The 56,096-nt window shown below is 62.7% G+C and carries 53 protein-coding genes and 1 pseudogene (2 of these 54 running past the window's edge); 11 read left to right on the top strand and 43 right to left on the bottom strand.

The window, feature by feature from the left end; translation table 11 throughout:
- A protein-coding gene (locus tag D906_RS06780) for a GTPase/DUF3482 domain-containing protein (protein WP_019097926.1) crosses the window boundary here: on the top strand, window positions 1-855 show its 3' portion. It extends 510 nt beyond the left edge of the window; only the last 855 of its 1,365 coding nucleotides appear in the window; its start codon lies off the left edge, out of view; the stop codon is at window positions 853-855.
- Window positions 856-917: 62 nt separating this feature from the next.
- On the opposite strand, the gene D906_RS06775 is transcribed toward D906_RS06780, so the two are convergent.
- From D906_RS06775 to D906_RS06755, 5 genes and pseudogenes are all read right to left on the bottom strand, one after another.
- Window positions 918-1,943 (bottom strand): putative 2-aminoethylphosphonate ABC transporter substrate-binding protein, encoded by a 1,026-nt coding sequence (locus D906_RS06775; protein ID WP_019097927.1) that lies wholly within the window; start codon window positions 1,941-1,943, stop codon window positions 918-920.
- 18 nt (window positions 1,944-1,961) lie between these two features.
- Window positions 1,962-3,685: pseudogene (locus tag D906_RS06770) on the bottom strand (putative 2-aminoethylphosphonate ABC transporter permease subunit).
- Window position 3,686: 1 nt separating this feature from the next.
- Window positions 3,687-4,745: a putative 2-aminoethylphosphonate ABC transporter ATP-binding protein gene (locus D906_RS06765; protein ID WP_016712547.1), complete on the bottom strand. Its 1,059-nt coding sequence runs from the start codon at window positions 4,743-4,745 to the stop codon at window positions 3,687-3,689.
- 118 nt (window positions 4,746-4,863) lie between these two features.
- Window positions 4,864-5,733, bottom strand: coding sequence for a LysR family transcriptional regulator (locus tag D906_RS06760; protein ID WP_016712548.1), 870 nt, complete (start codon window positions 5,731-5,733; stop codon window positions 4,864-4,866).
- Window positions 5,734-5,742: 9 nt separating this feature from the next.
- Window positions 5,743-7,956, bottom strand: a complete 2,214-nt coding sequence (locus D906_RS06755) for a heavy metal translocating P-type ATPase (protein ID WP_025752210.1) — start codon at window positions 7,954-7,956, stop codon at window positions 5,743-5,745.
- A gap of 83 nt (window positions 7,957-8,039) precedes the next feature.
- On the opposite strand from D906_RS06755, the gene cadR reads away from it, so the two are divergent.
- The gene (cadR, locus tag D906_RS06750; protein WP_015272183.1) at window positions 8,040-8,483 is read left to right on the top strand and encodes a cadmium resistance transcriptional regulator CadR; all 444 of its coding nucleotides are present in this window, start codon (window positions 8,040-8,042) and stop codon (window positions 8,481-8,483) included.
- A 57-nt stretch (window positions 8,484-8,540) separates the two neighbouring features.
- Here cadR and D906_RS06745 read toward each other — a convergent pair whose 3' ends face one another.
- Genes D906_RS06745 through D906_RS06735 form a run of 3 tightly spaced genes read right to left on the bottom strand, consistent with a single transcriptional unit; the run spans window position 8,541 to window position 11,169 of the window.
- Window positions 8,541-9,512, bottom strand: coding sequence for a thymidylate synthase (locus D906_RS06745; RefSeq protein ID WP_016712551.1), 972 nt, complete (start codon window positions 9,510-9,512; stop codon window positions 8,541-8,543).
- Between the two features lie 48 nt (window positions 9,513-9,560).
- Window positions 9,561-10,370 (bottom strand): prolipoprotein diacylglyceryl transferase, encoded by an 810-nt coding sequence (gene lgt / locus D906_RS06740; protein WP_019097932.1) that lies wholly within the window; start codon window positions 10,368-10,370, stop codon window positions 9,561-9,563.
- Window positions 10,371-10,386: 16 nt separating this feature from the next.
- Window positions 10,387-11,169, bottom strand: a complete 783-nt coding sequence (locus D906_RS06735; protein ID WP_019097933.1) for a sulfite exporter TauE/SafE family protein — start codon at window positions 11,167-11,169, stop codon at window positions 10,387-10,389.
- A gap of 129 nt (window positions 11,170-11,298) precedes the next feature.
- Here D906_RS06735 and D906_RS06730 point away from each other — a divergent pair, with 129 nt between their 5' ends.
- The gene (locus D906_RS06730) at window positions 11,299-12,045 is read left to right on the top strand and encodes an NRDE family protein (protein WP_025752208.1); all 747 of its coding nucleotides are present in this window, start codon (window positions 11,299-11,301) and stop codon (window positions 12,043-12,045) included.
- Between the two features lie 51 nt (window positions 12,046-12,096).
- On the opposite strand, the gene ptsP is transcribed toward D906_RS06730, so the two are convergent.
- Both ptsP and D906_RS06720 read right to left on the bottom strand, forming a co-directional pair.
- Entirely contained in the window at window positions 12,097-14,376 is a 2,280-nt protein-coding gene (gene ptsP, locus D906_RS06725; protein ID WP_016712555.1) for a phosphoenolpyruvate--protein phosphotransferase, read from the bottom strand.
- 22 nt (window positions 14,377-14,398) lie between these two features.
- On the bottom strand, window positions 14,399-14,878 hold the full coding sequence (locus D906_RS06720; RefSeq protein WP_003249017.1) for an RNA pyrophosphohydrolase: 480 nt from the start codon (window positions 14,876-14,878) through the stop codon (window positions 14,399-14,401).
- A gap of 141 nt (window positions 14,879-15,019) precedes the next feature.
- On the opposite strand from D906_RS06720, the gene D906_RS06715 reads away from it, so the two are divergent.
- The gene (locus D906_RS06715) at window positions 15,020-15,676 is read left to right on the top strand and encodes an HAD family phosphatase (protein WP_016712556.1); all 657 of its coding nucleotides are present in this window, start codon (window positions 15,020-15,022) and stop codon (window positions 15,674-15,676) included.
- Between the two features lie 39 nt (window positions 15,677-15,715).
- Here the strand turns inward: D906_RS06715 and D906_RS06710 are convergent, their stop codons facing one another.
- On the bottom strand, window positions 15,716-16,141 hold the full coding sequence (locus tag D906_RS06710) for a DUF2269 domain-containing protein (protein ID WP_019097318.1): 426 nt from the start codon (window positions 16,139-16,141) through the stop codon (window positions 15,716-15,718).
- Window positions 16,142-16,179: 38 nt separating this feature from the next.
- Window positions 16,180-17,694, bottom strand: coding sequence for a threonine ammonia-lyase, biosynthetic (ilvA, locus tag D906_RS06705; protein WP_019097319.1), 1,515 nt, complete (start codon window positions 17,692-17,694; stop codon window positions 16,180-16,182).
- A gap of 135 nt (window positions 17,695-17,829) precedes the next feature.
- Between ilvA and rpiA the strand changes: the two genes are divergently transcribed.
- Window positions 17,830-18,504, top strand: coding sequence for a ribose-5-phosphate isomerase RpiA (rpiA, locus tag D906_RS06700; RefSeq protein WP_016712559.1), 675 nt, complete (start codon window positions 17,830-17,832; stop codon window positions 18,502-18,504).
- A 134-nt stretch (window positions 18,505-18,638) separates the two neighbouring features.
- Here rpiA and D906_RS06695 read toward each other — a convergent pair whose 3' ends face one another.
- The 4 genes from D906_RS06695 to D906_RS06680 form a co-directional block, all read right to left on the bottom strand.
- On the bottom strand, window positions 18,639-19,541 hold the full coding sequence (locus tag D906_RS06695) for an SdiA-regulated domain-containing protein (protein ID WP_025752201.1): 903 nt from the start codon (window positions 19,539-19,541) through the stop codon (window positions 18,639-18,641).
- Window positions 19,542-19,631: 90 nt separating this feature from the next.
- Window positions 19,632-20,549: an SdiA-regulated domain-containing protein gene (locus D906_RS06690; protein ID WP_019097321.1), complete on the bottom strand. Its 918-nt coding sequence runs from the start codon at window positions 20,547-20,549 to the stop codon at window positions 19,632-19,634.
- A 94-nt stretch (window positions 20,550-20,643) separates the two neighbouring features.
- Window positions 20,644-21,309, bottom strand: a complete 666-nt coding sequence (locus D906_RS06685; protein ID WP_016712562.1) for a fumarylacetoacetate hydrolase family protein — start codon at window positions 21,307-21,309, stop codon at window positions 20,644-20,646.
- A 25-nt stretch (window positions 21,310-21,334) separates the two neighbouring features.
- On the bottom strand, window positions 21,335-22,732 hold the full coding sequence (locus D906_RS06680; RefSeq protein ID WP_019097322.1) for an FAD-binding oxidoreductase: 1,398 nt from the start codon (window positions 22,730-22,732) through the stop codon (window positions 21,335-21,337).
- Window positions 22,733-22,903: 171 nt separating this feature from the next.
- Here D906_RS06680 and serA point away from each other — a divergent pair, with 171 nt between their 5' ends.
- Window positions 22,904-24,133 carry a phosphoglycerate dehydrogenase gene (gene serA / locus D906_RS06675; RefSeq protein ID WP_016712564.1) on the top strand — a complete coding sequence of 410 codons (1,230 nt, stop codon included), beginning with the start codon at window positions 22,904-22,906 and terminating at the stop codon, window positions 24,131-24,133.
- A gap of 47 nt (window positions 24,134-24,180) precedes the next feature.
- Here serA and D906_RS06670 read toward each other — a convergent pair whose 3' ends face one another.
- On the bottom strand, window positions 24,181-24,657 hold the full coding sequence (locus D906_RS06670; protein ID WP_016712565.1) for a DUF4399 domain-containing protein: 477 nt from the start codon (window positions 24,655-24,657) through the stop codon (window positions 24,181-24,183).
- Window positions 24,658-24,880: 223 nt separating this feature from the next.
- On the opposite strand from D906_RS06670, the gene D906_RS06665 reads away from it, so the two are divergent.
- Window positions 24,881-25,369: a transporter substrate-binding domain-containing protein gene (locus D906_RS06665; RefSeq protein ID WP_019097323.1), complete on the top strand. Its 489-nt coding sequence runs from the start codon at window positions 24,881-24,883 to the stop codon at window positions 25,367-25,369.
- A 61-nt stretch (window positions 25,370-25,430) separates the two neighbouring features.
- Here the strand turns inward: D906_RS06665 and D906_RS06660 are convergent, their stop codons facing one another.
- Entirely contained in the window at window positions 25,431-25,934 is a 504-nt protein-coding gene (locus D906_RS06660) for a DUF523 domain-containing protein (RefSeq protein ID WP_025752198.1), read from the bottom strand.
- Complete coding sequence (locus tag D906_RS06655; protein WP_027614829.1) at window positions 25,921-26,553, bottom strand: 2OG-Fe(II) oxygenase; 633 nt, start codon at window positions 26,551-26,553, stop codon at window positions 25,921-25,923. The genes D906_RS06660 and D906_RS06655 overlap by 14 nt, the downstream gene beginning before the upstream one ends.
- Before the next feature lie 113 nt (window positions 26,554-26,666).
- Between D906_RS06655 and D906_RS06650 the strand changes: the two genes are divergently transcribed.
- On the top strand, window positions 26,667-27,419 hold the full coding sequence (locus D906_RS06650; RefSeq protein ID WP_019097325.1) for a DUF2059 domain-containing protein: 753 nt from the start codon (window positions 26,667-26,669) through the stop codon (window positions 27,417-27,419).
- Here D906_RS06650 and D906_RS06645 read toward each other — a convergent pair whose 3' ends face one another.
- The gene (locus D906_RS06645; protein ID WP_027614828.1) at window positions 27,420-28,346 is read right to left on the bottom strand and encodes an alpha/beta hydrolase; all 927 of its coding nucleotides are present in this window, start codon (window positions 28,344-28,346) and stop codon (window positions 27,420-27,422) included. It lies immediately after the preceding gene.
- A 124-nt stretch (window positions 28,347-28,470) separates the two neighbouring features.
- On the opposite strand from D906_RS06645, the gene D906_RS06640 reads away from it, so the two are divergent.
- The gene (locus D906_RS06640; protein WP_027614827.1) at window positions 28,471-29,040 is read left to right on the top strand and encodes a DUF6436 domain-containing protein; all 570 of its coding nucleotides are present in this window, start codon (window positions 28,471-28,473) and stop codon (window positions 29,038-29,040) included.
- On the opposite strand, the gene D906_RS06635 is transcribed toward D906_RS06640, so the two are convergent.
- A complete protein-coding gene (locus D906_RS06635) occupies window positions 29,019-29,585 on the bottom strand; it encodes a sugar O-acetyltransferase (RefSeq protein ID WP_027614826.1) in 567 nt (188 codons plus the stop codon). The two genes, D906_RS06640 and D906_RS06635, sit on opposite strands and share 22 nt — an antisense overlap.
- An 86-nt stretch (window positions 29,586-29,671) precedes the next feature.
- On the opposite strand from D906_RS06635, the gene D906_RS06630 reads away from it, so the two are divergent.
- Window positions 29,672-32,035, top strand: coding sequence for a penicillin acylase family protein (locus D906_RS06630; protein ID WP_027614825.1), 2,364 nt, complete (start codon window positions 29,672-29,674; stop codon window positions 32,033-32,035).
- A gap of 72 nt (window positions 32,036-32,107) precedes the next feature.
- Here the strand turns inward: D906_RS06630 and D906_RS06625 are convergent, their stop codons facing one another.
- From D906_RS06625 to D906_RS06550, 15 genes are all read right to left on the bottom strand, one after another.
- Window positions 32,108-32,893: a MetQ/NlpA family ABC transporter substrate-binding protein gene (locus D906_RS06625; protein WP_019097332.1), complete on the bottom strand. Its 786-nt coding sequence runs from the start codon at window positions 32,891-32,893 to the stop codon at window positions 32,108-32,110.
- A gap of 175 nt (window positions 32,894-33,068) precedes the next feature.
- Window positions 33,069-33,899: a sigma 54-interacting transcriptional regulator gene (locus D906_RS06620; protein ID WP_025752184.1), complete on the bottom strand. Its 831-nt coding sequence runs from the start codon at window positions 33,897-33,899 to the stop codon at window positions 33,069-33,071.
- 57 nt (window positions 33,900-33,956) lie between these two features.
- Window positions 33,957-34,538, bottom strand: a complete 582-nt coding sequence (locus D906_RS06615; protein ID WP_019097334.1) for an alpha/beta hydrolase — start codon at window positions 34,536-34,538, stop codon at window positions 33,957-33,959.
- 248 nt (window positions 34,539-34,786) lie between these two features.
- Complete coding sequence (locus tag D906_RS06610; RefSeq protein WP_016712576.1) at window positions 34,787-35,188, bottom strand: biopolymer transporter ExbD; 402 nt, start codon at window positions 35,186-35,188, stop codon at window positions 34,787-34,789.
- A gap of 1 nt (window position 35,189) precedes the next feature.
- Entirely contained in the window at window positions 35,190-35,909 is a 720-nt protein-coding gene (locus D906_RS06605; RefSeq protein WP_016712577.1) for a MotA/TolQ/ExbB proton channel family protein, read from the bottom strand.
- Window positions 35,910-35,938: 29 nt separating this feature from the next.
- Window positions 35,939-36,739, bottom strand: coding sequence for an energy transducer TonB (locus tag D906_RS06600; RefSeq protein ID WP_025752181.1), 801 nt, complete (start codon window positions 36,737-36,739; stop codon window positions 35,939-35,941).
- A gap of 299 nt (window positions 36,740-37,038) precedes the next feature.
- A complete protein-coding gene (locus D906_RS06595) occupies window positions 37,039-38,028 on the bottom strand; it encodes a sulfate/molybdate ABC transporter ATP-binding protein (RefSeq protein ID WP_019098644.1) in 990 nt (329 codons plus the stop codon).
- Between the two features lie 3 nt (window positions 38,029-38,031).
- Window positions 38,032-38,904 carry a sulfate ABC transporter permease subunit CysW gene (gene cysW, locus D906_RS06590; protein ID WP_004575843.1) on the bottom strand — a complete coding sequence of 291 codons (873 nt, stop codon included), beginning with the start codon at window positions 38,902-38,904 and terminating at the stop codon, window positions 38,032-38,034.
- An 11-nt stretch (window positions 38,905-38,915) separates the two neighbouring features.
- Window positions 38,916-39,734, bottom strand: coding sequence for a sulfate ABC transporter permease subunit CysT (gene cysT, locus D906_RS06585; protein ID WP_012274724.1), 819 nt, complete (start codon window positions 39,732-39,734; stop codon window positions 38,916-38,918).
- Between the two features lie 100 nt (window positions 39,735-39,834).
- Window positions 39,835-40,842 carry a sulfate ABC transporter substrate-binding protein gene (locus D906_RS06580; RefSeq protein WP_019098645.1) on the bottom strand — a complete coding sequence of 336 codons (1,008 nt, stop codon included), beginning with the start codon at window positions 40,840-40,842 and terminating at the stop codon, window positions 39,835-39,837.
- Window positions 40,843-40,891: 49 nt separating this feature from the next.
- On the bottom strand, window positions 40,892-41,074 hold the full coding sequence (gene oscA / locus D906_RS06575; RefSeq protein ID WP_016489716.1) for a sulfur starvation response protein OscA: 183 nt from the start codon (window positions 41,072-41,074) through the stop codon (window positions 40,892-40,894).
- A 193-nt stretch (window positions 41,075-41,267) separates the two neighbouring features.
- Window positions 41,268-44,330: an efflux RND transporter permease subunit gene (locus D906_RS06570; protein ID WP_019098646.1), complete on the bottom strand. Its 3,063-nt coding sequence runs from the start codon at window positions 44,328-44,330 to the stop codon at window positions 41,268-41,270.
- Window positions 44,327-45,394 (bottom strand): efflux RND transporter periplasmic adaptor subunit, encoded by a 1,068-nt coding sequence (locus D906_RS06565; RefSeq protein WP_019098647.1) that lies wholly within the window; start codon window positions 45,392-45,394, stop codon window positions 44,327-44,329. The genes D906_RS06570 and D906_RS06565 overlap by 4 nt, the downstream gene beginning before the upstream one ends.
- Window positions 45,391-46,479, bottom strand: a complete 1,089-nt coding sequence (locus D906_RS06560) for an efflux RND transporter periplasmic adaptor subunit (RefSeq protein WP_019098648.1) — start codon at window positions 46,477-46,479, stop codon at window positions 45,391-45,393. The genes D906_RS06565 and D906_RS06560 overlap by 4 nt, the downstream gene beginning before the upstream one ends.
- 214 nt (window positions 46,480-46,693) lie before the next feature.
- The gene (locus D906_RS06550) at window positions 46,694-46,972 is read right to left on the bottom strand and encodes a DUF3077 domain-containing protein (protein WP_050547871.1); all 279 of its coding nucleotides are present in this window, start codon (window positions 46,970-46,972) and stop codon (window positions 46,694-46,696) included.
- Between the two features lie 523 nt (window positions 46,973-47,495).
- Here D906_RS06550 and D906_RS06540 point away from each other — a divergent pair.
- Complete coding sequence (locus D906_RS06540; RefSeq protein ID WP_027614824.1) at window positions 47,496-47,951, top strand: transposase; 456 nt, start codon at window positions 47,496-47,498, stop codon at window positions 47,949-47,951.
- A gap of 105 nt (window positions 47,952-48,056) precedes the next feature.
- Here the strand turns inward: D906_RS06540 and D906_RS06535 are convergent, their stop codons facing one another.
- The 7 genes from D906_RS06535 to D906_RS06505 all read right to left on the bottom strand — a co-directional run.
- Window positions 48,057-48,950, bottom strand: coding sequence for an ABC transporter permease subunit (locus D906_RS06535; RefSeq protein ID WP_016712586.1), 894 nt, complete (start codon window positions 48,948-48,950; stop codon window positions 48,057-48,059).
- Entirely contained in the window at window positions 48,947-49,828 is an 882-nt protein-coding gene (locus tag D906_RS06530; RefSeq protein WP_174244686.1) for an ABC transporter permease subunit, read from the bottom strand. The genes D906_RS06535 and D906_RS06530 overlap by 4 nt, the downstream gene beginning before the upstream one ends.
- Window positions 49,829-49,863: 35 nt before the next feature.
- Complete coding sequence (gene potA, locus D906_RS06525) at window positions 49,864-51,006, bottom strand: polyamine ABC transporter ATP-binding protein (protein WP_016392438.1); 1,143 nt, start codon at window positions 51,004-51,006, stop codon at window positions 49,864-49,866.
- A gap of 70 nt (window positions 51,007-51,076) precedes the next feature.
- Window positions 51,077-52,171, bottom strand: a complete 1,095-nt coding sequence (locus tag D906_RS06520) for a polyamine ABC transporter substrate-binding protein (protein ID WP_019098654.1) — start codon at window positions 52,169-52,171, stop codon at window positions 51,077-51,079.
- Between the two features lie 158 nt (window positions 52,172-52,329).
- Window positions 52,330-53,427, bottom strand: coding sequence for a polyamine ABC transporter substrate-binding protein (locus D906_RS06515; protein WP_019098655.1), 1,098 nt, complete (start codon window positions 53,425-53,427; stop codon window positions 52,330-52,332).
- A gap of 170 nt (window positions 53,428-53,597) precedes the next feature.
- Entirely contained in the window at window positions 53,598-54,959 is a 1,362-nt protein-coding gene (locus tag D906_RS06510) for an aspartate aminotransferase family protein (RefSeq protein ID WP_027614823.1), read from the bottom strand.
- A gap of 46 nt (window positions 54,960-55,005) precedes the next feature.
- On the bottom strand, window positions 55,006-56,096 hold the 3' portion of the coding sequence (locus D906_RS06505; RefSeq protein ID WP_019098657.1) for a glutamine synthetase family protein. The gene runs 268 nt beyond the window's last position; the window shows 1,091 of its 1,359 coding nt (coding positions 269-1,359); the start codon falls outside the window, past its right edge; it ends in the stop codon at window positions 55,006-55,008.

The following is a 56,096-nucleotide window of genomic DNA, read 5'->3' as shown; positions in this document are numbered from 1 at the left end:
CTTGGGCTTCACGCGTTGGTGCGGTTCGACAGCGTGGCCCCGCCCGAGGATGGCGAGCGGCGTTTGTACGAGAGCCTGGCCCTGTTGCTGGAAGACGCTCGCCCTGCCCTGCAGCGGCTGATCGACGACCAGCAGGCACAGCGCCTGGCGCGCCAGCACAGCGGCAAGCGCCTGATCGCCGAGCTGCTGCTGGACTGCGCCGCCTGCCGGCGCAGTGTCGAGGCTGAGCCGGCGGCCGAAGCCAGGGCCATCGAAGCGCTACGCCGGGACATACGTCAGCGGGAGCAGCGCTGCGTCGAGGCACTGCTCAAACTGTATGCCTTCCGCCGCGAAGACGCCCATGCCAGCGACCTGCCATTGCTGGATGGCCGGTGGGGTGACGACCTGTTCAACCCCGAAACCCTGAAGCTGCTGGGCGTACGCCTGGGCAGCGGTGTGGCAGCCGGGGCGGCCGCCGGTGCCGGGGTTGATTTGCTGGTTGGCGGCCTTACCCTCGGTGCAGCGGCCTTGGCAGGTGCAATTGCCGGTGGTGCGCTGCAGACGGCACGCAACTATGGTTCGCGGTTGATGAGCAAGCTAAAGGGCAAACGCGAGTTGACCGTGGACGACACGGTATTGCGCTTGCTGGCCTTGCGTCAGCAGCAGTTGATGGTTGCGCTGGACAACCGCGGGCATGCGGCGCAGGACAGCATCAGGCTGGGTGAGCTGGATGAAAAGGCCTGGCGTGAAGGCAAGTTGCCAGAGGCGCTGGTAAAGGCGCGGGCACATCCGCAGTGGTCGACGCTCAATCCAGGGTCGAAGCTGAATCAGGCTGAGCGGCAGGAACAGCTAGAGGCGTTGGTTTCTCAGTTTTGAGTAAACAGGCCTGGCCTCTTCGCGGGTAACCCGCGAAGAGGCCAGAGCTGCAAAGCGAAAGGTTACTGCTGGGCCACCTTCTCCGACTTACCGTCATAGCGCTTGCGCCATTCAGCCAGAATCTGGTCGCGGTTCTGCGAGGCCCAGGCAAAGTCGTTCTTGATCAGGCGCTGTTCATAGTCCGCTGGCAACTCGGTCTGCGGCTTGGCAATGCCCGGCGCCGCCAGCACGGCGAAGTTCTCCTTGTACAACTCCATGGCTGCGGGGCTTGCCGAAAAATCGGCCAGACGCTTGGCCGCGTCCGCCTTGGGCGAGCCCTTGATCACCGCAGTCGCCTCGATCTCCCAACCCAGGCCTTCCTTCGGCAGCACGATGTCCAGCGGCGCACCCTGGCGCTTGAGCTGCACGGCCGGGTATTCGAACGAGATACCGATCGGGAACTCGCCCGCCGCCGCCAGCTTGCATGGCTTGGAGCCGGAGTGAACGTACTGCCCGATGTTCTGGTGCAGCGCATCCATGTAGGCCCAGCCCTGCGGCTCACCGAAGGTCTGCAACCAGGCGCTGACATCAAGGAAACCCGTGCCAGACGAGGCCGGGTTAGGCATCACGATCTTGCCCTTGTACTCCGGCTTGGTCAGGTCTTGCCAGCTCACCGGTTTGCTCAGGCCCTGCTTCTCGGCCTCGATGGTGTTGAAGCAGATGGTCGCGGCCCACACGTCCATGCCCACCCAGGCCGGTGGGTTTGCGGCATCGCGGTAGTTGGCGGCGATCTTGCCCAGGTCTTTCGGCGCGTAGGCTTCCAGCATGCCGTTCTGGTCGAGAATGGCCAGGCTGGACGCCGCCAGGCCCCACACGGCGTCAGCTTGCGGGCGGTCCTTCTCGGCCAGCAGCTTGGCGGTGATGATGCCGGTGGAGTCGCGTACCCACTTGATCTCGATGTCCGGGTTGGCCTTTTCGAAGGCCTGCTTGTAGCTCTTCAGCTGTTCGGCTTCCAGGGCGGTGTAGACCGTCAGCTGGGTACCGGCGGCCAAGGCCTGCAGGCTGAACACGGCAGAAACGGCAGCGGCAAGTGCAAGGTGCTTGTACATGGGTAGGTTCCTTACAGGTCAGACGGTCGCGGCGCGTTGGCGCCAGGCTTGGGAGCGGCGCAGCAGGCCGCGTGAGGCTGCGGCCAGCAGCAGTGAAGCGCCGGCACTGGTCAGCAGAATCAGGGTGGACATGGCAGCAGCACCGCCCACGTTGCCGGCGTCGTCCATGTTCAGCACGGCAACGGCGGCCAGAATGGTGTCGGGGCTGTACAGGAAGATCGCCGCCGACACGGTGGTCATGGCCGAGACGAACAGGTAGCGGATGATGTCCAGCAATGCCGGCAGGCAGATCGGCACAGTCACCCGCAGGAAGTGCTTGTACAACGGTGCCTTCAGCGACAGCGCGGCGGCCTCGAACTCGCCGTCGAGCTGGCGCAGTGCCGTGGTTGCGGTCATCTGCGCGGTGGTCAGGTAGTGAGCAATGGTGCACACCACCAGCAGCCCCATGCCGCCATACAACACATGCAGCGGGTTGCCGTTCAGGTTGAAGAAGAAGACGTAGCCCAGGCCCAGTACCAGGCCTGGCACGGCCATGGGAATGAAACTGAGCAGGCGCAGCATCTGGTTAAGCAGGCGCTGGCCCTGGCTTTTCTCCATCAGGTAGGCACCGGTGAAGATCACGATGCTGCCGATCAGCGCGGTGCCAAAGGCCATGGTCACGCTGTTGCGATAAGCCAGCCAGCCGCCACCGGCGGTGTCTTCGAACATGTAATGGCGCAGCGACAACGACAGGTTGTACGGCCAGAAGGTGACCAGCGAGGAATACACCGCCATGCCGATCACCAGCAGCAACGCCGCGCACACCAGCAACACGATGGCCAGGAAGCAGGCATCTCGGCTGCGCGATGGCTTGGGCTCGAACACCTGGGCACGGCCGCTCATGGCTTCGCCCTGGCGCCGACGCAGCCAGGCATCGACCGTGAAGCTGAACAGCGCCGGCAGCAGCAGGACCATGCCGATCAACGCGCCACGGCCGAACTGTTGCTGGCCCACCACCGCCTTGTAGGCCTCCAGTGCCAGTACCTGATAGTCACCACCGACCACGACCGGTACACCGAAGTCGGTGATGGTCAGGGTGAACACAAGGCAGAACGCCGCGAATACCGCTTGCCGCGTGGCTGGCCAGGTGATGCTGGTAAATGCCCGGCACGGGCCGGCGCCCATGCTGGAGGCCGCATCGAACAGCCGGGCATCGGCCAACGACAGCGCCGACAGCAGGATCATCAGCGCATGCGGGAAGGTGTAGATCGCCTCGCCCAGCACGATGCCCCAGAAACCGTAGATGTTGTCGCTGAGCAACCCGCGCAGCAGCCCCTGGTTACCGAACAGGTAGACCAGCGCGATGGCCGGCAGCATCGACGGCGCCAGCAGCGGCAGCAGGGAAATCCCCCGCCATACGCCCTTGGCCGGGATCCGCGTGCGTTGCAGCGCATAGGCGAACAGGTACGCCAGCGGCACCACGATGGCCGCCACGGTGAAAGCCACCGACAGGCTGTTGCCCAGCAACCAATGGAAATTGTCGCTGGCGAACAGTTCGCGGGCTGCCAGCAGGCCGCCACCCTGGCCCGCGTCAGCGCTGAAGCCACGCCAGAAGATCGCCAGCAGTGGCATCAGCACGGCCAGCACCAGAAGGATCAGCAGCAGGCTCTTGCCGCCGACGACGAACAACCGGTCACCCAGGGCGATGCCAGCTCGTGGCATGGGTTGGCCTGGGTCAGCGGCAGGGACATTGGCGCGGCCATCTCAGGCAAACACCTGCAGGCTCTGCGGCGGCAGGGCCACCCAAATGTCCTGCGAGCCCAGGCGCGGCATGGCTTCGGGGGCCAGTTCAGCCAGCAGGGCATGGCCAGGCAGGGCTTTGAGTTCGAAGCTCATGCGGCAGCGGTTACCCAGGAACGTAATCTCGCGGACCATGGCCGGGAACAGGTTTTCCTCGTGCACCACCGGGTTGACCGTGATTGCCTCCGGGCGGCAGAACAACCGGCCGCTGCTGGCCTGGGCCGAGCCCGGCGCCAGACGCATGCTCATGGCGCCGACCTGGGCATGGCTGTCACCGTTGCGCTGGAAAGGCAGCCAGTTGCCCTGGCCAACGAACTCGGCGACGAACGGTGTGGCCGGCTGGTCGTAGATTTCCTGTGGGGTGGCGTACTGCTCAACCTGGCCGTTGTTCATCACCGCAATACGGTCCGCCATCAGCATGGCCTCGTCTTGATTGTGAGTGACCATCAAGGTGGTAATGCCCAGCTGGCGTTGCAGCTGGCGCAGTTCGGTGCACAGGTGCTCGCGCACCCGTGCGTCCAGCGCCGACATGGGCTCATCGAGCAGCAACAGGGAGGGTGACGGCGCCAGCGCACGGGCCAGGGCCACACGTTGCTGCTGGCCACCGGAGAGCTGGCCGGGGTATTTCTTCTCGCTGCCAGAAAGGCCTACCAGTTCAAGCATTTCAGCCACCCGCTGGCGGGCCTGCTCGCGGCCACTGCCGGCCAGGCCGTAGGCAATGTTGGCCTCGACGGTGAGGTTGGGGAACAGCGCGTAGGACTGGAACAGGATGCCGTAGTCACGGGCCTGGGGCGGCAGCTCGGAGATATCGCGTTCACCGATGTACAACGTGCCACGGTCCTGGCGCTCCAGGCCGGCAATGCAGCGCAGCAGCGTGGTCTTGCCACAGCCGGACGGGCCGAGCAGGCACACCAGCTCGCCGGCGGCGATGTCCAGCGAGACATCGTTGAGCGCCGTAAAGGCACCGAAGCGCTTGTGAATGTTGCGCACTTTCATCTGTGCGCCGGGGGTGGCGTGGTTCATGGCAGGGCCTCATCGAAGAGATGGGGGCCATGCTAGGCAGGCTGTGCGAAGGTTCTGTGGCTTTAAGGCAAAAGCAAGTGATAGTGGTATTGGCAGATTTTGTATTGCCCAAACAAATCTAGAAGTGTGAGCCCGCCACTTCCTGCGCCACCCCAAGGAAGGCAGCCGGCAACCGCGCCTGGCGCCGCTCCTTCAGGCAATACAAATACTCATGCATCACCGGCGCATCTTCCAGCGCCAGCACCCGCAATTCAGGGTTATGCGGCACCTCATGCCGGGCAATCACGCTGATACCGATATTGCGCAGCACCGCTTCGCGGATCGACTCGCGGCTGCCGATTTCCAGCAAAGCCCCGGCCTTCACCCCGGCCTCCTGCAGCATCTGCTCGGTCAGCTTGCGCGTGGTCGAGCCCTTCTCGCGCATCAACAGGCAGTGCCCGGCCACAACGTCGATCGACACCGCCTGCCGCTGGGCCAACGGGTGGTTGCGATGCACCGCCACCACCAGCGGATCAGTCCCCAGCACCCGCCGCACCAGCCGGGCATCTTCCACCAGCTGTGACGAAGCGGCGATGTCCACCCGGTAGTCTTCAAGCATTTCCAGCACCTGCTGCGAGTTGCCAATTTCCACCGCCACTTCCACCTGCGGCAAGCGCTCGCGATAGATCTTCACCAAGTCGAGAATGTAGTAAGGCGCCGTGGCGGCAATACGCAGGCTGCCCTGGGCCTGGCCACTGTTGCGCAGCTCGAACTCGATATCGGCCTCTTGCTGCAGCAGCGCCTTGACCATCGGCAGCAGGCGCACGCCCTCTTCACTCAACACCAGGCGCCGCCCGCCACGGTAGAACAGCTCGACCGCGTACTGGCTTTCCAGGTTGCGGATCTGCGTGGTCACCGTGGGCTGGCTGAGCCCGAGCTTTTTCGCCGCCAAAGTGATGCTGCCCAAGCGGGCCACCATGTAGAAGGCTTTCAGCTCCGAACTCAGCATGCACGTCCTCTATTTGCGCAGCAGGCGCAAGCCGTTGAACACCACCAGCAGGCTCACGCCCATGTCGGCGAACACCGCCATCCACATGGTGGCCATGCCGGCAAAGGTGATCGCCAGGAATACTGCCTTGATGCCCAACGCCAGAACGATGTTCTGCATGAGGATCGCCGCACTTTGGCGCGACAGCCTGACGAAGGCCGGGATTTTGCGCAAGTCATCGTCCATCAGCGCTACATCGGCAGTCTCGATGGCGGTGTCGGTGCCAGCCGCCGCCATGGCAAAGCCGATTTCGGCACGGGCCAGGGCCGGGGCGTCGTTGATACCGTCACCCACCATGCCCACCCGATGGCCTTGGGCGTACAGGGCTTCGATGGTTTTCAGCTTGTCGCCCGGCAGCAGGTTGCCCTCAGCACGGTCGATACCCACCACGGCGGCGATGGCCTGCGCGGTATGCGGATTGTCGCCGGTCAGCATTACAGTCTTGATACCCAGCTCATGCAGTTCCGCGATGGCCTGGCGGCTGCTGTCCTTGACCGTATCGGCCACCGCGAACAGCGCCAGCGGGCCAGAGCGGTCGAGCAGTAAAACCACTGTCTTGCCCTGGCGCTCCAGCGCATCCAGCTGGGCTTCCAGCGCAGGCGAGCACAGCCCCAGTTCCTCGACCAGGCGGTGGTTGCCCAAGTGGTAGATCTCACCGGCAATGGTGCCACGCACGCCGCGACCGGCCAGGGCAGCGAAGTCATCCACCTCGCTCAAGGCCAGGTCTTGCTCCTTGCCGAACTGGGCAATTGCGCGGGAGACCGGGTGGTCTGAACGCTCACCCAGGCTGGCTGCCAGGGCTTGTGCGCGGCCTTCGAACAGCGGCTCCAGCACCTTGGCGTCGGTTTGCACCGGTTTGCCGTGGGTAATGGTGCCGGTCTTGTCCAAGGCCAGGAAGTCCAGGTGGCGACCGCCCTCCAGGTAAACACCGCCCTTGATCAGGATGCCTTTGCGCGCCGCAGCGGCCAGGCCGCTGACGATGGTCACCGGGGTCGAGATCACCAGGGCGCACGGGCACGCGACCACCAGCAGCACCAGGGCGCGGTAGATCCAGTCGAACCACGCACCGGCCATGAACAGCGGCGGAATCACCGCCACGGCCAAGGCGATGGCAAACACCACCGGGGTGTAGATGCGCGAGAAGCGGTCGACGAAGCGTTGGGTCGGCGCCCGCGCGCCTTGCGCTTCCTCGACGGCCTTGATGATCCGCGCCAGGGTCGATTGCCCGGCAACAGCGGTAACACGAAACTCCAGCGCCCCTGCCTGGTTGATGGTGCCGGCGAACAGCTTGTCGCCCACTGCCTTCTCTACAGGCAGGCTTTCGCCGGTGATCGGCGCCTGATCGACGCTGGATTGGCCGCTGATCACCTCACCGTCCAGGCCAATGCGTTCGCCGGGGCGTACCCGCACCAGGGCACCGATGGCCACTTCCCGCACCTCCACTTCCCGCCACTGGCCATCGGCCTGTCGCACGGTGGCCATGTCCGGGGTGAGCTGCATCAGGCCGCCAATGGCATTGCGCGCACGGTCCAGCGAGCGGGCTTCGATCAGCTCGGCGACGGTGAACAACACCATCACCATGGCCGCTTCCGGCCACTGGCCGATCAGCACCGCGCCAGTCACGGCAATGCTCATCAGCGCGTTGATGTTGAGGTTGCGGTTCTTCAGGGCAATCCAGCCCTTCTTGTAGGTACCCAGGCCACAGCCGAGGATCGCTGCCAACGCCAGCGCCGCCACCACCCACTCAGGGGCCAGCGCGGCAAAGTGCACGATTTCGGCGGCAATCGCGGCAATACCGGACAGCGCTAGCGGCCACCAGCGGGTCTTGGCCACTTGTGGTGCACTGGCGGTGCCATCGTCTTCGGCGCCAAGCGGCTCGGCTTTCATGCCCAAGCTGTCGATGGCCTGCTCGATTTCAGCAGTGCCACCCAGGGTGTGGCGCACGCCAAGCACACGGTTGATCAGGTTGAATTCCAGCTGCTCGATCCCGGCCAGCTTGCCCAGCTTGTCCTGGATCAGGGTCTGCTCGGTAGGGCAGTCCATGGCCTCGATGCGGAAACGGCTGAACTGGGCGTGGCTGCTGGCCTTTTCGCTCAGCTGGACCAAGGCTGGCGCAGCAGCGCTGCCACAGCAGCTGTGGGCGTGGTGATCGTGTTTGTGTTCGTGGCTGACAGGCTGGTTCATGGGGTTATCCTTAAATTGAGCCTGTTGCCAATGGAACACCCTGTAGCCACTATAGGGTCAAGCCATTTGCTGGAGATTTCGTGATGAAGATCGGAGAGCTGGCCAAAGCCACCGACTGCGCCGTGGAAACCATACGCTACTACGAGCGTGAACAGCTGCTGCCGGAGCCGGCGCGCAGCGACGGCAACTACCGGCTGTACACCCAGGCCCACGTCGAGCGGCTCACCTTCATCCGCAACTGCCGCACCCTGGACATGACCCTGGATGAAATCCGCAGCCTGCTACGCCTGCGCGACAGCCCCGATGATTCGTGCGGCAGCGTCAATGCGCTGATCGACGAGCATATCGAGCATGTGCAGGCACGGATCGATGGATTGGTGGCGTTGCAGGAACAGCTGGTGGAGCTGCGGCGGCGCTGCAATGCGCAAGGGGCGGAATGCGCGATCTTGCAGCAACTGGAGACGAACGGGGCAGTATCGGTGCCGGAAACCGAGCATTCGCATGTGGGGCGAAGTCACGGGCATTAAGCCGAAAGCATTCGCGGGCACGCCCGCGAATAGGCCAGTTCAGGTAATGGAGATCTGTCAGACCGCCATCGGCGCCGTCATCGGCGCATGGTGCTCATACCCTTCCAGCCAGAAGTCACTCGGCTCAATCTTCTCCAGCCACTCCGGCTCATACTTGCCGGTCTCGGCAAACGCCGGCACGCGATCACTGATCACCAGCTTCGGCGCCTCCAGCGGCTCGCGCTTGAGCTGCTCATTCAGCATGTCCAGGTGGTTTTCATACACATGGGCATCGCCAATGAAGTAGGTGAACCAACGCGGGGTATACCCGGTCAGGCGGCCGAACAGCGACAGCAACGCCGCGCCTTCGGTGAGGTTGAACGGCGTGCCCAGGCCCAGGTCGTTGGAGCGGATGTAAAGGGTCAGGGAGATTTCCTTGGTCTCTACATTCGGGTGGAACTGGTACAGCAGGTGGCACGGCGGCAGGGCCATTTCGTCCAGCTGCGCGCAGTTCCAGCCGTGGAACAGAATACGGCGGCTGCCCGGGTCGTTGGCGATGGTGTCCAGGCACTGGCGCACCTGGTCGATGGCCTTGTACAGGATGACGAACGCGACGCCGCCCTCTTCGTCCTGAGCGATGCGACGGAAGCCTGCCTTTTCGGCCATTTCGATGGCCGCCGGGTTGCTCAGCGGGATGCGCTTGTAGCCCGGCCACTGGCGCCATTGCACGCCGTAGATTTCGCCCAGGTCGTCATGGCCCTGGCGGAACGGGTTCGCCAGCCACTGGGCGTTCTCGTTGGCGTTCTGGTCCCAGACCTTGCAGCCCAGCTCACGGAATTCACCGGCGTTCTTCACGCCACGCAGAAAGCCGACCATTTCGCCGATCGCCGACTTGAACGCCAGCTTGCGCGTGGTGATGGCCGGGAAGCCCTTCTGCAGGTCGAAGCGCAGCATGGCGCCCGGCAGGCTGATGGTACGGATGCCGGTGCGATTGCCTTGCAACGTACCGTTCTCGATGACTTCACGGACCAGATCTAGATACTGTTTCATGACTTTCCTGTAACAAGAACGGCAGGGGGATCACCCCTGCCGTGAAAATCATACGGCTGGTTTTGCCGTAGGTTTGCGGTTGTAGGCCAGCCAGATCAAGAAGATGCCGCCGACAATCATCGGCACGCAAAGCAACTGACCCATGGTCAACCAGCCGAAGGCAATGTAGCCAAGCTGGGCATCAGGCACTCGGACAAACTCCACGATAAAGCGGAAAATGCCGTAGAACAGCGCGAACATGCCGGAAACGGCCATGGTCGGGCGCGGCTTGCGAGAGTACAACCAGAGAATCACGAATAATGCCACACCTTCCAGGGCAAACTGGTACAGCTGCGACGGATGACGGGGCAACTGGGCCGGGTCGCTGAACGGCGGGAAAACCATCGCCCACGGCACGTCGGTCGCCTTGCCCCACAGTTCGGCGTTGATGAAGTTGCCGATACGCCCGGCGCCCAGGCCGATCGGCACCAGTGGGGCGACGAAATCCATCAGTTCGAAGAACGACTTGTTGTTGCGCTTGCCGAACCACAAGGCCGCCAGCATCACGCCAATGAAGCCGCCGTGGAACGACATGCCGCCCTTCCACACCTCGAAGATCAGCGTCGGGTTGGCCAGGTACTGGTGCAAGTCATAGAACAGCACATAGCCCAACCGCCCACCGACGATCACCCCCATCGAAAGCCAGAACACCAGGTCGGACAGTTTCTCCCGCGACCAGGTAGGGTCGAAGCGGTTCAGCCGACGCGAGGCCAACAGCCAGGCGCCGCCGATGCCGATCAGGTACATCAGGCCGTACCAGTGGATTTTCAGCGGCCCGAGGGCCACGGCCACGGGGTCTATCTGCGGGTAAGGCAGCATGGAACTTCCTCTCGATTCAAATCAAAAAGCTGAGGCCGACACAGAACAGCAGTGCTGCGAACAGGCGTTTCAACAAACGGGGCGACAGCTTGTGCGCCAGGCGCGCGCCGAAGCGGGCGAAAAACATGCTGGTCACGGCAATGCCGACCAGCGCCGGCAGGTACACGTAGCCCAGGCTATGGGGTGGCAGGTGCTCTTCGTGCCAGCCCAGCAGCATGAAACTCAGGGCACTGGCCACGGCAATCGGCAGGCCACAGGCCGAGGACGTGGCCACTGCCTGCTGCATGGGCAGGCTGCGCCAGGTCAGGAACGGCACGGTCAGCGAACCGCCGCCAATGCCGAAAATGGCCGAGGCCCAGCCAATCACCCCGCCCGCGCCGATCAACGCGGGTTTGCCGGGGATGCCACGGCTGGCCCTGGGCTTGAGGTCCAGGGCCATCTGCGCGGCGATGACCAGGGCGAACACGCCGATGATCTTCTGCAGCAGCGGGCCCTGGATCAGCGAGGCCGTCTTGGCACCGATGCCGGCGCCAATGAGGATGCCGAGGGTCATCCAGGCGAAGATCGGCCATTGCACGGCCCCTTTGCGCTGGTGTTCGAGCACGGCGTTGATCGAGGTAAAGACGATGGTGGCCAGCGACGTGCCGACGGCCAGGTGGGTCAGCACCGAGGCATCGAAGCCCTGCAAGGTGAAGCTGAACACCAGCACCGGCACGATGATGATGCCGCCGCCCACGCCAAACAGCCCGGCCAGCACACCGGCACAGGCGCCCAACAGCAGATAGAGCACGAATTCCATTCGGCTTCCCCAGCAAAACAATCCGGCATGGTAACGGAAGCCGGGCTCAGGGCTCTAGTGAACTCTGTGACAGGATGGATCCGCCCCGCAGCTGTGGGTACAGTGGCATAAAACACAGAGGCCCAACCGATGTGCCTGATCGTATTCGCCTGGCGGCCGGGGCATGCCCTGCCGCTGATCGTCGCGGCCAACCGCGACGAGTTCTATGCCCGCCCCACCCAGGCCCTGGCGGCCTGGGAGGACGCCCCCGGCGTGCATGCCGGCCGCGACCTGGAGGCCGGTGGCACTTGGCTGGGCGTGGGGCCGCAGGGGCGCTTTGCCGCGTTGACCAATATCCGTGACCCGGGTCAGGCGGTGGGGCCGCGCTCACGGGGCGAGCTGGTGGCGGCATATCTGAAAGGTGAGTTGGGGGTCGAGGCTTACCTGGACCAGGTGGCCAGCCACAGTGGGCAGTATTCGGGGTTCAACCTGCTGGTGGGTGATGGGCAGCATCTGGGTTACCTGCATGCGCGAGATGCCACGCCGCGCCTGCTGGAGGCGGGGGTTTACGGGCTTTCCAACGCCGGGCTGGACACACCTTGGCCGAAGTTGGTGAAGGCGCGCAGTGGGCTGGAAGGGTTGCTGGAAACGCCGGAACCGCAGCGGTTGCTGGCGTTGCTGGCAGATAACGAGCCTGCGGCGGATGGTGATCTACCTGAGACTGGCGTTGGGGTGGCGACCGAGAAACTGTTGTCGAGTGTGTTTATTGCCAGCCAGAACTACGGGACGCGGGCGAGTACGGTGCTGATTGTGGATGATCAGGGCAGAAGGCAGCTGATTGAGCGCAGTTTCGGGCCCTTTGGTGGACACCTCGGGGAAGTTGAGTTCGCGGTTTGAGGGCCATGGGGCTGTTGCGCCGCGAAAGGGCCGCAAAGCGGCCCAAACAAATCAAAGGGTTTTATTGGCCCCAGGCCCAATCATCCGCGCCAACCCAAGGTTCTTCAGCGCCAACTGCAGCGAACTGTGGATAACCTGCGGGTTGTCATGGCTCAAGGCTTCAGCCAACAGCTCCTTGGCCTTGCCCAGGTTCACCTGGCGCAGCATCCACTTCACTTTCGGCAAGTTGGTGGCGTTCATCGACAAACTGTCGAAACCCATGGCCATCAACAGGATCGCCGCTGCCGGGTCACCGGCCATCTCACCGCAGATGCTCACCGGCTTGCCTTCGCCATGGGCGTCGCGCACTACCGTGTTCAACGCTTGTAGCACCGCCGGGTGCAGGTAGTCGTAAAGGTCGGCAACCCGTGGGTTGTTGCGGTCCACCGCCAGCAGGTACTGGGTCAGGTCGTTGGAACCCACCGACAGGAAGTCCACCTGCCGCGCCAGTTCCTTGGTCTGATACACCGCCGCTGGAATTTCCACCATCACGCCCACTGGCGGCATTGGCACGTCGGTGCCTTCGTCACGCACCTCACCCCAGGCGCGGTGTATCAGGTGCAGGGCTTCTTCCAACTCGTGGATGCCGGAAATCATCGGCAGCAGGATGCGCAGGTTGTTCAGGCCCTCGCTGGCCTTGAGCATGGCGCGGGTCTGCACCAGGAAGATTTCCGGGTGGTCGAGGGTGACGCGGATGCCACGCCACCCGAGGAAGGGGTTTTCTTCCTTGATCGGGAAGTACGAGAGCGCCTTGTCACCGCCGATGTCCAGGGTGCGCATGGTCACCGGCAGCGGGTGGAACGCCGCCAGCTGCTCGCGGTAGATGGCCAGCTGCTCCTTCTCGCTGGGGAAGCGCTGGTTGATCATGAACGGCACTTCGGTGCGGTACAAACCAACCCCTTCGGCGCCACGCTGCTGGGCGCGGGCCACGTCGGCCAGCAAGCCGGTGTTGACCCACAGCGGCATGCGGTGGCCGTCCGGGGTGACGCAGGGCAGTTCGCGCAGGGCGTCCAGGCCCTGGGCCAGCTGGCGTTCTTCCTCGACCACATCGCTGTACTGCTTACGCAGCACTTCGCTCGGGTTGGTAAAGACTTCACCCTTGTAGCCATCGACGATCAGCTCGATGCCGTCGACCTTGGAATACGGCAGGTCGACCAGGCCCATCACCGTGGGGATGCCCATGGCGCGAGCCAGGATAGCAACGTGCGAGTTGCCCGAGCCCAGCACCGAGACCAGGCCAGCCAGCTTGCCTTCCGGCACTTCGCCAAGCATGGCCGGGGTCAGCTCTTCACTGACCAGGATGGTGTTGTCGGCGTACACCAGCGACTGCGAACGGGCTTCCTGCAGGTAGGCCAGCAGGCGCCGGCCCAAGTCTTTGACGTCGGAAGCGCGCTCGCGCAGGTAGTCATCGTCCATCAGCTCGAAGCGGTTGACGTGCTCACCCACCACCTGGCGCAGGGCACCCTGGGCCCACTGGCCGGTCTTGATGACTTCGGTCACCTCACCGCCCAAAGCCGCGTCTTCGAGCATCATCAGGTATACGTCGAACAACGCGCGCTCTTCCGGGCGCAGCTGGGTGGCCAGCTTGGCCGACAGCTTGCGCATGTCGTCGCGCACGCCTTCAAGAGCGTTCTGGAACAGCTTGAGTTCGGCATCGATGTCATCGACGGTCTTGTCCGGCACCACTTCCAGGTCGGCGGGTGGCAGCATCACCACCGCGCGGCCCACGGCGGCACCAGGCGAGCCTGGCACACCGACGAAGCGGGCTTCCTGGATGCCCTTGCCCTGGCGGCCCAGGCCACGGATCGAACCGGTGGCCTCGGCGTGGGCGATAACCCCGGCAAGCTGGGCACTCATGGTGACCAGGAAGGCTTCTTCGCCCTCGTCGAACTGGCGCCGCTCCTTCTGCTGGATGACCAACACCCCGACCACGCGGCGGTGGTGGATGATCGGCGCACCGAGGAAGGAGGCGAATTTTTCTTCACCGGTTTCGGCGAAGTAACGGTAACGCGGGTGGTCGGCGGCGTTTTCCAGGTTCAGCGGCTCTTCCCGGGTACCGACCAGGCCGACCAGGCCTTCGTTGGGGGCCATGCTGACCTTGCCGATGGAGCGCTTGTTCAGGCCTTCGGTAGCCATCAGCACGAAGCGGTTGGTTTCCGGGTCGAGCAGGTAGACCGAGCAGACCTGGCTGCCCATGGCTTCCTTGACGCGCAAGACAATGATCCCCAACGCCGACTTGAGATCTTTGGCGGAGTTTACTTCCTGGACGATCTTGCGCAGCGTATTGAGCATGGCTCGGGGTCGAACTCCGTCGTCAGTCGCGCGTCAGCAGACGCGGTGCTAGCTCTTTCAGGGCGCGCCGGTACACCTCGCGCTTGAATGTCACAACCTGGCCCAGCGGGTACCAATAGCTCACCCAGCGCCAGCCGTCGAATTCCGGCTTGCCGGTCAGGTCCATCCGCACCCGCTGTTCGTTGCTGACCAGGCGCAGCAGGAACCACTTCTGCTTCTGGCCGATGCACAGCGGCTGGCTGTGGGTACGGACCAATCGCTGGGGTAAACGATAACGCAACCAGCCGCGGGTGCAGGCAAGAATTTCCACATCATCGCGTTCAAGGCCAACTTCTTCGTTCAGCTCGCGGTACAGGGCATCTTCCGGCGTCTCGTCAGGGTTTATACCACCCTGGGGGAACTGCCAGGCATCCTGGTTGATCCGTCGAGCCCATAGCACCTGCCCGGCATCATTCGTGAGAATGATCCCGACATTGGGGCGAAAACCATCCGGGTCGATCACGGCAGCAACCTCGCAAACGCATGTCACCGCATTGTTCCACAAAGCTTGCGAGCGCAGCAACGCGCCCGCCAAGCTTATGTGCAGCAGCGTGAAAACTCCGTATTCTGCGGGCCTACCCTGAGGCTGATACGAGTGACCGCGATGCGCCTGGCTTTATTCGACCTGGACAATACCCTCCTCGGTGGCGACAGCGACCATGCCTGGGGTGACTACCTGTGCCAGCGCGGCATCCTTGACCCGGTTGCCTACAAGCAGCGCAACGATGGCTTCTACCAGGACTACCTCAACGGCACCCTGGACCTGCAGGCCTACCTGGCCTTCTCCATGGAAATCCTGGCGGCAACGCCCGCAGCCCAGCTGGACGAATGGCACCGCGACTTCATGCGCGACTGCATCGAGCCGATCATCCTCCCCAAGGCCCTGGCCTTGCTGCAGCAACACCGTGAGGCGGGCGACCAGCTGGTGATCATTACCGCTACCAACCGCTTCGTCACCGCACCGATTGCCCGGCGCCTTGGAGTGAAGGTGTTGTTGGCGACTGAATGCGAAAGGCATGAAGGCCGCTATACCGGGCGCAGTACCGATATACCGTGTTTCCGTGAAGGAAAGGTGACGCGGCTGCAGCGCTGGATGCTGGAGAACGGCTTTGATCTTGAGGACAGCTATTTCTATAGCGACTCGATGAATGATTTGCCGCTGTTGCAGCGGGTGACGCATGCGGTGGCGGTGGACCCGGACCCGAATCTTCGGGCCGAGGCTGAAAAGCGTGGATGGCCGGTGGTTTCGCTCAGGGCTTGAGATTGCCGGCGATGGGCTGCAAAGCAGCCCCAAATTCAATCAGACTGGCTTGGCGCCCATCAGCCCGGCAATGGACAGGAAGCAAACCCCACTGAACACCGCCAGCGCCAGGGTAAACCGCAACCCCACCACCTCGGCCTTGCGCAGCCGGTTCAGCCGCACCAGCAGCCACCACACGGCAAACGCGCCAACGGTATAGATGATGCTGGACGCCAGCACCCAGATCTGCCCAAGCGGCCAGCCCACGAGGTGCACCAGCCACCAGCCGGTAAATGGCATGCTCACCAGGCAAAGGCCCATGACCAGCCAGACGAACACCAGCGGTCGACGCAGCAGCTTGGCATAGGCCTCGGCATCGCCTCGCCTGCGGGCACGCACGGTCCAGATCGCCAGGCCCAGAGCCCCCAAAAGCAACAGGGCGGTAGCGATCATGTGCAGGGTCTTGAGGGTGGTCAGGTGTTCCATGTCTTCACATCCTTGAGCAATAAGCCAAGCTTAGCCGCTCAACCCAGGAACAGCTTGTACGCCGGGTTCTCGGTCTCGTCCCAGTAGGGGTAACCGATCTTGGCCAAGGCCGCCGGCACCAGGTGGCGCTCGTCCTCCGGCACCTGCAACCCCGCCACCACACGCCCGTCAGCCGCGCCATGGTTGCGGTAATGGAACATCGAGATGTTCCAGCGCCCGCCCAGCTTATTGAGGAAGTTGAACAGCGCTCCCGGTCGCTCGGGGAACTCGAAGCGCAGCACCATCTCATCGCTGGCACCGGCCGAATGGCCGCCGACCATGTGGCGGATATGCAGCTTGGCCAGTTCGTTGTCGGTCAAGTCGGTAACCGGGAAGCCCTGCTCGGTCAGGTGCTGCACCAGCGCCGCTCGCGGGTCATTTTCCGGATGGGTCTGCACGCCGACGAAGATGTGTGCCTCGTCAGAGGTGTGCTTGCGGTAGTTGAACTCGGTGATCTGGCGCTTGCCGATGGCCTCACAGAACGCCTTGAAACTGCCCGGGCGCTCGGGGATGGTCACGGCGATGATCGCCTCGCGCTTTTCACCCAGCTCTGCACGCTCGGCCACATGGCGCAGGCGGTCGAAGTTGACGTTGGCGCCGGAATCGATAGCCACCAGGGTCTGCCCGGTCACGCCGTACAGCTCGACATACTTCTTGATACCCGCAACGCCCAGAGCACCGGCAGGTTCGGTGATGGAGCGGGTATCGTCGTAGATATCCTTGATTGCCGCACAAATTTCGTCGGTGCTGACCGTCACCACCTCATCCACATGGTGACGGCAGATCTCGAAGGTGTGCTGGCCAATCTGGGCCACCGCCACACCGTCGGCGAACAACCCGACCTGCGGCAACACCACGCGCTCGCCGGCCGCCATCGCCGCCTGCAGGCAGTTGGAGTCGTCCGGCTCCACGCCGATCACCTTGATTTCGGGGCGCAGGTACTTCACGTAGGCAGCAATGCCGGCGATCAAGCCGCCGCCCCCCACAGGAACGAAGATCGCGTCCAACTGGCCAGGGTGCTGGCGCAGGATTTCCATGGCCACGGTGCCCTGCCCAGCGATGGTGTGCGGGTCATCGTAGGGGTGGACGTAGACAAAGCCCTTTTCATCCACCAGCTTCAACGAATAGGCCAGCGCCTCGGGGAACGAGTCGCCATGCAGCACCACCTTGCCACCGCGCGAACGCACGCCTTCGACCTTGATCTCAGGAGTAGTCTTGGGCATTACGATGGTGGCCTTGATGCCCATCTCGCGCGCAGCCAGGGCCAGGCCTTGGGCGTGGTTGCCAGCCGAGGCGGTAACCACGCCACGGGCCAGCTCTTCCGGGCTCAGCTGGGCCAGCTTGTTGTACGCCCCACGGATCTTGAACGAGAACACCGGCTGCAGGTCTTCACGCTTGAGCAGAATCTGGTTGCCCAGGCGCTTGCTCAGCTGCCCGGCGCTCTGCAACGGGGTTTCGACGGCAACGTCATAGACGCGCGAGGTGAGGATCTTCTTGACGTACTGTTCGAGCATCGGGAAAGCATCACTGGGCCGCGGGACAAGGGCTGGGAGTCTACCCCAGCGCTACGTCGGGCGACCACAGCAAAGCCGCCCAAGCCGTTATACTAAGCAACTTTGAAAACCGCCCTGCCCCTTTTCGGAGCCCGCATGACCCAGGACCAACTCAAACAGGCCGTCGCCCAGGCCGCTGTCGACTTCATTCTGCCCAAGCTGGATGAAAAGAGCGTTGTCGGCGTCGGCACCGGTTCGACCGCCAACTTCTTCATCGACGCCCTGGCTCAGCACAAGACCGCCTTCGACGGCGCAGTCGCCAGCTCCGAAGCCACCGCCCAGCGTCTGAAGGGCCATGGCATCCCGGTCTACGAGCTGAACAGCGTCAGCGAGCTGGAGTTCTACGTGGACGGCGCCGACGAAAGCGACGCGCACCTGAACTTGATCAAAGGCGGTGGCGCGGCCCTGACCCGGGAGAAAATCGTCGCGGCCGTGGCCAAGACCTTCATCTGCATCGCCGACGGCAGCAAGCTGGTGCCGGTGCTGGGCGCCTTCCCGCTGCCGGTCGAAGTGATCCCGATGGCCCGCAGCCACGTGGCGCGCCAGCTGGTGAAGCTGGGCGGCGACCCGGTGTATCGCGAAGGCGTTGTGACCGACAACGGCAACGTGATCCTCGACGTGCACAACCTGCAGATCACCAACCCGGCGGAGCTGGAAGCGCAGATCAACGCCATCGTAGGTGTGGTGACCAACGGCCTGTTCGCGGCGCGGCCAGCGGATTTGCTGCTGCTGGGTACCGCTGAAGGCGTGAAAACCCTGAAGGCCGAGTAATCGTCGGCGAGGGCTTTGCCCTCGATTCGCGGCACAAGGCCGCTCCTACAAGAGACTGCAGCGCCTGAACCTGATGCGCTCCCCTGTAGGAGCGGCCTTGTGCCGCGAAAGGGCTGCAAAGCAGCCCCTCCTGCTCACTCCGCTAGCTGCTTGAACACATAAAACAGGTTCGGCTCACTGACCAGATAAATGGTCCCCGCCTCATCCATCGCAATCCCCTCGGCCTGCGGCACCGTCGCCTGCAACCCCTGGAAGCCCTTGCGCAGCGACAAGGTGCTCAGCGGCCTGCCTTCTACATCCAGCTCCAGCACCAGGCGCGATTCGTCCGAAAGCGCCAGCAAATGCCCGCTGCGCTCATCGAACTGCAAACTCGACAAATCCCGCACAAACAGCCGCGCATCGCGCTTGCGGTCTTGCACCACATGCACCGCGTAAGGCTTTTCCGGGTTGTCATGCGGGAAGCCGTGCACCTCGTAGATCAGCATCGGGTCACGCTCCTTGGCCACGAACAGGCGCTTACCCGCCGAATCGTAGGCCAGCCCCTCGAAACCCTTGTTGCCGTTCAGCCCAATGCCCAGGCTGAGCTGCTCGGCGTCACCGGCATCGAGGAACATCGTGTCGTCTTCCAGCCGCACGCGAATCAGCCGCTGCTGGCGCTCGTCGGTGATCACATAGCTGTTGGGCCCCACGTACTCCACGGCTTCCGGGTCGCCAAACCCGGTCAATGGCACCCGGCGCAGAATACGGCCGTCCAGCGACAGCTCGATCAGCTCCGAACGGGCGTTGGTGACGGTGAACAGGGTCTTGCGGTCGGGGTCGTAGGTCAGCGCCGAGATGTCGTCATCCAGCCCTTCGACCGGCTTGGCCTCCACCACCACCCGGTAGCGGTCCAGGCCAATGCTCTGCTCGGCGGGCTGCCACCAGGTCTTCAGGTTGAACCAGCCGCGCTCGAACAGGCGAAACTCCTGCCCGGCCCAGCCAAACAGGAGTAAGCCGAGGGCGGCGAAAGCAAGGATAAGGCGAACATAACGGCGCATAAGGGCAGGCTCGACACAGGGGTGGCGAATCTAACCATGAACAACTGAAGTAAAGCTTAATGCCAGCATCCGAAATGCCCGATTTCGGGCTCAGTTTTTTCTGAAGCGATAGAACAAGGCCGGCTCACTTACCATATACAGGTTGCCCTTGTCGTCCATCGCCACCCCCTCGGCCCTCGGGATGGTGTCTTCAAGCCCGTTGAAGCCGCCAAGCAAGGTCATGAAACTGACCTGCTGGCCCTGTTCGTCCAGCTCCAGCAGCATGTTGGAGTCGGCCGAGAGCACCAGCAGGTGGCCGGTACGCGGGTCGACACCCAGCGCCGAGAGGTTGCGCAGGTCGAGCTCATCGCTCGGCAAAGGCTGCTTCTCACCCTTGAGCGGGCTGCGGCCATCGGTGTTCCAGGTGTACAGCTTGGGCGGGCGCTCTTCGCCGATGATCAGGCGCTGGCGCATCGGGTCCCAGGCCACGGCCTCGAAGCCCTTGTTGCTTTTCACCGACGCGCCCAGGTCGTGGCTCTGGAAGTCGTCATGGTTCAACGCCGTGGTCTGTGCATCCACCTTGACCACGGTCAGGTCATGCAGGCGCTCGTCTGTGATGGCCAGGTAGCCGTCTTCCAGCACGGCAACGCCTTCCGGGTTGTTCCAGCCATTGAGCGGGATCTTGCGCAGTACATCACCCTCCAGGCTCAGCTCGACCAGGATCGGGTTCTTGCCCATGACCGCGAACAAGGTGCGGGTATGTGGGTTGAAGGCCAGGTCCGAGGCTTCGTCATCGTCCATGCCTGGCAGCGGCTTGGCATCGATGTCTACCTGGTAGTCCGGCAACCACACGCTTTCGCTGCGCTCGGCGGTGCTTTCGAAGCTCTCTTTTACCCACAACGCACCGCGGTCATCCCAGTGCATGGCCACGGCCACGCCATAACCGATCACCGCTGCCACGGCCAGGCCGAAGGGCCAGCGCAGGTAGAAGCGACGCTTGGAGGTTGCCGGGGCGGAGGAGGATGGCATGCGCGGGTCCTGGGGGAATGGGCGAAGATCCGCGCATTATCCGGATCGAGTGTGAAAAATCGGTAAACAGGGCCTAACTCTTCGCGGTTCGGACTCAGAGCACCCGGCTTTCGAAGCGGCTTACACCCGGCAGCTCCAGCACCAGCTCATCACCCACATTGAACGGCCCCACGCCCGCCGGGGTGCCGGTGAGAATCACATCCCCCGCCTGCAACGAAAAATGCGCCGCCATGTACTGGATCATCGGCACGATCGGGTTCAGCATCATCGCGCTGTTGCCATCCTGGCGCACTTCGCCGTTGACAGTCAGGCGTACCGGAATGTCGGTCACGTCCTCAAAGCTGCCAGCCGAGACGAACGGCGGCAGCACACAGGCGCCGTCGAAGCACTTGGCCAGCTCCCACGGCAGGCCCTTCTCTTTCAGCTTGGCCTGTACATCGCGCAGGGTCAGGTCCAGCGCCGGGGCATAGCCGGAAATGGCGTCCAACACCTCTTCCTCGCTCGGATGGGTCGACAGCGGCTTGCCCAGCAGCACGGCAATTTCGGCCTCATAGTGCACCGAACCACGTTCGGCCGGGATCTTGAAGCCGCCTTCGGCCGGCACCACGCAGCTACCCGGCTTGATGAACAGCAGCGGCTCGGTAGGGATCGGGTTGTCCAGTTCCTTGGCATGCTCGGCATAGTTGCGGCCGATGCACACCACCTTGCCCAACGGGAAGTGAATGCGCGTGCCGTCTACGTACTGGTGCTGGTAACTCATGGCCGACTCCTCTGGATACTGCTTTTTATTCAGGTGCGAAGATCTTACCCGGATTCATGATGCCGTTAGGGTCGAATACGGCCTTGATCGCCTTCATGCAGGCGATTTCTTCGCGCGAGCGGCTGTAGCCCAGATAGTCGCGCTTGGTCATGCCCACGCCATGCTCGGCCGAGATCGAACCGTTGTAGCGTTTAACGATGTCGAACACCCACTTGTTGACCTTGGTACACGAGGCAAAGAAATCATCCTTGCTCATGTGCTCGGGCTTGAGGATGTTCAGGTGCAGGTTGCCATCGCCGATGTGGCCGTACCACACCACCTCATAGTCGGGGTAATGCTCTGCGACGATGGCGTCGATATCGCGCAGGAACGCCGGCACTTTCGACACAGTGACGGAAATGTCGTTTTTGTACGGAGTCCAGTGCGAGATGGTTTCCGACAGGTACTCGCGCAGCTTCCACAGGTTTTCAAGCTGGGTTTCACTCTGGCTCATCACCCCGTCCAGCACCCAGCCCTGCTCCACGCAGTGCTCAAAGGTGGCCAGGGCCTCGTTGGCCACTTCCTCGGTGCTGGCCTCGAACTCCAGCAACGCATAGAACGGGCAGTCGGTCTCGAACGGCGCCGGTACGTCACCGCGCGCCAGAATCTTTGCCAGGCCCTTGTCGGAGAAAAACTCGAAGGCCGTGAGGTCCAGCTTTCCCTGGAAGGCATGCAGCACCGGCATGATCGAGTCGAAGTCCGGTGTACCCAGCACCATCGCCGTAAGATTTCGCGGTGCCCGGTCGAGGCGCATGGTGGCCTCGACCACGAAGCCCAGCGTGCCTTCGGCACCAATGAACAACTGGCGCAGGTCGTAGCCGGTGGCGTTCTTGATAAGGTCCTTGTTCAGTTCCAGCAGTTCGCCCTTGCCGGTGACCACTTTCAACCCGGCCACCCAGTTGCGGGTCATGCCGTAGCGAATCACCTTGATTCCGCCGGCATTGGTGCCGATGTTGCCGCCAATCTGGCTAGAACCGCTGGAGGCGAAGTCCACTGGGTAATAAAGGCCCTGTTCTTCGGCGTAGGCCTGCAACTGACGCGTGATCACGCCCGGCTGGCAGACCACGGTGCGGTCGAAGGCATTGAAGTCGAGAATCTGGTTCATGTAGTCGAAAGAAACGACAACCTCGCCATTGGCCGCCACGGCGCCGGCCGAAAGCCCGGTACGCCCGCCAGAGGGCACCAGGGCTACCTTGTGCGCATTGGCCCAGCGCACAATCGCCTGCACCTGTTCTACCGTCTTGGGGAAGACGATGGCGCTGGGCGCCGGCGGGTAATGCTTGGTCCAGTCCTTGCCATAGGCTTCGAGGGAAGCCGCGTCGGTCAGGACCTTGCCAGGGTCGACAAGGGTCATCAGTTCTTCAATTACAGCGGGGTGGGTCATCGCTGGAACTCTCGACTTATTCATAGTCACCCTGAGCACTCTTCACCTGTCGGGATAAGCTCAGATTGTGTCGCGTATGCTAGCATAGCCCTCCCGCTGTTCATGCTAAGGCTGCCCTCGCGCCTGGCATCACCCCTCGCCATTTTTTCTCCGGGATACAGGTTTACGCAGATGAGCAAGACTTCTCTCGACAAGAGCAAGATCCGGTTCCTTCTTCTTGAAGGTGTGCACCAGAACGCAGTCGATACCCTCAAGGCTGCCGGCTACACCAACATCGAATACCTCACTGGTTCGTTGCCGGAAGCCGAGCTGAAGGAAAAGATCGCCGACGCCCACTTCATCGGCATCCGTTCGCGCACCCAGCTCACCGAAGAGATCTTCGACTGCGCCAAGAAACTGGTCGCTGTTGGCTGCTTCTGCATCGGCACCAACCAGGTAGACCTGGAAGCGGCCCGCGAGCGCGGTATCGCAGTGTTCAACGCGCCGTACTCCAACACCCGCTCGGTGGCCGAGCTGGTGCTGGCCGAAGCCATCCTGCTGCTGCGCGGCATCCCTGAGAAAAACGCCTCCTGCCACCGTGGCGGCTGGATCAAGAGCGCGGCCAACTCGTTCGAAATCCGTGGCAAGAAGCTGGGCATCGTCGGCTACGGTTCGATCGGCACCCAGCTGTCGGTCCTGGCCGAGAACCTGGGTATGCAGGTGTACTTCTTCGACCCGCTGACCAAGCTGCCACTGGGCAACGCCGTGCAGGTCACCAGCCTGAACGAGCTGCTGGGCCTGGCCGACATCGTTTCGCTGCACGTGCCTGAGCTGCCATCCACCCAGTGGATGATCGGCGAGAAGGAAATCCGCTCGATGAAGAAGGGCGCGATCCTGATCAACGCCGCCCGTGGCACCGTGGTTGAACTGGACCATCTGGCCGCCGCCATCAAGGACAAGCACCTGATCGGCGCCGCCATCGACGTGTTCCCGGTCGAGCCACGCTCCAACGACGAAGAGTTCGAAAGCCCGCTGCGCGGCCTGGACAACGTGATCCTGACCCCGCACATCGGTGGTTCCACCGCCGAAGCCCAGGCCAACATCGGCCTGGAAGTGGCCGAGAAGCTGGTCAAGTACAGCGACAACGGTACCTCGGTGTCCTCGGTCAACTTCCCGGAAGTGGCCCTGCCGGCGCACCCCGGCAAGCACCGTCTGCTGCACATCCACGAAAACATCCCGGGCGTGCTCAGCGAGATCAACAAGGTGTTCGCCGAGAACGGTATCAACATCTCCGGTCAGTTCCTGCAGACCAACGAGAAAGTCGGTTACGTGGTAATCGACGTTGACGCCGAGTACTCCGACCTGGCGCAAGAGAAACTGCAACAGGTCAAAGGCACCATCCGCTCCCGCGTCCTGTTCTAAGTTCGCTTGCTGCATGAAAAAGGGAGGCCCTGGTGGCCTCCCTTTTTTTATTTCACTTCAACCGTGATCTTCTTCGACTCGACGCTCGGCTTGAACGGCACGTGATACTGGTCACCCAGAATCAATTGCAGGGTGTGCTTGCCCGGCGTCAGGGTAATGCTGGTCTCGGTCTGCGCCTTGCCGAAGTGCAGCACCTGCGGGCCCGCCGGCAGCGCGGTGCCGGCTTCCGGCATCAGGCTGGTTGGCAGCGGCATGTCAGCCACGGGTTCTTTATCCACATCCACCAGCAAGTGGTGGTGCCCGGTGTGCGGGGTCTGGTCACCCGCTGGCTTGAGTGCCATGCCCTCAATGCCGAACTTGACGGTGAAGGTCTTGTCGACCGTGGCGCCATCGGCGGGGGAAACGATGAAGACCTTGGCCTCCTTGGGCGGCTCCTGGCTCTTCAGGGCATCTGCGGCACTGGCGAATACCGACGCTCCCATCAGCAGACCGGCAACGGCAGCACGCGAAAATAGGCTGTTCATTCACTTCTCCTGTGATTCACTTATTGACCGCAGCCTGGGATCCAACGGCAGCGGTAGTTCACCTTAGTTGAAATATTCGCCAAGGTGTTCACATTGCCTGACAGAAATATTTCCGTCAGGGTTAAACAATGCCGAGGCTTCAAGGTCATAGGCTGCGTTCGATCACGGCGAGGAAGAAAGCCGTGGCGAAAGTTATTCATCTGCTAAAAGAAAAGGGGCATTCATGCGTTCGACCATAGGGGTACTGCTGGCAGTACTGATCAGTCCATTGGCCCAGGCGGAGCTGATAGACGAAGTCGCCGACCGGGGCGAACTGCGCATTGCAGTGCGGGCTGACAACTCACCGTACGCCTTCAAGCAAGACGATCACCTGACGGGGTTCGACATCGAATTTGGCCAGGACCTGGCCCGGGAACTGGACTTGCGCGCCGAGTTCGTCGAGGTCCCGGCCGCCGAAGTGCTGAGCGGTGTCGAGAGTGGCAAATATGACATTGCACTCACCCCATCGACCGATGCGCCAAAGGGCGACGGCCCACTCGATGTAAGCCTGCCGATTGGCGAAAAGAAGCGGGTGATTCCGTTCCAGAAGGACAACCCGGCGTTCGAGAGCGCGGTGAATAATGCGCTGCAACGGCTGAAAGACAGTGGCCGCACTGCCGAGCTTGAGCAGAAGTGGTTCAAGGGTGTGCAGGAGACTGCGGCCGGGCAGTAAGGTTTTTTACAGCCAGTACCGGCCTCTTCGCGGGTTTACCCGCGAAGAGGCCGGTACTGGCTTAAACTGAAAGCCCAGCCAGCGCCTGCTGCGCCTGTTCCAGCTCCAGCTCGCTGAACACCCGCACCCCCGCCCGCCGCAGCAACGCCGTGGTCACCCCTTCCCCCGCCACCTTCACACCAGTGAACGTGCCGTCATAGGTCAACCGGTTACCACACGATGGGCTACCCGACTTCAGCACTGCCACACGAATGCCATGCCGCTGCACCAGTACCAGCGCCAACTGCGCCCCGGCCAGAAACGCGGCACTGACATCCTCACCCGTCACCGTCAGCACCTGCGCCTCGCCATCAAGCACCTCGCCACCCTGTCCACCCGGAATCTCCGCAGGCGGACGCGGCGTCGGCAATCCACCTGCCACCTCCGGGCACAACGGCACTACGCGCCCTTCTGCCTGCCATTGCTGCAACAAGTCAGGATGGCCACTGGCCCGGCCGTCATAGCGCACCGGTTGCCCCAGCAGGCAAGCGCTGACCAGTACCTTGGGCAAATCAGAACGGGTCATTGCCACGGCGCCGGAACCAGCCCGTCAACGACAGCCGTTCTCGCCCGGCCGGCAGCACTTCGTGGGGCACCTCGCCCGACAGGAACACCACCAGGCAACCCGCCACAGGCTCAACGTCGTGCTCGACGCCATCGGCCAGGAACATGCGCAACTGGCCCCCGTCCTCAGATTGCCAGCCTTCATTCAGGTACAGCACGGCCGACACCATGCGCCGGTCATCGTCGCGGAAGCGGTCCAGGTGCCGGCGATAGAACGCCCCCGGTGGGTACAAGGCAAAATGGCACTCGAAATCCTCCAGGCCCAGGAACAGGCCCTGGTTGATGACCAGGCGCAACTGGTCCATGGCCGCCAGGTACTGGTCGCAGGCCTCGGCCTGCCCGGGGTCGATCCACTGGATGTGGTCGCCGCGGATGGCCTCGCGCACCTCCTGGGCAACCCCGCGCCCAACCGCTGCCGGGTTAAGCTCGCCTTCGGCATCACGGCGTCGGCATTCGGCCGCCAGCGCACGCACCAGGTCGGCAGGCAAAAACAGCGCCTGCTGGGACCAGCCATGGGTGGCCAGATCGTCGACGACGGCCGCAAGCATCGGGTGTTCGGGGGAGTTGTGCATGGCGCGCATCATATCCATTCGCCATGCCGGCGCACAGCGCCACTTGGCCGAGAAATACGCGGATATCTCGACAAACCGGCGCCGGGCCAAGGACAATAGCCACCTGCCGACAGGAGTCCTGAATGCGCCGTCTGTTTTCCCTGATTCTGCTGATGATCTGCACCATGCCTGTCTGGGCAGACAACCTGGATCAACTGTACAAGGCCGCCGGCTGGCCCGACCAGCGCGCCCACTTCAACGATGCTCTCACCGCCGCCCAGGCGCGCTACCGCAACAGTTTGCCCCCCGCCGTGTACCAGGCGCTGGTCAACAACAGCAACCAGCGCTTCCAGGCCCAGGCGGTGGACCGTCGCGCCCAGGCGCAGCTGCGGGCCACCCTGGCCAATCCGGCACCTGCCTTGGCCTTCTTCCAGTCGCCGCTGGGGCGCAAGGTGGTGGCAGCCGAGCTGAAGGCCACCCGCAAGGACGAACTGGCCAAGAATGCCAAAGGCCTGCCCAAGATCCAGGCCAGCGACGACCGCCTGCTGGTCATCGGCCACTTGGCGCAAGCCCTGCCAGCGCGTGAGGCCGGTGCCGAAGTCAGCCTGGCCATTGCTGGCGTGGCGGCCGACAGCCTCAGCTCGATGATCCCTGGCCTGTTCGGCGGCGGCCAGGCACAGGGCCTGCTCGACGGCCAGCGCCAGCGCCTGATGAACCAGATCGGCGAAGACCTCAACAACACCTTGCTGTATGTCTATCGCGACCTGTCCGATGCCGAGCTGGAAGCGTTCGCCACCTTTGCCGAATCACCCGACGGCAAAGCCTACTACCAGGCAGCGCTGGCGGCTGTGCGTGCGGGCCTGGCGGTTGGCCAGAGCAGCAACGACCTGAAGTGATCAGCCCAGGCGCTGGTCGATGAAGTCGAAGTAGCGTTGGCGAATGCCTGGCAGCTCGTTGGCCAGGTGGTGACGGGCCTCGGGTAGCATCAATATCTGTGGGTCGGCAAACTTGGCCTTGAGCACTTCGAGGTTGTAGGGCCAATCCACCGTGCCGTCGGCCTCCCCCTGCACGATCAACGGCCGCCGCGGACTGTGCGGCGCGGCTTCGATGCGTTTGACCCAGGCGATCAGTGCGCCCACCCAGGCGGTTGGCAGGCGACGCGGTTGCAGCGGGTCGGCCTCGAGGAACGGCAGGAAGGCCGGGTCATTGGTGTTTTCGCTAAAGCGCCGTTCGATGCCGTTCACGAAGTGACGCAGCACGCGATAGCTCAACTTCGACCAGCGCCAGGAACAAGGTCGCACCAGCGGTGCCAAAAGGATGACCTGGCCATCGATGGGGCTGTGTGCCCCCTGATGCAGCAGGTGGTCAACGGCGATGGCGCCACCGGTGCTTTGCCCGCAAAGGTGCCAGGGGCGCGGCAGCTGCAGCGTGCGCGCCTGTTCGAACAACGCCTCCAGCACCTGCTGATACACCGAAAAATCACTGATGCTGGCCCGCTCGCCACTGGACAGGCCGTGGCCGGGCAGGTCACAGCTGATCACAGCAAAACCCTGCGTGAGCGCCCAGTCGATCACATGCCGATACAGGCCCATGTGATCGTAGTAGCCGTGCAGCAGGAACAACGTCGCGGTCGGCTGCTCAGGTAGCCACACCTGCCCGACCAGGTCGAACCCCGCCGCCTGAAAGCCGCCCAGCCAGCTCTGGGCTGACACGTTCAGGCCATAGAAGCGCTGGTAGTCCTGCGCCTCGACCGACAACGGCTGGCGAGCGGTCAACGGCAAAAGGCTGTGGCGCAGGTGATCGGGGTGAAAAGCAACAGGCATCGGGTACATCCACGGCGAAGCAAGTATTGATCTGGGATATTCAGCTCTGGCCGGCGTCGTGGCAAGCTTGCTCACCTCGAACAACCAGCACCGATCTAATTGTGGGAGCGGCCACCTACTCTTCATGAATAGCCAAATCATAAAACCGCTGTGCATGGTAGTCGCCTTGTTAGCTGGCGCCGCCATCCTCTGGCAGGCCTACACCACCTTCCAGGCCCGCTACCTGCGCCCGTTCGACAACCAGACCACGCTGTTCGACGGCAGCCAACTGCAACTGCCACCCGAGCTGGCCGGCCCTGGCCCGATCCGCGTGGTGCACTTCTGGGACCCGGCCTGCCCCTGCAACGTCGGCAACCAGCAACACCTGGGCGACCTGGTCAGCCAGTTCGCAGCCCAGGGCGTGACCTTCCATGTGCTGCAAAAGCCCGGTAGCCATGGCCAGCTGCCCGCCAACCTCACCGCCCTCAAGCCCATCGCCAGCCTGCCCGGTAGCGAGCACCTGCCCGCCTCCCCGGCCGTGGCCATCTGGGATCGGCAAGGTCGCCTCGCTTACTTCGGCCCTTACAGCGAAGGCGCGGTGTGCAACGCCAGCAACAGCTTCGTCGAGCCCATCCTCAAGGCACTGCTCGACGGCCGCCGGGTGACCGCATCCAACACACTGGCGGTGGGCTGCTACTGCCCTTGGGCTGGCTGACGTACCCGCGCCGGGTTGCCCACCACCGTCGCCCCCGCTGGCACATTTCGGGTCACCACGCTACCCGCGCCGACCACGGCGTTATCGCCAATCGTCACCCCTGGCAGGATGATCGCCGCACCGCCGATCCACACGTTGTTGCCGATGGTCACCGCCCGCCCACTCTCCAGCCCGCTGCGCCGTACTGCTGGGTCGAGCGGGTGGTCGGCGGTGTAGATCTGCACGTTGGGGCCGATCTGGCAGTCGTCGCCGATGCGCACCGGCATCACGTCGAGGATCACGCAGTTGAAGTTCATGAAGGTGTTGCGGCCAACGCTGATGTTGTAGCCGTAGTCGCAATAGAACGGCGGGCGAATCACCGCGCCTTCGCCCACCTGGCCGAAATGCTCCAGCAACAGCCCATGGCGTGCGTCGTTGAGCAAGTCGACGCTGCTGTTGTAGCGGTGCATCCAGTGCTTGTTGGCGATCTGCTCGGCCTGCAGTTCGGGGCAGCCAGCGTGGTAGAGCTGGCCTGTAAGCATCTTCTGTTTTTCGCTGAGTGACATGGAATTTCCTTCCCGGGGCTATGCTCTGTTCGCGAATCCGCCGATGATCGAACCACATTTTCTGCTTTGACGCACAAGGAGCTTGCATGAAGCGCAGCCTGACCCTGTTGGCCGTGGTGGTTGCCGTGGCCGCCGGCGCCGGTTACTGGTACGTGCAGGGCAAGCTGCCGCAGCGCGAGGGCCAGGTGGCCCTGGCTGGCTTGCAGGCGCCAGTCAGCGTGCGCTACGACGCCCGCGGTGTGCCGCACCTGCAGGCGCAAAACGAGGCAGACCTGTACCGCGCCCTGGGCTACGTGCATGCCCAGGACCGGCTGTTCCAGATGGAAATACTGCGCCGCCTGGCCCGAGGTGAACTGGCCGAGGTGCTGGGCGACAAGCTGCTGCCCACCGATACCTTGTTCCGCAGCCTGCGCATTCGCGAACAGGCCGCACTGATGGCCAAGCGTCAGGACCGCCAGTCACCTGCCTGGCAGGCCCTGCAAGCTTACCTCGACGGGGTCAACGGCTGGCAAGCCAGCCATCCCAAGCCCGTGGAGTTCGACCTGCTGGGTATCACCCCTCGCCCGTTTACCGCCGAAGATACCCTGAGCATTGCCGGTTACCTCGCTTACAGCTTCGCCGCTGCGTTTCGCACCGAGCCCGCACTGACCTACATACGCGACCAGCTTGGCCCCGACTACCTGAACATCTTCGACCTCGGCTGGAAACCCGAGGGGGCGCTGGGCACGCCACTGGCCGCTGCGGACTGGCAAAGCCTGGAAGCCCTAGCCCGCCTCAGCCACCAGGCGCTGGGTGAGGCGGGCATCCCGCAGTTTGAAGGCAGCAACGCCTGGGCGGTGGCCGGCAACCATACCCGCAGCGGCAAACCGCTGCTGGCTGGCGACCCGCACATCGGTTTCGCAGTGCCGGCGGTGTGGTACGAGGCCGAACTCTCGGCACCCGGGTTCAACCTGTATGGCTACTTCCAGGCGCTCAACCCCTTTGCCCTGCTTGGTCACAACCGCGACTTCGGCTGGAGCCTGACCATGTTCCAGAACGATGACGTCGACCTGATCGCCGAGCGCACCAACCCGGCCGACGCCAACCAGGTGATGGTCGAAGGCAAATGGCAGGCGCTGGAAAAGACCGAGCAGCAGATCGCGGTCAAAGGCGAAGCACCGGTCACACTCAGCCTGCGCCGCTCGCCACATGGCCCGATCGTCAACGACGTGCTGGGCGCTACTGCCGGGCCTACGCCCATCGCCATGTGGTGGGCGTTCCTGGAAACCGAAAACCCGATCCTCGAAGGTTTCTACCAGCTCAACCGTGCCGACACACTGGGCAAGATGCGCGAGGCTGCCGCCAAGGTCCATGCACCAGGCCTTAACTTTGTCTGGGCCAATGCCCGAGGTGACATCGGCTGGTGGGCGGCGGCAAAGCTCCCGATACGCCCCGACGGCGTCGACCCGGCGTTCATCCTCGACGGCGCCAGCGCGCAGGCCGACAAGCTCGGGTTCTACCCCTTCAACGTCAACCCGCAGCAAGAGAACCCGGCGCGCGGCTATATCGTCTCGGCCAACTACCAGCCGCCAGCAGGGCTGCCCATACCGGGTTACTACAACCTGCCCGACCGAGGCCGCCAGCTCGACCGCCACCTGGCTAACCCCGAGGTGAAATGGGATACCCAGAACAGCCAGGCCCTGCAACTGGACACCGCCAGCGACCACGGCCCGCGCACCCTTGCACCGCTGCTGGCAACCCTGCGCGCAGTGGCGGACGGAGACGAAGAGAAGGAACTGATCGAACAGCTCGCCGCCTGGCGCGGCGACTACCCGCTGGATTCGACCAGCGCCACGCTGTTCAACCAGTTCCTCTACGAACTGGCCTTCGCGGCCCTGCACGACGAACTGGGCGAAACCTGGTTCCCGGTACTGATCAGCACCCGCGCCATCGACGCTGCCTTGCCACGCCTGGCGGCGGACGCCGACTCCCCTTGGTGGAACACCCGAGGTGGCAACCAGCGTACCGACCGTACCGCCATCGTACGCCTGGCCTGGCAGCGCAGCCTGAAGCACCTGCGCGATACCTTGGGTAGCGACCCGGCCAGCTGGCAATGGGGCAAGGCCCATACCCTGACCCACAACCACCCTCTTGGGGTGAAAAAGCCGCTGAACCTGCTGTTCAACGTTGGGCCGTTCGCCGCGCCCGGTACCCATGAGGTGCCGAACAACCTTTCTGCGAAGATCGGCCCGGCGCCATGGCCGGTGACCTATGGGCCTTCAACGCGGCGGCTGATCGATTTTGCCGATGCCGGGCAGGCGCTGACCAGCAACCCGGTCGGGCAGAGTGGCGTGCCGTTTGACCGGCATTACTCGGATCAGGCCGAAGGGTATGTGCAGGGGCAGTACCAGAAGACGCAGATGGGGATGATTCCGGCACAGAGTACATTGCGGTTGGTGCCAGGGCCGTAAGGGCTGCTAGCAGCACAAAAAAAAGCCGACGCAAAGGCGTCGGCGTTGGTCATCCCAGGTACTTCGACCGCATCAGAACGCCGGCAGCACAGCACCTTGATACTTCTTGGCGATGAATGCCTTCACCTCGGGGCTGGTCAGGGCCTTGGCCAGTTTCTGGATGGCCTCGCTGTCCTTGTTGTCCGGGCGGGCAACCAGGAAGTTCACGTACGGCGAGTCGGCGCCTTCGATCACCAGCGCATCCTTGGCCGGGTTCAGGCCAGCTTCCAGGGCGTAGTTGGTGTTGATCATGTCCAGGTCGACCTGGTCCAGCACACGCGGCAGCATGGCCGATTCAAGCTCGCGGAACTTCAGCTTCTTCGGGTTCTCGGCAATGTCCTTGGGGGTGGCCAGCGCGTTTTTCGGGTCTTTCAGGGTAATCAGGCCAGCCTTCTGCAGCAGGATCAGGGCGCGGCCGCTGTTGCTGCCTTCGTTAGGGATGGCAACGGTAGCGCCTTCCTTCAGCTCGGACAGGTTCTTGATCTTCTTCGAATAACCACCGAACGGCTCAACGTGCACGCCGATCACGGTTTCCAGGTGGGTGCCTTTACCTTCGTTGAAGCTCTTCAGGTACGGCAGGGTCTGGAAGTAGTTGGCGTCCAGGCGCTTCTGGTCAACCTGCACGTTCGGCTGCACGTAGTCGGTGAAGACCTTGATCTGCAGGTCCACACCTTCTTTGGCCAGGGTCGGCTTGATCAGCTCGAGGATTTCGGCGTGCGGTACCGGGGTTGCGGCAACTACCAGTTTCTCGGCGGCGGCAGCCAGGCCGGCGAACGACAGGGCAGCGGCCAGGGCAGTGGTCAGCAGGGTCTTCTTCATGGTGGTCCTTGTTCTGGTTCTGGGCCATCGACGATGGCGAATTGGGTGCCCAACCGGTTCACCAGCGGGCGTGAGGCGGACAATAGCTGGATTTTTTATGCCGCAACAATACCTTTTACTTAGCTGCTTATTCCAAAAACAAATCGCCATCAGCCACTTTGCTTATGAGCGATGTCTAGCGCGCGGGGTTGGGCAGGTCCAGGTCCTCTGGCTGCAGCTCTTCGCCGTCATTGACCAGCAAGGCGAAGTGGATGACGTTCTCCAGTTCACGGGTGTTGCCGGGCCAGGGATGCGCCTCCAGCACCTGCTGCGCCGCCTCGCTCACCAGCGCCACAGGCCGCTGCAGCCGCACGCTGTAGATGCCCACGAAGTACTCGGCCAATGGCAGGATATCGCCCGGCCGTTCGCGCAGCGGCGGCAGCTCCAGCGCCCCCTCGCGCAGGTACTGGTACAGGCGCTCGTTGAAGCGCCCCGCACGCACCACCCGCGCCAGATCGATGCTGGTCGCGGCCACCAGCCGCACATCCACCGGCTGCGGCTGCTGCGCGCCCACCCGGGTGACTTCGCGGTTTTCCAGGGCGGCCAGCAGCTTGCCCTGGATGGCCAGCGGCAAGTCGGCGATCTCGTCCAGGTACAACGTGCCGCCATTGGCCGAGCCGAACCAGCCGGCGCGGCTGCTGGCCGTGCCACCCTGGCTGCCGGCGCTGTAGCCGAACAGTTCGGCATCGGCGTAGGTGGGGCTGATGGCCGCGCAGTTGACCGACACGAACAAACCACTGCGGTCGCTGGCACGATGGATCTGCCGTGCCAGCAACTCCTTGCCGGTGCCGGTTTCGCCACGGATCAGCACGGGCAAGGGTTGCGGCGCCAGGCGCTCAAGGTCTTCGCGCAGTTGCTGCGAACGCGGGTCGATGAACACCAGCGCCTTGGCGCGGATGCTCAGCGGGCTCTTGTCCAGCTCGGGAAAGGTCAGCAGCGGCTGGCCAAACGGGTTTTGAAAAGTCATGACAAACTCCCGCCCCAGGCCTTCATTGGCCGGGCGTCAGGTAAGCGTTAAAGGCGATCAGGCGCGGCGCAGTGCGCGCTGCTCAACCCGGCTTTGCAAGCGGTACAAGTAGGCGAAGCCTTGCTCCCAGCGCTCATGGCCGGACTTGACGTTGATGTGCCCGGCGTTGCTCAGCAACCCCGCCTCGGCGCCCCAGGCCTGGGCCAGGTACAGCGCCCGTGGCACGTTCACGGCCGGGTCGTTGTCCGAACTGACCACCTGGCTGGGGAACGGCAGTGCGTCGGTCGGGATCGGCGCAAAGTTGCGCAAGGCTGGCGCGCAGGTGGGCCGCTCGACGTCCGCTGGTGCCACCAACAGCGCGCCACGCACACGTCGCAGCAAGGCCGGGCTGGCCTGCGCAGCCCAATGGGCGACGGTGATGCAGCCCAGGCTGTGGGCAATCAGGATCACCGGCGACTCTTCGGCAACAATCGCCTGCTCCAGTGCCTGCACCCAGTCCTGGCGCTGCGGGGTCAGCCAGTCGTGCTGCTCCACCCTGGCACTGTTGGGCAGGGTGCGCTGCCAGTGACTTTGCCAATGGTTGTCTGGCGATCCTTGCCAGCCCGGCACAATCAGGTAGCGAATCGACTCATTGCGCATGGGGACGCCTCCAGTAAGTTTGCGTGCTTGGAGACCAGTATAGGGAGGGAGTTATATTCGTAAAGGAATAAGAAGCTATTTATTAATAACCTAAATGTACACCTTGAGAGAATTGTCGGCTGTGAGACCGAGCGCCGCGCGGGCGGCGCTCGACCTCACAGGCGCTGGACCTGTCACGGCAAAAAAAGGGCCACCCCCTGCCAAGAGATGTGGCCCATAAGCACTTGCCTGAAGAGGTTTGGCGGGTATCAGCGTGCGGTAATCACCGCCAGCTTGCTGATGCCTGCACGTTCGATGGCTGCCATGGCCCGCGCCACTTCGCCGTAGTTAACGCCGTCATCGGCCTGCAGCTGCACGCGCACGTCTGCGTCCTTGTCCTTGGCGGCCTTGAGGCTGGTTTCCAGCAGGTCGGGCTGGATCTGGTCCTTGTTGATGAACAACTTGCCTTCACCGTCGATGCTGACCACCAGCGGGTCCTTCTGCTCTACCGGGGCCACGGCCTCGGTCTTGGGCAGGTTGATGGGGATGGCGTTGGTCAGCAGCGGCGCGGTGACGATGAACACCACCAGCAGCACCAGCATGACGTCCACCAGCGGCGTGACGTTGATTTCACTGAGGACTTCGTCGCTGTCCTGGGTCGAAAAGGCCATGTCAGGACGCCTCCTTCACGGGCTGGGTGAAACCGGCCTGTGGCTTGTGCACGGCGGGGTGCACCAGCACGCGGAAGGCACTCTTCTGCGCCAGGCTGTAGAAGTCGTGGGCAAAGTCGTCGAGGTCGGCAGCGGTGAGCTTGAGGCGGCGCAGGAAGTAGTTGTAAACCAGCACCGCCGGTACGGCGACGGCAATACCGACACCGGTTGCCACCAAGGCCGCACCGATTGGGCCCGCCACGGTTTCCAGGCTGGCAGAGCCGGCCGCGCTGATGCCTTTGAGCGCTTCCATGATGCCCCACACAGTGCCGAACAGGCCGATGAAGGGCGAGGTGCTGCCGATACTGGCGACCACCGCCAGGCCGGTTTCCAGCGAGCGGCGCTCACGCACGATCTGCTGACGCAGGGCGCGCTCCAGGCGGTCCTGGTGGTTGATGGCGTGGCTCAGGTCATTGGCCTGAGTGTCGCCGACGGCAATCGCGGCGTAGCCAGACTGGGCAACGCGGGCAGCCGGGCCGGGCAGCTCGTGGCTGAGCTCGGCGGCCGAGTCCAGGCTGGAGGCCGCCCAGAACTGCTGGTGGAAGCGTTTGTCCTGGTTCTTCAACCGCACGAACTGCGCGACCTTGACCAGGGCCAGGCCCCACGTGACGACAGAGAAACCAACCAGCAGCCAGATGACTGCGCTTTCAACGGATTCGAGGGGGGATGCCAGCAGGCTCATGATGATGTCTTCCTGTGTTCTGCGAAAAGTTAGCGAAGCTTGAAATCGATCGGCACGCTGACCCAGCCGGTCTGGGCCACGTCGCCCTGCTTGGCGGGCACGAAGCTCCAGCGTTTCACCGCGGCCAGCGCGGCGGCGTCGAGGGCATCACGGCCGCTGCTCTTCTGGACCTGGATCTGCCCGGGTTTACCGCTGGGCAGCACCTCTACCCGCAGCAGCACGGTGCCTTCCCAACCCCGCCGCTGGGCCATCTGCGGATACTCCGGCGCCGGGTTTTTCAGGTACGCGGCGTTGGCCGAAGCGGGCGTAACCGGGGCCGGCGCGGGTGGTGCGGGCGCAGGTGGTGCCGGGGCGGCCACTGGGGCTGGCGGTGGTGCTTCGACCGGTTTGGGCTGTGGTTTGGGTGCTTGCTTGACCACCGGCTTGGGCACGGGTTTTGGCTTGGGTTTGGGCTTGGCGGCCAGTTCGTCGATCACGGGTGGTGGTGGCGGCGGCTCGACGACAGGCGGTGCAGGCGCAGGCGGTGGCGGTTCGACCACAGGCGGCGCTGGCGCTGCGAACTCGATGGTCATGGGCGGCACTTGCGGTGGCACCACGGGTAGCTCTGGCGTGGGTGCCTGGCTTACCCAGTACGCCGCAGCGCCGTGCAGGGCCAGCACCAGCAGGCCCAACACCAGCTTGTCGCGGCGCTTGAGCCCGCTGACAGGCGTGCGTTGCAGGCGCAGCTGGCCCAGCGGGAGGCGAAGCGTGCGTCCAAGCTCGACCAGGTCGCCCGGGGCCGGGCGCCATGGCTGGTCGTAGGCCCTGACGGCCGACTGGACATTACCCATTGATCAAACTCCTGGGGTCTCGATTCAGGTATGGCTGAATCATCGGGGCCAGAGGCTTATCTCTTAAAGTAATGTTTAAAATTATGATTAGAACTTAATTGAATATTGCTTTTGAGAGGTAGTGTGAAAGCCACGGATTGTGCGGGCTGCAACTGGTCGGTGCAAAAACGATGCATTGCAGGCATGCAAAATATTCGTGCAAGGCATGAGATTGCCGCGAGGGCTGCTAAGCAGCCCCGGCAATCTGGCAGGCATAAAAAACCCGGGACCAAGCCCGGGTTTTCAACATCAAAGGTGGGTCAGATATCCGCCACCTTCTGCCAAACCTTCGGCCGGAAGAACAGCGTCTCCCCCCGCGCCAACCCGGTCAGGCTGTCATGGTCCTTGACCACCTCGGCCTCGATCAGCTCGCTCTGCCCTTCCACCTTCAAGGTCACCCGCGTTGTAGCCCCCAACGGCCGAATATCCCGCACCTCGGCCGCATGGTGCCCTTCGGTCTCATGCCGCGACAGCGACACTTCGTGCGGGCGGAACAGCACATGGTGCCCTTCGCTCAAGGCCAGGCGGTTGGAGTCGCCCAGGAAGTGGTAGACGAAGTCGTTGGCCGGCTGCTCGTACACCTCGCCCGGCGAGCCGATCTGCTCGATCACGCCCTTGTTCATCACCACGATACGGTCGGCCACTTCCATGGCTTCTTCCTGGTCGTGGGTCACGAATACCGAGGTCAGGTTGATGTCTTCGTGCAGCCTAGCCAGCCAGCGGCGCAGCTCTTTGCGCACCTTGGCATCCAGTGCACCGAACGGCTCGTCCAGCAGCAGCACCTTGGGCTCCACCGCCAGCGCGCGGGCCAGGGCGATACGCTGACGCTGGCCACCGGACAGCTGTTCGGGGTAGCGGTCGGACAACCAGTCCAGCTGCACCATGTTCAGCAGCTCATGCACCTTCTCGGCGATCTTGCTTTCGCTCGGGCGCTCGCCCTTGGGCTTCATGCGCAGGCCGAAAGCGACGTTGTCGAACACACTCATGTGGCGGAACAGCGCGTAGTGCTGGAACACGAAACCGACGTTGCGGTCACGCACGTCATGGCCGGACACGTCTTCGCCGTGGAACACGATATTGCCCTGGTCCGGGGTTTCCAGGCCGGCGATGATGCGCAGCAGCGTGGTCTTGCCGCAGCCGGACGGGCCGAGCAAAGCCACCAGCTCGCCGCTGTTGATGTCCAGGTTGATGTTGTCCAGGGCCTGGAAGCTGTTGAAGCGCTTGCTGACGTTACGAACTTCGATCGACATGAATCATTCCTCCGCGGCGCTGTGGCGCAGGCGGTTAATACGGTTCTCGCTCCACTGCTTGAGCAGCAGGATGAAGAGCGCCAGGATCAGCAACAGGCTGGCCACGCTGAAGGCCGCGACGTGGTTGTACTCGTTGTAGAGGATCTCCACGTGTAGCGGCAAGGTGTTGGTCACGCCACGAATGTGGCCCGACACCACCGACACCGCGCCAAACTCGCCCATGGCCCGTGCGGTACACAGCACCACGCCATAGATCAGGCCCCATTTGATATTGGGCAAGGTCACGTGCCAGAACATCTGCCAGCCGTTGGCGCCGAGCAGTCGCGCGGCCTCCTCTTCTTGCGTGCCCTGCTCCTGCATCAGCGGGATCAGCTCACGGGCCACGAACGGCACGGTGACGAAAATGGTCGCCAGGACGATCCCCGGCAGCGCGAACACGATCTGGATGTCGTGGTCCTGCAGCCATGGCCCGAACAGGCCTTGCGCGCCGAACATCAGCACGTAGACCAGGCCGGCGATCACCGGCGACACCGAGAACGGCAGGTCGATCAGGGTGACCAGAATGCTCTTGCCACGGAAGGTGTACTTGCTGACGCACCAGGCGGCGCTGACACCGAACACCAGGTTCAGCGGCACCGAAATGACCACGGCGAGCAGGGTGAGCTTCAATGCCGACAGCGCGTCGGGCTCGAAAATCGCCTCGAAGAAGGTGCCAAAACCGTTCTTCAGCGCCTGTGATACCACGATCACCAGCGGCAGCAGCAGAAACAGCGCGAACACCAGCCAGCCAAGGCCGATCAGGATGCGCCGCGAAGTGGCGCTGCCACGGCGGGCGGCGTTGGCGGCCGCGCTTGCACTCAGGGATGAACTGGACATGCCGGCCTCCTTCAAGGGGTTTCGATGCGGCGCTGCAGCAGGTTGATCAGCAGCAGCAGGATGAAGGAAACCACCAGCATCAGCACGCCGATGGCGGTCGCGCCGGTGTAGTCGTACTGGTCGAGCTTGACCATGATCAGCAGCGGCAAAATCTCGGTCTTCATCGGCATGTTGCCGGCAATGAAGATCACCGAACCATACTCACCCACGCCGCGGGCGAAGGCCAGGGCAAAACCGGTGAGCCAGGCCGGTAGCAGGGCCGGCGCGAGAATATGACGGAACACCTGCAGCGGCTTGGCGCCCAGGCAGGCGGCGGCCTCCTCCACTTCACGCGGGATGTCTGCCAGTACCGGCTGCACCGTACGCACCACGAACGGCAGGGTGACGAAGGTCAGCGCCAGGGTGATGCCCAGCGGGGTGTAGGCGATCTTGAAACCAAGGTCGGTGGCAAACTGGCCGACCCAGCCCGCAGGCGCGTACAGGGCGGTCAGGGCGATACCGGCAACGGCGGTAGGCAGGGCGAACGGCAGGTCGATCATCGCGTCGATGATCTTGCGCCCAGGGAAGGTGTAGCGCACCAGCACCCACGCGAGCAGGGTGCCGATCACCCCGTTGATGATGGCGGCGAACAGGGCAGTACCGAAACTCAGCTTGAGCGCGGCGATTACCCGCGGCGCGCTGATGATGTTCCAGAACTGCTCCCAGGTCAGCTGCGAGGCATGAATGAACATGGCTGCCAGCGGTATCAGCACGATCAGGCTGAGGTACACCAAGGTGTAGCCCAGTGTCAGCCCGAAGCCGGGTATGACGGGAGAAATGCGGCGTGACATAAATATCCCTGGTTGAACGCACTAAGCCCGGAATCAATCCCGGGCTGGTGCAAGACTCTGAATCCCGGGGTTGCTGCGCAGCCCCGTTTTTCCTTGGCGATTACTGTGCCTGATAGATCTGGTCGAACACACCGCCATCATTGAAGAATTTCGGTTGTGCAGTTTTCCAGCCACCGAAGTCCTTGTCGATGGTTACCAGGTCCAGTTTCGGGAATTGCTTGCCGAATTCGGCAGCGACTTTCTCGTCACGCGGGCGGTAGAAGTTCTCTGCGGCAATCTTCTGCCCGGCCGGGCTGTACAGGTGCTTCAGGTATTCGGTGGCAATGTCGGTATTGCCCTTCTTCTCCGCGTTCTTGTCCACCACGGCCACTGGCGGCTCGGCCAGGATCGACAGCGACGGCACGACGATGTCGAACTTGTCGGCACCACCGTCTTCCTTCAGCGCCAGGAAGGCTTCGTTTTCCCAGGCCAGCAACACGTCGCCCTGGCCGTTGTTGACGAAGGTGATGGTCGAGCCACGGGCGCCGGTATCCAGCACTGGTACGTGCTTGAACAGTTCCTGCACGTAGGCCTTGGCCTTCTCTTCGCTACCGCCGGTCTTCAGGCCGTAGGCCCAGGCAGCCAGGAAGTTCCAGCGGGCGCCGCCGGAGGTTTTCGGGTTGGGGGTGATGACCGACACGTCTTTCTTGATCAGGTCGCCCCAGTCCTTGATGCCTTTCGGGTTGCCCTTGCGTACCAGGAACACGATGGTCGAGGTGTACGGGGTGCTGGCGTCCGGCAGGCGGGTCTGCCAGTTATCCGGCAGGGTCTTGCCGAGCTTGGCGACTTCGTCGATGTCACCGGCCAGTGCCAGGGTCACCACGTCGGCACGCAGGCCATCGATGACCGCACGGGCCTGCTTGCCCGAGCCACCGTGGGACTGCTGGATCTTCACCTTGTCGCCCGGGTGGGCCTGCTGCCAGTGCTTGATGAACTCGGCGTTGTACTGCTGATACAGCTCGCGGGTCGGGTCGTAGGACACGTTCAGCAGTTCGTAGTCCTTGGCGATGGCGGAACCGGCAAAAACAGCACTGGCCAGAGCGGCAAGCGCATAACGGCGGATGGACATGGTGAAGCTCCCGATTGGCATTTTTCTAGTTTTGAATGTTGTGGTGCGATCAGCCGGACTTGTTGCCGGGCTGTTGCAGGCGGAACTTCTCCTTGCGCTCGATCTGTACGACCTGAGCGTTGTGCACTGTGATCTCCACCGCACCGAAACGCAGGTCGCGCAAGGCGCTCTGGATTTCACGCAGAATGGTGGCTTCGTCCTGACCGTCGATGCTACGCAGAGATGCACTCATGCTCGTTCTCCTTGGAGTGAGGTGCCGGGCAGAGGTTTGAAGGGGATTTGCGCCTGGCTTGAGGGCAATAGTAGTGAGGCGGAGTTATTCTTAAAAATACTGTTTAAGAATGTTTATATAACCAAATTCAATTCGCGATTTTACAGGCGCCCAAATGCCTCCGTGGGAGCGGGCGTGCCCGCTCCCACAGGGTTCAATGTTGGGTTTCAGTGCTGTTTTCAGGCTCGCGGATCTTGTACCAGGCCACATACAACGCCGGCAGGAACAGCAGCGTCAGCAGGGTGGCCACGATGATCCCGCCAATCATGGCGTAGGCCATCGGCCCCCAGAACACTTCGCGGGCAATCGGGATCATGCCCAGGCTAGCCGCCGCCGCCGTCAGCAATATCGGCCGACGCCGGTGGTTGGTGGCCTCCACCACCGCGTCCCACGGCGAGAAGCCCTGGGCCTCGAACTCGTCGATCTGGGTCACCAGAATCACCGAGTTGCGAATGATGATGCCCGCCAGCGCCAGGATGCCGAGAATCGCCACAAAGCCCATGGGCGTGCCCGTGGGCACCAACGCGATGATCACGCCAATCAGCCCCAGCGGCGCCACGCTCACCACCAGGAACAGCTTCTGCACGCTGTGCAGCTGGATCATCAGGAACGTCGCCATCAGGAACAGCATCAGCGGGATCACCTTGCGGATCGGCCCTTGCGCCTTGGCGCTCTCCTCCACCGTACCGCCGGTGGCCACTTCGAAGCCCACTGGCAGCTTGCTGGCGAATTCGTCGATCTTCGGCTTTAGCTGGGCCACCAGGTCGGTGGGCTGGATGTCGCCATTGACCGAGGCCTTGATGGTGATGGTCGGTTTGCGGTCCCGGCGCCACACCAGCGGCTGCTCCAGCTCATAACGCACCGTGGCGAACGACAGCAGAGGGATCGAGGTGCCGTTGGGGGTGAGTATCTGCAGGTTTTGCAGGGTATCAGGCGAGCCGCGCTCGCTGTCTTCGGCACGGGCCACCACGTTGACCAGGTAGATGTTGTCGTTGACCTGGGTGATCTGCACACCGCTGACGATGCTGTTCATCACATTGGCCACGTCTTCCGACGACAGCCCCAGCTGACGTGCCTTGTCCTGGGCGATTTCCACCCGCAGTACCTTACCCGGCTCGTTCCAGTCGTAGATCATCTCGCCGATGTGCTCGTTCTGGTCGAGCAAGGTGGCCAGTTCGATGGCGTGTTTGCGGACCTCGTCGATGTTGCCACCACTGATCCGATACTGGATCGGCCGCCCTACCGGCGGGCCCATTTCCAGCGACTGTACGTTGGTACCGATGCCGACGAACTCTTCATGCAGGATCTTCTGCAAGCGATCCATCATGGCCTGACGCTCTTCGAAGCCTTTGCTGACGATCACCAACTGCGCGTAGTAGGGGTTCTGCAATTGTTGATCGAGAGGCAGGTAGAAACGAATGGCACCTTGGCCGATGTAGGTGCTCCAGTGCACCAGGTCCGGGTCATCCTTGATCCGTGCCTCGAAGCGGTCGACCACCTTGCGCGTCTCCTCGATCGAGGCGTTTTGCGGCAGGTTGAGGTCGACCAGGATTTCCGGGCGGTCCGAGGACGGGAAGAACTGGTTCTGCACAAAACGCTCACAGAAAATGGCCAGCACGAACAACAGCACGGTGCCGATGATGGTCAACCAGCGGTTGCGCATGCACCACAGCAGGCCATGTTCGAACGCCCTGCCCAGGCGGCCAGGCTCGGCTTCATGGGCTTTGACCTTGCTGCTAAGGATGTGTACGCCCAGCACGGGCGCGAAGAACACCGCCACCACCCACGACACGATCAGCGCCACGGCAATCACGGCAAACAGGGTGTAGGTATATTCACCGGCCGAACTGGCGTTCAGGCCGATCGGCACGAAACCGGCCACAGTCACCAGGGTGCCGGTCAGCATGGGGAAGGCTGTGGAGGTGTAGGCAAAGGTTGCCGCCTGCTCCTTGCTTTCACCCATCTCCAGCCGCGTGACCATCACCTCCACGGTGATCATCGCATCGTCCACCAGCAGGCCAAGCGCAATGATCAAGGCGCCCAGCGAAATCCGCTGCATGGTGATGCCGCTGTACTCCATGAACACGAACACCATGGCCAGCACCAGCGGGATCGAGCAGGCCACCACCAGGCCTGCGCGCACGCCCAGGCTGATGAAGCTCACCCCCAGTACGATCACCACCGCCTCGAACAGCGCGCTGGTGAAGCCGCCGACAGCCTGCTTCACCACCACTGCCTGGTCCGACACGGTGTGTACTCCAACCCCTATCGGCAAGTCCTCGACCACTTTGTCCATGCGCTTTTTCAGCGCGGCACCGAACACCTGGATGTTGCCACCGGCTTTCATGCCGATGGCCAGCCCGAGCGCAGTCTGGCCGTTGTAGCGGAACATGGGTGACGGCGGGTCGACATACCCGCGTTCGATATCGGCAATATCCGCCAGGCGGAAGAAGCGGTCATTGATGCGCAGGTTGACCGTTTCCAGGTCTTTTTCCGAGGCGAACTGCCCAGTGGTGCGCACCGAAATGCGCTCGGGGCCGGCCTCGATCACCCCGGCCGGGGTCACGGCGTTCTGCGATTGCAAGGCCTGCATGACCTGGCGCTGGTCAATGCCCAGCGCGGCCAGCTTGCGGGTGGAGAAGTTCAGGTACAGCACTTCATCCTGGGTACCGACCAACTCGATCTTGCCGATGTTGGGCACATCGCGGACCTCAGCCCTGGCTTGCTCCACGTAGTCGCGCAACTGGCGCAGGGTAAGGCCATCGGAGGTAAAGGCATAGATCGAGCCGAATACATCACCGAATTCGTCGTTGAACGCAGGCCCCTGGATGCCCTGAGGGAACTGACCGCGAATGTCCTGGATCTTTTTGCGCACCTGGTACCAGATGTCCGGGATGTCCTTGGCCTTGGTGGTATCGCGCAGGTACACGTAGACCGTGGATTCACCGGGGCGGGTGTAGCTTTTGGTGTAGTCGAGGGAGTCGAGTTCCTCGAGCTTCTTCTCGATACGGTCGGTGACTTGGTACAGGGTTTCGTCCTGGGTCGCGCCGGGCCAGCGGGTCTGGATGACCATGGTCTTGATCGTGAACGACGGATCTTCCTCACGGCCCAGGTTGAAGTAGGAGAAGATCCCCATCAGCAGGCCGACGAACATCAGGTACCAGACGAACGATTGATGCTTGAGTGCCCAGTCGGACAGGTTGAAGCTTCCTTTCATTGCGCATCCTCGTCGAAGGTGACCTTCTGGCCGGGCTTGAGGCTGTTCACGCCCGCAGTCACCACCCGCTCGCCGGGCTGTACGCCCGAGCTCAGGACGACGCTGTCGGCGGTGCGGCCGATCAGGGCCACGTCACGAGTGGCCACGGTCTTCTGCTGCGTATCGATCACCCATACCTGGGTCTTGCCGTCGCGCTCGAGCAAGGCACTCAAGGGCAGTTCGCTGCGCGGCGACACCTCCGAACTCAGGGTCACGCTGATGGCGGTGCCCAGGTGGAAGGCCGCCGGGGTGCTCGCCAGGGTCAGGCGCGCACGGCGGGTGCGCGTGGTGGCGTCGGCCTGGGGTTCCAGTTCCCGCAGGCTGGCGGTGGTGTTGATGGTCGGGTCCAGCTGCGAAGCAACGGTGAAGGTCAGGCCTTTGCTCAACTGCTCGGCCAAGCCGATCGGCAGGTCGATCACGGCTTCCTTCACATCCGGCCTGGCCAGGGTTACCACGGCCTGGCCAGCGGTGACGGTTTGCCCGGCTTCGGCCTGCCAGGCAGTGATTACCGCGGCGTGGTCGGTGCGCAGGGTGCTGTAGTCGAGCTGGTCACGCGCCTGGCTGAGCGCAGAGCGCGCCTGCTCCAACGCCGCGCTGGTGGTTTTCAGGTTGGTCTGGGCGATGTCCAGCTGGGCCTGGGCGCCTACCCCGCGGTCGTACAGTTGCTGCTGGCGGCGGGCGTCGGCCTGAGCGTTGATCCATTGGGCCTGTACCTTGGCCAGGTCGCCTTCGGCAGCACGCAGCTGGTTTTGCTGGTCGGTCGGGTCGAGGGTTGCCAAGGTGTCGCCCGGTTTTACCTGGGCGCCCACATCCAGCCAGCGACGGGCGATACGCCCGGAAACCCGAAAGCCCAGGGTACTTTCAAAGCGTGCCTGAATACTGCCGGCAAAGCGGCCCAGCTGCGACTGCACCTGGGGTTCGACTTTCACCGACAGCACGGGCCTAATCGGCTCTGGCACCTCGTCCTCGCTGCTGCACCCCACCAGCAGCACGCCAGCCGACAGCATCAGCAGCAGGCGCTTCATAGCTCACCCCCTTCGGCCTTGGCATCGACCTTCTGCACCTGCATGCCGGGGTGCAGCAATTGGCCGCCATTGACCACCACGGTCTCGCCACCTTTCAGGCCACTGGCGACCACGATCTTGCCGGTGAGGTAACGGCTGACCTCGACCTTGCGCAGTTCAACCTTGTCGCCCTCGCCCACCACCCATACAGCGGGCTCATGCAGGGCTTTGGTCAGTGCCGACCACGGCAGCTCGACGCTGGGCCGCCCCTGGGCATTGGTGGTGGCGGTGACCGGTGCGCCCAACTGCATGCCCGGTGGCACGTCTTTGAGGCCTACCTTGACCTGCACTGTGCCGCTTTGCGCCGACACCGTGGGAGTGATTTCACGCACGAAGCCATGTGCCTGGACGTTGGGGTTATCCAGCAGTCTGACGATCACCCCGGCATCGCTGGGCGGTGCGACCAGCAGCGATTCGTACACGTTGAACACCGCATCGCGGTCGCCATCGGTGGCCAGGCTGAAGATGGGCATGGTGGCCTGCACCACCTGGCCCACTTCGGCCTGGCGCTCGGTGATGACCCCGGCGGCCTCGGAGACCAGTGCGGTGTAGCTGAGCTGTTCGTTGGCGTTGGCCAGTTGCGCCTGGGCGGCCTTGAGCGCGCTCTGGTTACTGCGCAGCGCGGCTTCGGCGGAGTCGTATTCACTCTGGCTGGTGTAGCCCTTGGGCAGCAGTTTTTGCTGGCGTACAAAGGCGGCGCTGGTCTGGGTGACCCGCGCCTGGGCGGCGAACACCTCGGCCTTCGCCGAGTCGACGTTGTTCTGCAGGTCTTTCGGGTCCAGCCGCGCCAGCACCTGGTTGGCCTTGACGTGGTCGCCCACATCGACGCTGCGCGAAATGATCTTGCCGCCCACACGGAACGACAGGTCAGTCTGCACCCGCGCTTGCACATCGCCCGTCAGGGTGACCCTGGCAGCGAAATCTGTGGGTTGAACCTGTTGCACACCGACCCGAGGCAGCGTCTCGGGGACCTCTTCCTTGCTACAGCCGGTGAGCATGTACAGCAGCCCCAGGCAAACGACCGACAGCGGACGCACCAACGCCATGCTGGCTCCTTGCTTGCGCACAAATGATTTGTGGGATGCGACTGTCAGCGTAGTTCAGGGTTCGATAAACATCACTGGCGGGGAACAACCGGGCATTTTCGACGCCTACGCGGGCCCTTTCGCGGGCTCGCCCGCTCCCACAGGCTAAGTGCCCACCTTGAGACCTGCGCTGTACCTGTGGGAGCGGGCATGCCCGCGAAGAGGCCGGTACAGGTCAGACCTGAACTGAAGTCCTGTTCAGCCCCAACTCAATGTCATCGATCAGTGCTTTGGCAAAGCCACTCAGGATTCTTGCTGCGCTACCTGCCAATCGGTCATTTTCCATCTCGGCTTCGGTCGTCAGGTGGTTGATGCATCCGAGCATGACTGACAGTTCGGAGAAGGCATGGTTGAACGGGATATTGGCCTGGACGCGGAAGAGGTCCATGCAGGTTTCTTGGCCGACGGTGGTGCTGTTACTTACTTGGTGAGCATCAAGATCGTGCGTTGTCATGGTTGGAATCCAATGTCGTTTATTGAACCGCCAACTCGTCTTTCTCACGGACAAGGGGTGGCAGCCATACGCGGGGTGAGAAACCGAGGACATTGAACCCGGCCAGGCCGAAGCCTGCCCACGTAGGCTGCCATGACTGGAAACCCGTACAACATCGTTCGGGTTCTCACACCCGATCACCACAGATGGCGACCCAACGACGTTATCCCTGGGGCATTTCCCCTACAACAGAGCAGCTTCCACACGGCTCGTAGGATAATTCCCAAGCTGCTCTGACTGAAGCATTGGGTTTGAATTGATGAAAAGTCGTACGGCTTGAGGGCCCTTTCGCGGGCTTGCCCGCTCCCACAGGGAAAGCGCCGGCCTTAAGGCCTGTGCCGTACTTGTGGGAGCGGGCGAGCCCGCGAAGAGGCCGGCACATCCACCCAAATACTTCTGCCATATCCAGAAATGATCAGCCACTCGGCAGTGGCAGTTGAACCGCTACCGTTCAAGGAGCGTTTCAATTTCAAGGAAGCTTGCGATGCCGTTAGCTGAATCCCACCGGCTCCGCCAAGGGCGCTTTTCCGAGCCAGGCAGGCTCTACATGCTGACTACTGTGACGCACCAACGACAGCCACTGTTTCATGATTTCCACCATGCTCGTCTGGTGGTCAAACACCTGCGAGTTTCACATGACATTCGGGACTGCCACTCTCTGGCCTGGGTAGTCATGCCTGACCACTTGCACTGGCTGATCGAACTGAGGGACGTGACATTGGGAACACTGATGCGCAAGTTCAAATCACGCACAGCCATTGCATTGCGCAAAGCAGGTTTGGGGCATACACGGATATGGCAACCGGGTTACCAGGACCATGCACTGCGGCGGGAAGAGAGGCTGGTGCATGTGGCCCGCTACATTGTGGCCAATCCTTTGAGGGCTGGTCTGGTCAAGAGTGTCAGGGACTATCCACACTGGGATGCGGTATGGCTTTGAATCGGTGCTGGGGCCTTCGCGGGCTTGCCCGCTCCCACAGGGCTCACCACAAGCTTGAAGCTGTGATGTACCTGTGGGAGCGGGCATGCCCGCGAAGAGGCCAGGTCAGGCTGAAGCCGCCACCTGCGCCGGGCGCTTGACCTGCGGCTGCGAAGCATTGGCTGCCGCACCTTCTTCGATCGCCTGCTGGATCGCCTTGCGACGACGCTCTTCGGCCTGGCGGCTGAAGTACCAGACAAAGAAGGTCACCAGCGACACCGACAGCAGGATCAAGCTAGCCACAGCGTTGATCTCTGGCTTCACGCCCAGGCGCACGGCCGAGAACACTTCCATCGGCAAGGTGGTCGAGCCCGGGCCTGACACGAAGCTGGCCAGTACCAGGTCATCCAGCGACAGCGCGAACGACATCATGCCGCCCGCCGCCAGCGACGGCGCGATCATCGGGATGGTGATCAGGAAGAACACCTTCCACGGCTTGGCACCCAGGTCCATTGCCGCTTCCTCGATCGACAGGTCCAGCTCACGCAGGCGTGCCGACACCACCACCGCCACATACGCCGCACAGAACGTAGTATGGGCGATCCAGATGGTGACGATGCCGCGCTCCTGCGGCCAGCCGATCATCTGCGCCATGGCCACGAACAGCAGCAACAGCGACAGGCCGGTGATCACCTCGGGCATTACCAAGGGCGCGGTGACCAGGCCACCGAACAGCGTGCGGCCCTTGAAGCGGGTGACCCGGGTCAGCACGAAGGCCGCCAGGGTCCCCAGCGCCACCGCGGCCACCGCCGTGTAGCAGGCGATTTCCAGCGAGCGCATCACCGAACCCATCAGCTGGGTGTTGTCGAGCAAGCCGACGTACCACTTGATCGACCAGCCACCCCACACCGTCACCAGCTTGGAGGCGTTGAACGAATAGATCACCAGGATCAGCATCGGCAGGTAGATGAACAGCAAGCCCAGCACCAGCATCAGCTTGGAGAAACTGAAGCGTTTCATGCGCGGCCCTCCATTTCTTTGGCCTGGCTGCGGTTGAACAGCAGGATCGGCACGATCAGGATCGCCAGCATCACTACCGCCAGGGCAGAGGCCACCGGCCAGTCACGGTTGTTGAAGAACTCTTGCCACAGCACCTTACCGATCATCAGGGTTTCCGGGCCGCCGAGCAGTTCAGGGATCACGAACTCGCCCACCACCGGGATGAACACCAGCATGCAGCCGGCGATGATGCCGTTCTTCGACAGCGGCACGGTGATCTTCCAGAAGCTGTTGAAGGTGCTCGAACCCAGGTCCGAAGCGGCCTCCAGCAACGAAGGGTCATGCTTCACCAGGTTGGCGAACAGCGGCAGGATCATGAACGGCAGGTACGAATAGACCACGCCGATGTACACCGCCAGGTTGGTGTTGAGGATTTGCAGCGGCTGGTCGATCAACCCGGTCCACAGCAGGAAGCCGTTGAGCAGGCCGTTGTTGCTGAGGATGCCCATCCAGGCATAGACACGGATCAGGATCGCGGTCCAGGTCGGCATCATGATCAGCAGCAGCAATACCGTCTGCGTCTCCTTCTTGGCGTTGGCAATGGCGTAGGCCATCGGGTAGCCGATCAGCAGGCACAGCAGGGTGCTGAAGAAGGCCATCTTCAGCGAGCCCAGGTAGGCCGAGAGGTACAGCTCATCCTCGGTCAGCAGGCCGTAGTTGGCCAAGTTGAGCACCAACTGGATCTTGTCTTCGACGTAGCTATAGATCTCGGTATACGGCGGGATCGCAACGTCGGCTTCGGCAAAGCTGATCTTCAACACGATGAAGAACGGCAGCATGAAGAACAGGAACAGCCAGATGAACGGCACGCCGATCACCAGGTGCCGCCCCTCCGGAATGATGCGCTGGAGTGCTCGCTTGAGCTTGCGAGGTTTCATGACCGCAGCACCACGCCGCTGTCGTCTTCCCACCACACGTACACTTCATCGCCCCAGGTCGGGCGGGTGCCCTGGCGCTCGGCGTTGGCAACGAACGACTGGACGATCTTGCCGCTCGGCAGCTCCACGTAGAACACCGAATGACCACCCAGGTAGGCAATATCGTGCACCTTGCCGCGCGACCAGTTGTGCTCGCAGGTCGGTTGCTGGCTGGTGACCAGCATCTTCTCCGGGCGCAGGGCATAGGTGATGTGCTTGTCTTCCACCGACGTGGTGATGCCGTGGCCCACGTAGATCTTGCGCTCAAGCTCCGGGCTGGCAATGATCGCGTGGCCTTCGGCGTCGTCGACCACTTCGCCTTCGAACAGGTTGACGTTACCGATGAACTCGCACACCAGGCGGCTGGTCGGGGTCTCGTAGATGTCCACCGGCGAGCCGATCTGGGCGATCCAGCCCAGGTGCATGATGGCAATGCGCTGGGCCATGGTCATGGCCTCTTCCTGGTCGTGGGTCACCATTACGCAGGTCACACCCACGCGCTCGATGATCTCTACCAGTTCCAGCTGCATCTGCGAACGCAGTTTCTTGTCCAGCGCGCCCATCGGCTCGTCGAGCAGCAGCAGCTTGGGGCGCTTGGCCAGGGAGCGTGCCAGGGCCACACGTTGACGCTGGCCACCCGACAGCTGGTGCGGCTTGCGCTTGGCGTACTGGGTCATGTGTACCAGCTTGAGCATCTCGGCCACGCGGGCGTCGATCTCGGCCTTGGGCATCTTGTCCTGCTGCAGGCCGAAGGCGATGTTCTGCGCCACGGTCATGTGCGGGAACAGCGCATAGGACTGGAACATCATGTTGATCGGCCGCTCGTAGGGCGGCATGTCGGTGATGTCGACGCCATCGAGGAAAATCCGCCCTTCAGTCGGGCGCTCGAAGCCGGCCAGCATGCGCAGCAAGGTGGACTTGCCCGAGCCGGAGCCACCCAGCAGGGCGAAGATCTCGCCCTTGCGGATTTCCAGGGACACATCGTCCACAGCTACGGTTTCGTCGAATTTTTTCGTAACCCGGTCGATCTTGACCAGCACCTGCTTGGGTTGCTGGCCACCCTCGAGGGCTTTTTTATAGGCACCGGAGGCAACTGCCATGAGTGAAACTCCCAACAAGATTTTTGTGCCCGCGCGGCCTGGTCTGCAGGTGCGCTGCGGGTCTGGATAATTACTTGCCCGACTTGACCTTGGTCCAGCTACGGGTCATCAGCCGTTGCACCTTGGGTGGCAACTCTGAGTTCACGAACATCTTGTCCAGCACTTCCTGCGGTGGGTAAACCGCGGCGTCAGTCCTCACGGCCTGGTCCATCAGGTCGCCAGCCTTGGGGTTCGGGTTGGCGTAACCGACGTAATCACTGACCTGGGCGATAACCTCAGGCTTCAGCAAATAGTTGATGAAGGCATGCGCCTCTTTGACGTTCTTGGCATCTTTGGGGATCGCCAGCACGTCAAACCAGAGGTTGCCGCCTTCCTTGGGAATGGCGTAGGCCAGGTTCACGCCCTTCTTCGCTTCTTCAGCGCGGGCCTTGGCCTGGAACACATCACCCGAGAAGCCCGCCGCGACGCAGATGTCGCCGTTGGCCAGGTCGGTGATGTACTTGGACGAGTGGAAGTAGGTCACGTAGGGGCGTACGGCCAGCAACTTCTGCTCGGCTTTTACATAATCCTTGGGGTCGGTGCTGTTGGGGTTGAGCCCCATGTAGTTGAGCACCGCCGGGAGCATTTCATCCGCCGAGTCGAGGAAGGCCACACCGCACTTGGAGAGCTTCTTCATGTTCTCGGGCTCGAACAAGACGGCCCAGGAGTCGATGGTGTCCACGCCCAGCGCGGCCTTCACCTTGTCGACGTTGTAACCAATGCCGTTGGTGCCCCAAAGGTAGGGAACGGCGTACTGGTTGCCCGGGTCGTTCTTTTCCAGGCGTTTCATCAGCGCCGGGTCGAGGTTGGAATAATTGGGCAGCAGGTTCTTGTCGAGCTTCTGGAACGCGCCCGCCTTGATCTGCTTGCCGAGGAAATGGTTGGACGGCACCACCACGTCATAGCCGGTGTTACCGGCCAGCAGCTTGCCTTCCAAGGTTTCGTTGGAGTCGAACACGTCCTGCACGGGCTTGATGCCCGTGGCTTTCTCGAAGTCCGCGAGTGTGGTTGGGCCGATGTAGTCGGACCAGTTGTAGAAGTGCACCGTAGGCGCCGCTTGGACGCTGCATGCCAGCGTCAGGCCCGCACCAGCCATCAAGGCCTTGCGGAATACAGAAATAGACAAGTGGGTGCTCCTCACAATCAGTGCCTGGGTAGCGACAATGCTGCCGCACACGCAAAACCGGCGCGCAACTTACCTTCGCAGCTTCGATGCCGCAATCATCAATTGCCTTTCACTGGCTCTGGGCCGGGAAACCCCGGCCCAGAGGTGCCGCATCGGGGTTATTTGCCCGACTTGATCTTGGTCCAACTGCGGGTGATCACACGCTGGGCAGAAGCTTCAGGCGCAGCGATTGCGTACAGCTGCTTCTTCACTTCGGCTGGCGGGTAGATGCTTGGGTCGCTGGTGATGTCTTTGTCCACGAACGGGGTAGCGGCAGCGTTGCCATTCGGGAAGCGCACGGCGTTGGTGATTTCAGCCATGATTTCTGGCTGCATCAGGAAGTCCATGAACTGGTAGGCAGCGTCTTTATGTTCGGCATCTTTCGGGATGGCGACCATGTCGTAGAAGGTGCCGGCACCTTCTTTCGGAATCACGTAGTCCACTTTGACCTTGTCGCCAGCTTCGTGGGCGCGGGCCTTGGACTGCTCCAGGTCACCCGAGTAACCGACGGCCACGCAGATGTTGCCGTTGGCCATGTCGCCGATGTACTTGGACGAGTGGAAGTAGGTGATAGAAGGACGAATCTTGAGGAACAGGTCCTCGGCGGCCTTCAGGTCTTCTTTCTTGGTGCTGTCGGTCGGCAGGCCCAGGTAGTGCAGCGCGGCTGGCAGCATTTCGGTCGGGGCATCGAGGAAGCTCACGCCGCAGCTCTTGAGCTTGGCGATGTTCTCAGGCTTGAACACCACGTCCCACGAGTCGATCTTGTCCACGCCCAGCGCGGCCTTGACCTTCTCCGGGTTGTAGCCGATGCCGATCGAACCCCACATGTACGGGAAGGCGTGCTTGTTGTCCTTGTCGCTGGCGTCGCCAACGGCTTTGAGCAGATCGGTGTCGAGGTTCTTCCAGTTCGGCAGTTTGGAGCGGTCCAGTTCTTCGTACACACCGGCCTTGATCTGCTTGGCCAGGAAGTTGTTGGACGGCACCACGATGTCGTAGCCCGACTTACCGGCCAGCAGCTTGGCTTCGAGGGTTTCGTTGCTGTCGAAGACGTCGTACTTGACCTTGATACCGGTCTGCTTCTCGAACTTGGCGATGGTGTCTGGTGCGATGTAGTCCGACCAGTTGTAGACGTTCAACACCTTGTCTTCAGCCTGTGCAGCAGTAGCCATGGCACCCATCAGGGCTGCGGCCAGCAACGTCTTGCCCATTTTATTCATGCGTCATGCTCCAGATTTTTTTGATTAGCCATCCGTTCAGCAGCCAGGTCCCGCAGTACACGCGTTTGGGCGACTGAAGCAGTCGCTAGTCTGGCAAGTTACAAGGCTCTGTTTCAAGGAAAGCAGGGCCTTGTAACGACTTAATGTCACATCGCTAGCCTAGCAAACTGTCAACGGATCGCTTCGAGCGTCAAGTCGAGGCACTTGCGGGCCTTTTCCACCAGTTCATCGATCTGCGCGTGGCTGATCACCAGCGGCGGGGCGATGATCATGGTGTCGCCCACTGCGCGCATGATCAGGCCATTCTCGAAGCAGAAGTTACGGCAGATCATGCCCACGCCCTTGCCTTCGTAACGGCTGCGCGTGGCCTTGTCCTTGACCAGCTCGATCGCGCCAAGCAGGCCCAGGCCGCGTACTTCGCCCACCAGCGGGTGGTCCTGCAGCTCACGCAAACGCTTTTGCAAATACGGTGCCGCTTCGGTGCGCGCCTTCTCGATAATGTGCTCGTCGCGCAGGATGCGCAGGTTTTCCAGGCCCACTGCAGCCGCTACCGGGTGACCCGAGTAGGTGAAGCCGTGGTTGAAGTCACCCCCTTCGCTGAGTACCTGGGCAACCTTGTCACGCACGATCACACCGCCCATGGGGATGTAACCGGAGGTCAGGCCCTTGGCGATGGTCATCAGGTCGGGCTTGAGGCCGTAGTAGTCGGAGCCGAACCACTCGCCGGTACGGCCGAAACCGCAGATCACTTCGTCGGCGACGAACAGGATGTCGTACTTGGCGAGGATCTCCTTCACCTTCGGCCAGTAGGTTTCCGGTGGGATGATCACGCCGCCGGCGCCCTGGATCGGCTCGGCGATGAAGGCGGCGACGTTGTCTTCGCCGACTTCGAGGATTTTCTTTTCCAACTGCTCGGCTGCCCACACACCGAACTGGTCCGGGGTCATGTCGCCACCTTCACCGAACCAATAAGGCTGCGGGATGTGCACGATGCCCGGGATCGGCAGGCCGCCCTGTTCGTGCATGCCGCTCATGCCGCCCAGGCTGGCACCGGCCACGGTGGAGCCGTGGTAGCCATTGAGGCGGCCGATGATGGTCTGCTTGTCCGGCTTGCCCTTCAGCGCCCAGTAGTGGCGCACCATACGCAGCACGGTGTCGTTGCCTTCAGAGCCGGAGCCGGTGAAGAACACATGGGTCATGCCTTCGGGCGCCACGTCGGTGATCGCCTTGGCCAGTTCCAGCGCAGGCGGGTGAGCGGTCTGAAAGAACAGGTTGTAGTACGGCAGTTCGCGCATCTGCTTTTCTGCCGCCTGCACCAGTTCTTCGCGGCCGTAACCGACCGCCACGCACCACAGGCCGGCCATACCGTCGAGAATCTTGTGCCCCTCGCTGTCCCACAAATGCACACCCTGGGCCTTGGTGATGATGCGCGGCCCCTTGGCTTTCAGCTGCTTGTAGTCACTGAAAGGTGCGAGATGATGCTCCCCGCTCAGGGTTTGCCATTCACGGGTTTGCGGGTTGTTGACGCTCATGTGCTTCTCCGTTGTTCGACAGCCGCGTCCTGCGGCACCAAGTTGATCAGACAGCAAACAGCAGGAACTCACGCTCCCAGGAACTGATGACTCGCTTGAAGTTCTCGTGCTCGGCGCGCTTGGTGGCGACGTAGCCGGTGATGAACTTCTTGCCCAGGTACTGCACCAGTGCACGGCTGTTTTCCATGCGTTCCAGGGCATCTTCGATGGTCAGTGGCAGGCGTAGGTTGCGGCGTTCGTAGCCACGGCCCTGCACCGGCGCGCTGGCATCGATGCCTTCGACCATGCCGATGTAGCCACACAGCAGGCTGGCGGCGATGGCCAGGTAAGGGTTGGCGTCGGCACCTGGCAGGCGGTTCTCGACCCGGCGGCTTTGCGGGCCGGCGTCCGGCACTCGCAGGCCGACGGTACGGTTTTCCTCGCCCCATTCCACGTTCACCGGCGCCGAGGTATCGGGCAGGAAGCGGCGGAAGGAGTTGACGTTGGGGGCGAACAGCGGCAGCGCCTCGGGGATGAACTTCTGCAGGCCACCGATGTGGTTGAGGAACAGCGCGCTCATGCTGCCGTCTTCGTTGCTGAAGATGTTCTTGCCGGTGGCCACGTCGACCACGCTCTGGTGCAGGTGCATGGCACTGCCCGGCTCGCCGGTCATCGGCTTGGCCATGAAGGTGGCGGCCACGTTGTGCTTGAGCGCCGCTTCGCGCATGGTGCGCTTGAACACCAGAATCTGGTCGGCCAGATGCAGCGCGTCGCCGTGACGGAAGTTGATTTCCATCTGCGCCGTGCCGTCTTCGTGAATCAGCGTGTCCAGGTCCAGCTGTTGCAGTTCGCACCAGTCGTAGACGTCTTCGAACAGCGGGTCGAATTCGTTGGCGGCTTCGATCGAGAACGACTGACGTCCGGTTTCCGGGCGGCCCGAACGGCCAACCGGTGGCTGCAGCGGGAAGTCCGGGTCTTCGCTGCGCTTGGTCAGGTAGAACTCCATCTCGGGCGCGACGATCGGCTGCCAGCCCTTGTCGGCGTAGAGCTTGAGCACTTTTTTCAGCACGTTGCGTGGCGACAGTTCGACCGGGTTGCCCTTCTTGTCGTAGGTGTCGTGGATCACCTGCGCGGTCGGCTCGATGGCCCAAGGCACCA

Source organism: Pseudomonas sp. LAIL14HWK12:I1 (genome assembly GCF_003202095.1).
Classification (GTDB): Bacteria; Pseudomonadota; Gammaproteobacteria; order Pseudomonadales; family Pseudomonadaceae; genus Aquipseudomonas; species Aquipseudomonas monteilii.
Note: the sequence above shows the minus strand (reverse complement) of the source record. Positions and strands in the feature narration are given on the sequence as shown.

Excerpts from the sequence above, each read along its gene's own strand:
- D906_RS06775 (WP_019097927.1), bottom strand. The coding sequence starts at position 1,943 with ATGTACAAGCACCTTGCACTTGCCGCTGCCGTTTCTGCCGTGTTCAGC.
- D906_RS06765 (WP_016712547.1), bottom strand. The coding sequence starts at position 4,745 with ATGAACCACGCCACCCCCGGCGCACAGATGAAAGTGCGCAACATTCAC.
- D906_RS06760 (WP_016712548.1), bottom strand. The coding sequence starts at position 5,733 with ATGCTGAGTTCGGAGCTGAAAGCCTTCTACATGGTGGCCCGCTTGGGC.
- D906_RS06755 (WP_025752210.1), bottom strand. The coding sequence starts at position 7,956 with ATGAACCAGCCTGTCAGCCACGAACACAAACACGATCACCACGCCCAC.
- cadR (WP_015272183.1), top strand. The coding sequence starts at position 8,040 with ATGAAGATCGGAGAGCTGGCCAAAGCCACCGACTGCGCCGTGGAAACC.
- D906_RS06745 (WP_016712551.1), bottom strand. The coding sequence starts at position 9,512 with ATGAAACAGTATCTAGATCTGGTCCGTGAAGTCATCGAGAACGGTACG.
- lgt (WP_019097932.1), bottom strand. The coding sequence starts at position 10,370 with ATGCTGCCTTACCCGCAGATAGACCCCGTGGCCGTGGCCCTCGGGCCG.
- D906_RS06735 (WP_019097933.1), bottom strand. The coding sequence starts at position 11,169 with ATGGAATTCGTGCTCTATCTGCTGTTGGGCGCCTGTGCCGGTGTGCTG.
- D906_RS06730 (WP_025752208.1), top strand. The coding sequence starts at position 11,299 with ATGTGCCTGATCGTATTCGCCTGGCGGCCGGGGCATGCCCTGCCGCTG.
- ptsP (WP_016712555.1), bottom strand. The coding sequence starts at position 14,376 with ATGCTCAATACGCTGCGCAAGATCGTCCAGGAAGTAAACTCCGCCAAA.
- D906_RS06715 (WP_016712556.1), top strand. The coding sequence starts at position 15,020 with ATGCGCCTGGCTTTATTCGACCTGGACAATACCCTCCTCGGTGGCGAC.
- D906_RS06710 (WP_019097318.1), bottom strand. The coding sequence starts at position 16,141 with ATGGAACACCTGACCACCCTCAAGACCCTGCACATGATCGCTACCGCC.
- ilvA (WP_019097319.1), bottom strand. The coding sequence starts at position 17,694 with ATGCTCGAACAGTACGTCAAGAAGATCCTCACCTCGCGCGTCTATGAC.
- rpiA (WP_016712559.1), top strand. The coding sequence starts at position 17,830 with ATGACCCAGGACCAACTCAAACAGGCCGTCGCCCAGGCCGCTGTCGAC.
- D906_RS06695 (WP_025752201.1), bottom strand. The coding sequence starts at position 19,541 with ATGCGCCGTTATGTTCGCCTTATCCTTGCTTTCGCCGCCCTCGGCTTA.
- D906_RS06690 (WP_019097321.1), bottom strand. The coding sequence starts at position 20,549 with ATGCCATCCTCCTCCGCCCCGGCAACCTCCAAGCGTCGCTTCTACCTG.
- D906_RS06685 (WP_016712562.1), bottom strand. The coding sequence starts at position 21,309 with ATGAGTTACCAGCACCAGTACGTAGACGGCACGCGCATTCACTTCCCG.
- D906_RS06680 (WP_019097322.1), bottom strand. The coding sequence starts at position 22,732 with ATGACCCACCCCGCTGTAATTGAAGAACTGATGACCCTTGTCGACCCT.
- serA (WP_016712564.1), top strand. The coding sequence starts at position 22,904 with ATGAGCAAGACTTCTCTCGACAAGAGCAAGATCCGGTTCCTTCTTCTT.
- D906_RS06670 (WP_016712565.1), bottom strand. The coding sequence starts at position 24,657 with ATGAACAGCCTATTTTCGCGTGCTGCCGTTGCCGGTCTGCTGATGGGA.
- D906_RS06665 (WP_019097323.1), top strand. The coding sequence starts at position 24,881 with ATGCGTTCGACCATAGGGGTACTGCTGGCAGTACTGATCAGTCCATTG.
- D906_RS06660 (WP_025752198.1), bottom strand. The coding sequence starts at position 25,934 with ATGACCCGTTCTGATTTGCCCAAGGTACTGGTCAGCGCTTGCCTGCTG.
- D906_RS06655 (WP_027614829.1), bottom strand. The coding sequence starts at position 26,553 with ATGCGCGCCATGCACAACTCCCCCGAACACCCGATGCTTGCGGCCGTC.
- D906_RS06650 (WP_019097325.1), top strand. The coding sequence starts at position 26,667 with ATGCGCCGTCTGTTTTCCCTGATTCTGCTGATGATCTGCACCATGCCT.
- D906_RS06645 (WP_027614828.1), bottom strand. The coding sequence starts at position 28,346 with ATGCCTGTTGCTTTTCACCCCGATCACCTGCGCCACAGCCTTTTGCCG.
- D906_RS06640 (WP_027614827.1), top strand. The coding sequence starts at position 28,471 with ATGAATAGCCAAATCATAAAACCGCTGTGCATGGTAGTCGCCTTGTTA.
- D906_RS06635 (WP_027614826.1), bottom strand. The coding sequence starts at position 29,585 with ATGTCACTCAGCGAAAAACAGAAGATGCTTACAGGCCAGCTCTACCAC.
- D906_RS06630 (WP_027614825.1), top strand. The coding sequence starts at position 29,672 with ATGAAGCGCAGCCTGACCCTGTTGGCCGTGGTGGTTGCCGTGGCCGCC.
- D906_RS06625 (WP_019097332.1), bottom strand. The coding sequence starts at position 32,893 with ATGAAGAAGACCCTGCTGACCACTGCCCTGGCCGCTGCCCTGTCGTTC.
- D906_RS06620 (WP_025752184.1), bottom strand. The coding sequence starts at position 33,899 with ATGACTTTTCAAAACCCGTTTGGCCAGCCGCTGCTGACCTTTCCCGAG.
- D906_RS06615 (WP_019097334.1), bottom strand. The coding sequence starts at position 34,538 with ATGCGCAATGAGTCGATTCGCTACCTGATTGTGCCGGGCTGGCAAGGA.
- D906_RS06610 (WP_016712576.1), bottom strand. The coding sequence starts at position 35,188 with ATGGCCTTTTCGACCCAGGACAGCGACGAAGTCCTCAGTGAAATCAAC.
- D906_RS06605 (WP_016712577.1), bottom strand. The coding sequence starts at position 35,909 with ATGAGCCTGCTGGCATCCCCCCTCGAATCCGTTGAAAGCGCAGTCATC.
- D906_RS06600 (WP_025752181.1), bottom strand. The coding sequence starts at position 36,739 with ATGGGTAATGTCCAGTCGGCCGTCAGGGCCTACGACCAGCCATGGCGC.
- D906_RS06595 (WP_019098644.1), bottom strand. The coding sequence starts at position 38,028 with ATGTCGATCGAAGTTCGTAACGTCAGCAAGCGCTTCAACAGCTTCCAG.
- cysW (WP_004575843.1), bottom strand. The coding sequence starts at position 38,904 with ATGTCCAGTTCATCCCTGAGTGCAAGCGCGGCCGCCAACGCCGCCCGC.
- cysT (WP_012274724.1), bottom strand. The coding sequence starts at position 39,734 with ATGTCACGCCGCATTTCTCCCGTCATACCCGGCTTCGGGCTGACACTG.
- D906_RS06580 (WP_019098645.1), bottom strand. The coding sequence starts at position 40,842 with ATGTCCATCCGCCGTTATGCGCTTGCCGCTCTGGCCAGTGCTGTTTTT.
- oscA (WP_016489716.1), bottom strand. The coding sequence starts at position 41,074 with ATGAGTGCATCTCTGCGTAGCATCGACGGTCAGGACGAAGCCACCATT.
- D906_RS06570 (WP_019098646.1), bottom strand. The coding sequence starts at position 44,330 with ATGAAAGGAAGCTTCAACCTGTCCGACTGGGCACTCAAGCATCAATCG.
- D906_RS06565 (WP_019098647.1), bottom strand. The coding sequence starts at position 45,394 with ATGAAGCGCCTGCTGCTGATGCTGTCGGCTGGCGTGCTGCTGGTGGGG.
- D906_RS06560 (WP_019098648.1), bottom strand. The coding sequence starts at position 46,479 with ATGGCGTTGGTGCGTCCGCTGTCGGTCGTTTGCCTGGGGCTGCTGTAC.
- D906_RS06550 (WP_050547871.1), bottom strand. The coding sequence starts at position 46,972 with ATGACAACGCACGATCTTGATGCTCACCAAGTAAGTAACAGCACCACC.
- D906_RS06540 (WP_027614824.1), top strand. The coding sequence starts at position 47,496 with ATGCCGTTAGCTGAATCCCACCGGCTCCGCCAAGGGCGCTTTTCCGAG.
- D906_RS06535 (WP_016712586.1), bottom strand. The coding sequence starts at position 48,950 with ATGAAACGCTTCAGTTTCTCCAAGCTGATGCTGGTGCTGGGCTTGCTG.
- potA (WP_016392438.1), bottom strand. The coding sequence starts at position 51,006 with ATGGCAGTTGCCTCCGGTGCCTATAAAAAAGCCCTCGAGGGTGGCCAG.
- D906_RS06515 (WP_019098655.1), bottom strand. The coding sequence starts at position 53,427 with ATGAATAAAATGGGCAAGACGTTGCTGGCCGCAGCCCTGATGGGTGCC.
- D906_RS06510 (WP_027614823.1), bottom strand. The coding sequence starts at position 54,959 with ATGAGCGTCAACAACCCGCAAACCCGTGAATGGCAAACCCTGAGCGGG.